Origin of the sequence: Sphingomonas sp. PP-CC-3A-396 (assembly GCF_004343105.1) — a bacterium.
Lineage (GTDB): Bacteria > Pseudomonadota > Alphaproteobacteria > Sphingomonadales > Sphingomonadaceae > Sphingomonas.
Window position 1 is genome coordinate 56,526 of the sequence record NZ_SLYF01000008.1, and the last position, 57,523, is coordinate 114,048.

Sequence of the window (57,523 nt, forward strand, 5' to 3'; positions counted from 1 at the left end):
CGCAGGTCAGCGAGAAGCATTGCAATTTCCTGCTAAACCTCGGGTCCGCGTCGAGCGCGGAGATCGAGGCGCTGGGTGAAGAGGTACGGGACAGAGTGAAGGCGCATTCGGGGGTGACGTTGGAGTGGGAAATCCAGCGGGTGGGTGAATACCTCCCCTCCCGCTTGCGGGAGGGGTCGGGGGAGGGCGGTCTGGATACCGGCATTGCCCATCAACCCCTCCCCCGACCCCTCCCGCAGGCGGGAGGGGAGCAGTGAGCGCGGCTCTTCACATCGCGGTGCTCATGGGCGGCTGGTCGGCGGAGCGTGAGGTTTCGCTGATGTCGGGTAATGGCTGTGCGGATGCGCTGGAGTCGCTCGGCCACCGGGTTACGCGGATCGACATGGGGCGGGATGTTGCCGCCAAGCTCGCCGAGGCCGAGCCTGACCTGGTGTTCAATGCGCTGCATGGGACGCCCGGCGAGGACGGTTCGGTGCAGGGTCTGCTCGACCTGATGGGCCTGCGCTACACGCACTCTGGCCTCGCGACGTCGGTGATCGCGATCGACAAGGTGCTGACCAAGCTGCTGCTCGTCCCCGCGGGCGTGCCGATGCCGGGTGGGCGGATCGTCAAGTCGGCCGATCTGTTCGAGGGCGATCCGATGGCTCGGCCTTATGTTTTGAAGCCGGTCAACGAGGGCTCGTCGGTCGGTGTGGCGATCGTCACCGACAGCGGCAATTACGGCAATCCGATCGCGCGCGACAGCGTCGGGCCGTGGGGCGAGTTCGAGGAACTGCTCGCCGAGCCCTACATTCGCGGTCGCGAGCTTACGACCGCGGTGCTTGGCGGCAAGGCACTCGGCGTGACCGAGTTGAAGCCCAAGAGCGGCTGGTACGATTACGACGCGAAATACACCGATGGGATGACCGTCCACGTCTGCCCGGCGGAGATTCCCGACGAGATCACCGACGCCTGCAAGAGCCTCGCGCTCGAAGCGCACCGGTTGCTCGGCTGCAAGGGCGCGTCGCGATCGGATTTCCGCTGGGATGACGAGCGCGGCGTCGACGGGCTGTTCCTGCTCGAGGTGAACACGCAGCCGGGGATGACTCCGCTCAGCCTCGTCCCCGAACAGGCGCGGCATATCGGCATGAGCTATGCCGAGCTGGTCCAGGCTATCGTCGACGAAGCGCTTCAGGACCATCCTTCTCCATGAGCCGCACGATCAAGCGCGGTCCGCCCCCCAAGCGGCCCGCCCCGCGGCGGAAGGTCGCGGTCAAGAAGGTGTCGGTGATGGACCGGCTGGTCGGGATGCTCCCGGTCAGCGAGGACACGCTGAAGAAAATCGCGACGTGGTCGATTCTCGGCGCGGGCGGTGCGGTGGCGATCGCGGCGGCGACGTGGGTCGGCATTCCCGGCATGATCGGCGCGGCGGTGGCCGAGGGTGCCGGGCGCGCGGGCTTCAAGGTCGAGCAGATCGAGGTGACCGGCCTCAAGCGGATGGACCGGATGTCGGTCTATGCGGTCGCGCTGGAGGACAAGCAGAACCAGACGTCGATGCTGTCGGTCGACCTGGAGGCGGTGCGGCAGAAACTGCTGCGCTATGGCTGGATCGCGGATGCGCATGTCTCGCGGCGGCTGCCCAACACGATGCTCGTCGATATCGTCGAGCGCACGCCCGCCGCGGTGTGGCAGGACAATGGCCAACTCACGCTGATCGATTCGTCGGGCGTGCTGCTGGAGCCGGTGCAGCCGGATGCGATCCCGAATTTGCCGCTGGTGATCGGGCCGGGCGCGGATCGGCAGGAGGCGTCGTACCAGACGCTGCTCGCCGCCGCGCCTGCGCTGAAGCCGCGCGTGAAGGCGGCGACCTGGGTCGGCAATCGGCGCTGGGATCTCACGTTCGAGAGCGGCGAGACGTTGGCGCTGCCCGAAGACGGTGCGCCGCGCGCGCTGGTGAAGTTCGCCGAACTGGACGGCGCGCGGCCGTTGCTGGGGCGGGGCTGGATCCGGTTCGACATGCGCGATCCGACCAAACTGGTCGCGCGCAAGCCGGGCGCGAGCCTGGCACATAGCGTCGACGTGCCGGCACCAGCGAGCGTGCCGACAACGGGCACTACAGAGACGAATACTCCGTCGCAAACGGCGGGCGCGAACGTAACGGGCGGGGAGGGATGACATGGCAAAGGTGGCACCGGAAGGGCTGATCACGGCGCTCGATATCGGGTCGTCGAAGGTATCGGCGATGATCGCGCAGAAGGGGGACGGGGGCGAGCTGATCGTGCTCGGCACCGGCCAGCGCGAGAGTCGCGGGGTCAAGCGCGGCTATATCGCCGACATGGCGACGACCGAGGCGGCGGTGCGCGAGGCGGTCGAGCAGGCCGAGCGGATCGCTGGCATCAACATCGAGAATGTCTGGGTCGGGTTCTCGGCCGGTGGGCTCGTGTCCGATGTCGCCGAGGTCGAGTTCGAGCTGGGCGGCCACCGCGTCGAGCAGCAGGATATCGATGCGTTGCTCGCCGCGGGGCGCAACTCGATCGATCCGCAGGGCCGCATGGTGCTCCACGCACAGCCGGCGCTCTATACGCTCGACGGGCTGACGGGGGTGAAGACGCCGCTTGGTCTGCATGCGGACCGGCTGGGGGTACATATCCATGTCGTGGCGGCGGACGGTTCGCCGGTCCGCAACCTCGATCTCTGCGTCCGGTCGGCGCATCTGGAGGTGAAGTCGATCATCGCCTCGCCGGTCGCGACCGGTCTTGCCTGCCTCAGCGAGGAGGAGCGTGAGCTCGGCGTCGCGCTGGTCGAGATGGGCGCGGGCATCACCAACGTGTCGCTGTTCGCGGGCGGTATGCTGGTGGGGCTCACGTCGATCCCGATGGGCGCGGCGGACATTACGGATGATATCGCCAGCGCATTCGGCACGCGGCGTCAGAACGCCGAGCGGATGAAGTGCTTCCACGGATCGGCCAACGCATCGCCCCGCGATAATCACGACATGATCCCGGTCATGCCGATCTCCGCGGAGGACGGCGCGGGCGAGGGGGCTCAGATCACCAAGGCGCAGCTGATCGGCGTGATCCGCCAGCGGCTGGAGCATCAGATGGGCGAGGTGCGCAATGCACTCACCAAGCTGAAGTTCGAGGGGCCGGTCGGGCGTCAGGTCGTGCTGACCGGCGGTGGTGCTGAGCTGAAGGGCATCGCGGATTACGCGCAACAGGCGCTTGGGCGGTCGGTGCGGATCGGTCGACCGCGCGGGCTGACCGCCTTGCCAGAGGCGCATGGCGGACCGGCGTTCGCGACGCTAGCGGGGTTGGCCTTCTATGCGGCGACCAACCCGATCGACCTTCGCGGGCTCGCGCCGCAGCGGACGACGGTGCATCGGCCAAAGGGTATGGGCATGGTCCGCAAGTTGATTCAGGCGGCGCGCGCGAATTATTAAGAGTTTCGAAGCGTCTGGCGTTATTTCGGCTGGAACAGGCCGTGACGTTGGTGCACACAGATTAATCAGGGGCCCGGCCGTAGCGTATCTACCGGGTTGTGCGGAGAACGGCGATGAGCATCGAATTCCTTAGTCCCGAAGTGGACGATCTGGCCCCCCGCATCGCGGTGATCGGCGTCGGCGGCGCTGGCGGCAACGCGATCGCCAACATGATGCGGGCCGACGTCCAGGGCGTCGACTTCCTCGTGGCGAACACCGACGCGCAGGCGTTGAAGCAGTCGACCGCGCCGCAGCGGATCCAGCTCGGCACCAAGATCACGCAAGGTCTCGGCGCCGGTTCGCGTCCCGAGATCGGCCGTGCGGCCGCCGAAGAGACGATCGACCAGCTCGCCAAGATGCTCGAAGGCGCGCACATGTGCTTCATCACCGCCGGCATGGGCGGCGGCACGGGCACGGGCGCAGCGCCGGTCATCGCCAAGGCGGCGCGCGACATGGGCATCCTGACGGTCGGCGTCGTGACCAAGCCGTTCGCGTTCGAGGGCAATCGTCGGGCCAAGTCGGCCGAGGGCGGCATCGACGAGCTGCAGAAGTATGTCGACACGCTGATCGTCATCCCGAACCAGAACCTGTTCCTCATCGCCAACGCGAACACGACCTTCAAGGAAGCGTTCACGATGGCGGACGAGGTGCTCCAGCAGGGCGTCCGTAGCATCACCGACCTGATGGTGATGCCGGGCCTCATCAACCTCGATTTCGCCGACGTCCGCTCGGTGATGCAGGAGATGGGCAAGGCGATGATGGGCACCGGCGAGGCTAGCGGCGACAATCGCGCGCTCGAGGCCGCGCAGAAGGCGATCTCGAACCCGCTGCTCGAAGGCGTCAGCATGCGCGGCGCGAAGGGCGTCATCATCTCGATCACCGGCGGCGACGACATGCGCCTGCTCGAAGTCGACGAAGCCGCGAATCACATCCGCGACCTGGTCGATCCCGATGCGAACATCATCTGGGGCTCGGCGTTCAATCAGGAGCTCGAAGGCAAGATCCGCGTCTCGGTCGTCGCGACCGGTATCGATGCCGATGCGCGTCCTCCGGAAGTTGCACCCGAGCCGACCCGTTCGTTCAGCTTCGGTGCGCGCAAGACCGACGAGAACACCTCGTTCCGCCCGAGCGAGCCTGCCGCCTCGTCGGCCGCGCCCGCTGCTTCGTCCGCCGACGAAGAGCCGCTCGACCTGAACGCGTCGTCGGAAGTCGAGCCGTCGAAGTCCGATGACGAACTCGTGCTCGGCGCCGAGACGATCGTTCCGCAGGCTGCTCCGGCACCGGCGCCCGCGCCTACGCCGCATACGCATACCTCGCCGACCTACGCGGCACAGGCACCGCGCACCTATGGCGACGAGCCCTATGGTCGTGGTCCGATCGCGCGTCCGGCCTCGGCATCGGCCGTGCCGCCGGCGCGTGCGCCGATCGCGCCGGCTATTCCGGTACCGACCCCGGCTGCCGATGAGGGTGGTGCACGTCGCCGCTGGCTCGCTCCCGGGGCCGAGGCAGCGCCCGAGGCGGTTCCGGCCGCACCGCGCGTGAAGCTGGGTGGTACGCTGTTCGAACGCATGTCGAATGCGGCACGCGGCGCGGCGAAGGAAGACGGCGAAGCGGCTCCCCAGGATCCGCTCGACATCCCGCGTTTTCTGCATCGGCAGAACAACCAGTAAGTCTGGGCGCCGTTCTCTCGGTTTGGCGGGAGAACGGCGGTACGAGATGGGTTGATCGGGGATATTGGTTTCCAACATCGTCACCTCCCCGGCGGAGGCCGGGGCCCAGTTGGCAAGGTTGATGTAACGGAGCGCTTTCCATCGTTAACTCCGTCTCCCAACTGGACCCCGGCCTCCGCCGGGGAGGCGGCGTTTCGGAACGAACGCTTTTCCAAGATCACAGATGTCGTCTCCGCAGATCGTAGCCCTCACCCGTTGCTCACTCCTCGGCGCTTCACTCGTCGCCGCCCCAGCCCAGTTCGCCGCGCGCATGCGCCGCAGACATTGCCGGTTCGGTCGGGCTGGCGTCTAGACAGATGATCCTCATGACCCGCTCGTCCCATCATCTCCTGACCGCCGCGCTGGCACTTGTGCTCGCGGCCGTGCCCTGCGCCGCGTCCGCGCAAGCCGTCGTCCAGGCGATCCCCGGCACGACCGACGCGGACAAGCTCGGCGACGTGATGCGCCAGCTTGCGAGCAACCCCCGCAACATCGACGCACTGATCAAGGCCGGCGACCTGTCGATGGGCCTCGGCGACCTCAGCGGTGCCGCAGCCCTGTTCGCGCGCGCTGAAAAGGTGAACCCGCGCGATGGTCGGGCAAAAGCGGGAATGGCCTCGATCCTCGTAAGGTCGGAGCGTCCGGGCGAAGCGCTACGCTATTATGCGCAGGCCGAGGCCCTCGGCCTCGACCCGCGCAATTTCGCCGCCGACCGCGGCCTCGCCTACGACCTGATCGGCCAGCAGGATCGAGCGCAGCGCGATTACCGCGTTGCTCTTCGCGATGCGCCCGATGACGAGACCATCAGGCGCTACGCACTGTCGCTCGGCATCTCGGGCAAGCCCGACCTCGCGATCCAGCAGCTCAACCCGCTCCTGCTCAAGAGCGACCGTGGCGCGTGGCGCTCGCGCGCGTTCATCATCGCGATGAACGGCGACGTCGCCGGCGCGGAGAAGATCGCGACCACGATGATGCCGCGCGGGACCGCGCAAGGCCTGCAACCCTTTTTCCAGCGCCTGCCGACCCTGCCAGCCAGCGACCGCGCATTCGCGGTGCATTTCGGCGAGGTCCATGCGACGCCGGCGCGTCTCGCGGACGCACGGATGGCGCCGCCGCTCGGCATGCTTGCCGCCGACCCGACCGCACCGGTGATGATGGCCGCGGTGACGCCGCAGCCGACCGTCGCCGCGACCACCGGCAAGAAGGACAAGCGCGACCGGCGTGCCAAGCCCGACCGAGTCCAGATGGCTGCGGCCACGCGCACGCCCGTGGCTACCACCGCGCCACGTACTGTCACTGCCGCTCCCGCCCCCTATGCTGCGCCGGTCCAGCTCGCAGCCGCGCCGATGCAGATGGTCCAGCCGCTTCCGGCTCGCACGGTCCAGCCTACACCGCAGCCGAGCTATTCCGCACCGACCGTCGCGGTCCAGAGCGCCCGCACCACGCCGGCTGCGGAGACGAATTCCGTGGTTGCGGCGACTATCCCGCCTAGCACAGCGTCGGTACCGGCAACCTCGGTCGCGCGCGTTCTACCCGCGCCCTCGACGGCGGGAACGCTCCCCCAGAGCGTAGCCACGCAGATGGCGGCGATCCCGGTGACCCAGGCACGGGCCGATCCCACACGCGCGGCCAATGCGCTCGCGGCGTCGGCGTCGCCCTCGGTTTCGACGCAGCCGACATCGATACAGCAGCCGCCGTTGCAGGTCCCGCCGCAGCAGTACGCGCCCATCCAGAGTGCCAGCGCCGCAACGCCGACGCCTGGATTTTCCAGTTCGTCCACACCCGCGCCAGCCTCGACCGCAGTGGCCGCCACGGGATCGCCGCGAACGCATGCGGTCGCGGCGAGCGAGGACTCGATCCTCGCGCGGATCGTCGCGGGTCTGTCGATCCCCGCGTCCGAACTCGACGTCGCGCCGATGCATCCTGCACCCGTCGTGACGCCCGCCGCCATTCCGGTCACCGACGACGCGGAGCGCGTGCTCGCCGAGGCGAAAGCCAAGACCGAGCGCGACGCAGCCGCCAAGGCGATCGCCGCGAAGACCCTGGCCGCGGATAAGCTCGCAGCCGACAAGAAGGCGGCGCTCGACAAGAAAGCCGCCGCGAAAAAGGCGATCGCCGACAAGAAGGCGCTCGCCGAGAAGAAGGCCGCCGCCGCCGAGAAGCTTGCTGCCGACAAGGCTGCGGCGGAGGAAAAGCGTATCGCGCGCGCCAATCCCGCGCGGACCTGGGTGCAGGTGTCGACCGGCGCGACCGAGGGCGATCTGCCCAAGGCGTGGAAGAAGGCGAAGGCCAAGGCACCGACGGTGTTCGGCACCCGCGCCGGTTGGACCGCGCCGTGGAAGGCGACCAACCGCGTGCTCGCCGGGCCGTTCAAGACCGATGCGGAAGCGCGCACCTTCGTCAATCAGCTCGCCAAGGAAGGCGTCTCGACGTTCACCTTCACCAGCGATCCCGGCGAGATCATCACGAAGTTGCCGGCGAAGTGAGTTACCGCGCGCCCTGGGCATCGGACCCGGCGCGCAGCAAAGGACGGCTTCAAGAGGAACAGAACGGGTCCGTGCGTGGGCCGCGCGATGCCTTTCAGCGCGACCGCGATCGGATCATCCACTCGATCAGCTTCCGTCGCCTGCGCCACAAGACTCAAGTGTTCATGGCGCCCGACGGGGATCATTTCCGCGTCCGCCTGACACACAGCCTGGAGGTCGCGCAAATCGGCCGGACGATCGCGCGGACGCTGGCGCTGAACGAGGACCTGACCGAGGCGTTGTGCCTCGCGCACGACATCGGCCACCCGCCGTTCGGCCATGCCGGCGAGGATGCGCTGAAGGCGGCGCTGACCGGGCAGGGCGGGTTCGATCACAACGGCCACACGCTGCGCACGTTGATGACGATCGAGCGCCCCTATCCGATGTGGAACGGCCTGAACCTGACATGGGAAACGCTCGAGGGCCTCGCCAAGCATAACGGGCCGGTGCGGCATCCGGGCTGGGCGCTCGCCGCGGCGGATGCCGAGTTCGGCCTCGCGCTGACCAGCTTTTCGTCGCTGGAGGCACAGGTCGCGGCGATCGCCGACGATATCGCGTATGACAATCACGATATCGACGATGGCCTGCGCGCGGGGCTGCTGACGCTCGACCAGTTGCTGGCGGTGCCGTTGGTCGCAGGCGGCTGGGACGATGTGCGCCGCCGCTTCCCCGACGTCCCGCCGAAGCGGTTGGTCGGCGAACTCGTCCGCACGCAGATCGGCACGATGGTCAACGACCTGATCGCCGAAACCCGCCAGCGGATCGCGGCGAGCGGCGTCACCAGCGTCGACGATGTCCGCGCCGCCGGGCAGTGCCTGGTCGGCTTCTCGCCCGAGATGCGCGAGGCGGAGCGCGACCTAAAGCGCTTCATGTACGCCAATCTCTATCATCATCCACGCCAGTTGGCGGCGGCGGATGCGGCGCATGGCATCGTGTCGGGGCTGTTCGCGGTGTACCGCGACGATCCGGCGACGATCCCCGAGGAATGGCGCGAGCGGCTACCGACCGACGATCCCGACCGCAGCCGGCATATCGCGGATTTCATCGCGGGGATGACGGATCGGTATGCGGTATCGCGCTACCGCGAACTGGTCGGCCCGATCGACTTGCCCGAGGGGTTCTGAGGGAGACGTAGCCGGCTCCCCCTCCGTCATCCTGACGAAAGTCAGGACCCAGGGTAACGAACGACATCCTCAGTGGCTCTGCATCCTGACTTTCGTCAGAATGACGGACGTGTTGTGGTAGGTCGAAGCCAAACGCAAAAACGGCGGCCGGACCGAAGTCCGACCGCCGCTGCAATCACTAAAACCCAGTCGGCTCAGCGCGCGACCGAGGCGATCCCGCCGGCAGCGCCATTGGCCTCTGCGGTCTTGAACGCGACCGGTACGCCGCCCGACACACCCGACACGCGATCGCCGCGGACGATCAGGTGGAACTTCTGGCCTGACGGATAGCGACGACCGTCGATGACCTGGCGGCCACCGTCCTGCGTCGTGGTATAAACATACGTGCTGCCCTCGTGGACGAAGCTCTGCTTCGCGTCGGCGGCCATGCCGATCGTCGAGGTGAGGGCGGCGGCGACTGCTGCGATGATCTTGATGGTCGTGCGCATGATCGTATCTCCCGAAGTGCGTCGAGCCGGATCAGGTCTTCACCCAACTCTCGAGTCAGCGAGATATTGCGGTGCAGCATGGGTTGCAATTGCAAACCTATCCGTCGCGATTGCACGGCGTGCAACGATGAACCGCGCCGCCGATGCGACGAGCGGCGGAGGCGACATACTTCCACGACATTTGGCGCCTAAATCCAACGCCGAAGGAGAGTGTCGTGTCTGCTTCCAGTATCGCGCTCAATCGGTTCGGTCTCGGCGCAAGGCCGGGGGATGGCCCAAGTGATGCCGTATCCGGCGATCCGGCGAAGTGGGTGTTGGCGCAGTGCGAACGGTTCGAGCCACGCCCAGCCATGATCGCCAGCGCCCCCTCGACGGCCGGCATCTCGGTCGGCCTCGTCGCCTATTATGCGCAGGAAAAGGCGATCCGCGCGCAGTTCGGGCCGCGCACGCCGAAGGCGATGGGTGGCATGGACCCGAAACCTGTCATCGCTGCCTCGACGATGTCCGGCGCGATGAGCCCCGCGCCGCAGTCCCCAGGCGTTGCGCCCCCGGCGATGATGCAGGCTCCCGCTATGCCGCCCGCTATGCCGGGTGCGATCGATCTAGGCACGGCCGCTCGGCAGGAGGCGCGCCAATTGATTGGCAAGCAGAGCCGCAACGATTACGGCGCGGCGGTCGCGGCACGGACGATGGCGGCGCTGACCGGCGACGCACCGTTCGTCGAGCGACTCGTGCATTTCTGGGCGAACCATTTCGCGGTCTCGACCGAGAAGTTCGAGGTGATGGCGCTCGCCGGGCCGATGGAGTTCGAGGCGATCCGCCCGCATGTGCTCGGCAGTTTCGCCGACATGCTGAACGCGGTCGAGCGGCATCCGGCGATGTTGCTGTATCTCGACCAGGCGGTGTCGATCGGCCCCGACAGCCCGTTCGCCGTTCGAAAGACCCGGCGCCGCACCGGGCTGAACGAGAATCTCGCACGCGAAATCATGGAATTGCACACGCTCGGCGTCCGCAGCGGCTACAGCCAGGCCGACGTCACCGAGTTCGCCCGGGCGATGACCGGCTGGACGGTCGCGGGCATCGGCCGCGGTCCCGGCGCGCGCATCCAGGATGACTCGCGCGCGGGCGCCTTCCTGTTCCTCGACGACGTCCACCAGCCCGGCGATCGCACCGTGATGGGCAAGCTCTATCCCGCGGCGGGGGAGGCGCAGGCGCAGGCGGTGCTGTCCGATCTCGCCGTCCACCCCGCGACCGCGACTCACGTCGCGATCAAGCTCGCGCGGCATTTCGCCGGCGATACGCCGCCCCCGGCGATGGTCGCGCGGCTGAAGACGGCGTTCCTGAAATCGGGCGGCGACCTGCCGACGGTCTATCGCGCGCTGGTCGCGTCGCCCGAGGCCTGGGTGGCCAAGCCGGTGAAGTTCAAGTCGCCATGGGAATGGTATGTCTCGACACAGCGCGCGCTCGGCACGACCGTCGTTAAGCCCGGCGTCACGGTGGGGATGATGAATTAGCTCGGCCAGCCGATCTGGCAGCCGGGGCAGCCGATCGGCTACGACGACGTCGCCGCAGCCTGGGCGGGGCCCGACGCGATCAAGCGACGGGTCGAGGCGGCGGAGCGGTTCGCGGCGCGCGCCGGGCCGGTCGATGCGCGGGCGTTGGCGCCGAAGCTGTTCCCCGCCGCGCTCAGTCCCACCACCGCGCAGGGCCTGTCGCGCGCGGAAAGCCCGGCACAGGCGCTCGCGCTGTTGCTCGTCGCCCCCGAATCGCTGCGGAGATAGTCATGCTCGACCGCCGTTCCTTCCTCTCGACCGGTACGCTCGGCGTGCTGGCGTCCGCCTTCGCGCCGCGCATCGCGTTTGCGCGCGCGGCGACCGACAAGCGGTTCGTGTTCATCATCCAGCGCGGCGCCGCCGATGGTCTCGGCACGATCGGTGCGGTCGGCGATCCAGCCTTTGCAGGCGTACGCGGCGATCTCGCGGCGGACTTCGCCACGGGTACCAAGCTCGACGGCATGTTCACGCTCCACCCTGCGATGACCGCGAGCGCCGGTCTCTACAAACAGGGCCAAGCTTTGTTCGCGCACGCGATCGCCTCGCCCTACCGCGATCGCTCGCATTTCGATGGGCAGAACGTGCTCGAGACGGGTGGGACCAGCGCGTACCAGGTCCGCGACGGCTGGCTCAACCGACTACTCGGCGTGCTGCCTGCGGACGAGGCGCGCGCGATCGCAGTGGCGGCGACCGTGCCGATGGCGCTGCGGGGGCGGCGCGAGGTGGCATCCTATGCGCCGTCGAGCCTGCCCGCCGCGTCCGACGACCTGCTGCAACGCGTCGCGATGCTCTACGACGGCGACCAGCAACTCCACGGCTTGTGGAGTGAGGCGATGGCCACGCGGCAACTCACCAGCGATCTCGCGCAGGACGGCGGCCGCAATGCCGCCGCGACCGGCGCGCTCGCCGCGCGACTGCTTAAGCCCGACACCGGCGCCCGGATCGCGATGATCGAGACCGGCGGCTGGGACACGCACACCGGTCAACGCGGCCGCCTCACCGCGCAGTTGAAAGGTCTCGACGCGATGATCGCGTCGCTACAGGCGGGGCTCGGGCTATTATGGGCAGACACCATGGTCCTGGTCGCAACCGAGTTCGGGCGCACGGTGGCCGTCAACGGCACCGGGGGGACGGATCATGGCACGGGCACGTCTGCGATGCTGTTCGGCGGCGGCGTGAAGGGGGGCCGCGTAGTATCCGACTGGCCTGGCCTCGCCCCCGCCGCGCTCTACGAGGCACGCGACCTGAAGCCGACGATGCAGCTGGATGCGTTCATTGGTGGCGCGGTATCGTCACATTTTGGCGTTGAGCCAGCGCGGGCGATGGCCGCGCTGTTCCCCGCGAGCGCGAGGACCGCGGCGATCGGGGGGCTGGCGCGCGCCTAGCGCATCCGCGCACGATGCTGGGCGAGATAGGGGCGGTGACGGGCATCGATCGCGCCAAGCCGCGCGATCGATGCCTCAATCCCGACCGCCGCCAGCATGTCCTGCCCGACCTGGGTCGACCGCAACAGGCGCCCATCGTCGTCAAATCCGATCAGATACGCGTCGAACAGCGCATCGAGATGGGCACCGAGCAATAGGCCATTATAGGGATCGAGCCGTTCGGTATCGATCGCATGCTGCCAAGCGAGAATATGCGATGCGCGGAGGAATTCGGGCAGCGCGACACCGCTGACCGCGCATCGTCCGCCCCATATCTCGAACAGGTCGCGCCGAAACCGCCCCTGGCCAATTCGCGCCAGCCGCAGCGTCTCGCGTTGGGTGCGCTCGGCGTTCGGCGGACCGCCGATGATTACAGGGCCATCGGGGGTCGGGATCGTGCCATTGGCGTCGAGGAAGGCGGTCAGCGCTGTCGATGCCGCGTCGTCATCGCAGGAGAGATCGATGCCGTAGCGACTAGGCGTTGCCCGCCCGGCGTCCCTCCAACGCGGAAACGCCGATAGGTTGCTGTTGATATAATAGCCGAACGGCGTGTCGAGCGTGACGCCGGGTACCGTGCGTAACTCGGCCAGCCGGGTCTCGTAATAGGGGTGGATGACGATCGGCAGCCGTGTTGTGGCGTTTTTCACATACAGCGTGACGGTCCCCCGATCGAACCGAGTCAGCTTTTTCGTCGCGTGGGTCTGTGTGAAGCCCAGTACGGAAAGGCGGTGCGCCGTGGCGTCGGTCGGTGCGCGGGTTCCGGGCACGATGCGCTTGTCGTTGTGCGCCGCGTGTTGCGCCCAGCTTCTGAGGCTGTCGCCCCATTCGATCCGCAGATGGCCGATCTGGTCGCGCAGCACGTCCTTCAGTTCAGTGTGCCAGAAGAAATAGGGCACATCCTTGCCCGCTCCGACTGCGGCCGCGTCCGCAGTGGCGCCCAGATCGTCCGGCCAGTCGATCACATGGTCGCGTCGCATATTCACAGCATAGAGTCCGACGAACACCGTCTCGTGATCGTCGGGCGACACGAAGCTCGCCCAATAGCGCGGGTTGCGGAATACCGGGCGGTCCTGCTGCGTGGCCTGATAGCGTTCGAACCGCACAAGGCTTTGACTGCGCAGGTCATGCGGCGTCATGCCGTTACGCCGCGTCTGGTGCCGTAACAGACTCACGTCGCGTGGATCGATGCCGGCATCGCGCAGCATGGCATTGAACGTCACGAGGATGGCTTCTCTCCGATGCCTTCTATTAGCACGCATCATCGACTATTGGCTGGGTTTTCCCAGATCGATCCGGACTTGCCATGACGCTCTACACCCGTTTTGCCGCGCATATCGATGCGGCGCTCGACACGCTGACCGCGGCGGGCACGCTGCCGGACGGCCTCGACCGCAAGAACGTCACGGTCGAGCCGCCGCGCGACACCAGCCACGGCGATCTCGCGACCAACGCCGCGATGGTGCTCGCCAAGCCCGCCAAGACCAATCCGCGCGTGCTGGCCGATGCGCTGGTGATCGAACTGGCGAGGCTCGAGGACGTCGCCTCGGCGAGCGTCGCTGGCCCCGGCTTCATCAACATGAAGCTGACCGACGACGCCTGGCGTGCCGAACTGGCGGCAATCCCGGCGGCGGGTGCCGATTACGGTCGCTCGACGCAGGGCGACGGGATCACGGTCAACATCGAGTATGTCTCAGCCAACCCGACCGGCCCGATGCACATGGGGCATTGCCGCGGCGCGGTGGTCGGCGATGCGCTTGCCAGCCTGCTCGAGTTCGCCGGCCACAAGGTGATCCGCGAATATTACGTCAACGATGCTGGCGGCCAGGTCGACGTGCTCGCCCGCTCGGTGCACCTGCGCTACCGCGAGGCGCTCGGCGAGACCGTCGAGATCCCGGAGGGCCTGTATCCCGGCGATTATCTCGTCCCCGTCGGTCAGTCGCTCGCGAAGGAATTCGGCGATCGCTACGTCGGTGCCCCCGAAAGCGAATGGCTGGTGATCTTCCGCACGCAGGCGGTCGCCGCGATGATGGTGATGATCCGCGCCGATCTCGCGCTGCTGGGGATCGAGCACGAGGTGTTCGCGTCCGAGGCCGAACTCCAGGCCGCCAAGAAGCCGGAAGCGGCCGAGGCGGAACTGCGCTCGCGCGACCTCGTCTATGACGGCGTGCTCGAAGCGCCGAAGGGTGAGACGCCCGACGATTGGGAGCCGGTCGAGCTGCCGCTGTTCCGCTCGTCGCAATTCGGCGACGATCAGGATCGCCCGATCAAGAAGTCGAACGGGTCGTGGACCTATTTCGGCGCCGATCTCGCCTATCATTTCCAAAAGAGCCAGAGCGCCGATCAGCTGATCGACATCTGGGGTGCGGATCATGGCGGCACGGTCAAGCGGATCGTGGCTGGCGTAGCGGCGCTGACCGGCGGCAAGACGCGGTTCGACGTGAAGCTGGTCCAGATGGTCCGGCTGTTGCGTAACGGCGAGCCGGTCAAGATGTCGAAGCGGTCGGGCAATTTCGTCACGCTCGCCGATGTCGTGCGCGAGGTCGGCAAGGACGTCGTGCGCTTCACGATGCTGACGCGGCGGTCGGATGCTCAGATGGATTTCGACTTCGCCAAGGTGGTCGAGGCGTCGAAGGACAATCCGGTTTTCTACGTCCAGTACGCGCATGCGCGGATCGCATCGCTGCATCGGCGCGCCGAAGAGGCGGGAATTACGCCTATTTCTGCGGATTTGTCCCGGCTTGATACGGACGAACTGGCACTCGTGCAGCTTGCGGCGCAGTTCCCGCGGCTTGTCGAGATCGCCTCAACCGCGCGCGAACCGCATAGAATCGCGTTCTATCTCTATGACTTGGCCGCCGCGTTTCATGCGCTGTGGAACGTCGGCAACGATCGTCCCGATCGTCGTTTCCTCGTGATCGAGGATCCGCAGGCGACGGCGGCACGGCTTTTCCTGGCGTCCGCTATAGGGCAGATTATTCATAACGGCCTCGCCATCATGGGTGTCGAAGCGGTTTCGGAGATGAAGTGATGGCCGAAGACATGGATCTGCGCGAGGAAGACCGGCTCCCCTGGCTCGAAACCGTCGAGCCGGACGAGCAGGATACGGTCGGAATCGGTCGCGTGATCGCGCTGGTCGTGCTCGGCCTGGCGGTACTCGCGGCGATCATTTTCGGCATCTACAAGCTGCAACAGCGCGCGCCGACGGGCGACGGCCAGATGATCGCGGCGCAGGAGGGCGACTACAAGGTCAAGCCCGACGATGCCGGCGGCCTGAAGGTCAAGGGCGAGGGCGATTCGGCGATCGCGACCAGCGCGGGCAAATCGGGCAACGGCGCGATCGACCTGCGCGGCGTGCCGGAAGCGCCTGTCGACGGCAAGCGGGCAGTCGCGACCAAGACGTCCGACGTGGCCGGTCGCAACGCCGTCGCGCAGGTGCCCGCATCGGGTGGCCGCCTGGTCGCCGCAACCCCCTTGGCGCCGTCGAAGCCTAACGGAGCCGGAACGGCCTCCGGCGGTTCGCTGGTCCAGCTGGGCGCGTATCCGAGCGAGGCGGTTGCCAACGCGGCCTGGACGACCTTCTCCAAGCGGTTCGCCTATATCGGCGCGTTGGGCAAGTCGGTCCAGCCGGTCGCAACGGGCGGTCGCACGCTGTACCGTCTGCGCGTCAATGCGGGCAGCGCGAACCAGGCGGCGGATATCTGCGGCCGGTTGCGTGTCGCTGGCGAAACCTGCTTCGTCGCAAGCTGATCGCGCGGCATGATCGGGCGGTTGCATCGCCCCGCAATCGCGTGTTCGGGGCGTCGGTTGGACTTATGGCTGGCGTTCGCGAGGATCAGTAAACCAGGCGAATGTGCCGATCTCGGGCCCAGGAACGGTTCCGGCTACGTCCAAAAGCCGATGGGGCGCTGTAGATTTTAAGCGTCATGCTTTGCTAACACACCCGCGTTTGCCAGCGGCAGGGGCCTCCAGCAAGACGCCCGGACTAACCCTGACGGCATGGCGTCGGGTCGTTCCTCTGGCGCGCGGTCGAGCGATGTCGATAATTTAGAGTCGAGCGTGCGGGACGAGCAACGCTCGAACATCCGACGCCACCGGTACTGTGCGTTGCTGCCGCCGGCATCAGGTTGCAGAGGCGTGAAAGCTGAGTGCCCAGTACCTGTGCCTCGATCGGTAGCCAAATCCAGCCCTTCCGACAGGGTGGTTGTGAGCGCCGTAGGTCAGGACCGCGGGGCTACGCTGGCGCACCCGTGCTCTCTAGGGTCGGCAAACGCGATAGTTTCGAACTTCGCGATCATGCAGGCGGACAACGCAATCCGCTACGCGCTACCAAGCCGTGTTGCTCCCGTCGTGCCTCGCACTCAGATCGAGCGACGGTGCTTTCCGCCATATTTGCGGCCGATATAGTCGCCGATTTGCGCCACTTCGGTGGCGGCGGCTTTGGCACCGCTGATCTGGCAGGGGAGTGGATCGCTGGCATGGTCGTTCGCGCGTCGCTTGACCGTGTCACAGAGCTCTTCGATGTCGGCGCGCGACAAAACGTTCTTCTCGCGAAGCAAGCAGATCAGGCTCTGCAGGATCACGAGATTCTTGTCTTCTGGATCAGTTTGGAGGTCCGGGTACGTTGCCATCAGGGTTTTCCTCTCTTGATCGGAAAGAGGATATGCCGAATGTCGCAACAAGCAAGGTGTAAGATTTACGCGGGGTAAGCGTCAGTCCACCATGCCTCGAACGCGGCGGTTTGTTCCGCGTTCAGGCCAAGCCCGATCTTGCTGCGACGCATAATTGCATCTTCGGGTATCCTTGCCCATTCCCGGTCGTGCATCCAGCGCGCTTCGATCGCCGTCAGGCCACCGCCAAGGTCTGCGCCGAGACCCGCTGCGTCGTTCACGCCTGCAAGCATCTCGTCGAGCAATGCGCCGTAAGCATGCGCCATCCGTTCGCTGCGCGCATCGCCGAGGAACGGCCAGCGCGCGCGGACCTGCGTGAGATAGGTCGCGAACGGAGGGATCGTGCCGCCGGGAAAGGCACGGGTACGGGTCATCGGGTGGACGGTCTCACCGAGCGCGGGGGCGATCTTGTCGAGCGCTTCCTCGGCGAGATGGCGTGCCGTCGTGATCTTGCCGCCGAACACCGACAGCAAGGGTGCTCCGCCCGCATCCCCAAGCGTGTCGAGTTCGAGGACATAGTCGCGCGTCACCGCCTTCGCCTCGCTGGCGCCGTCGTCGTAGAGCGGGCGGACGCCGGACCAGGTCGAGGTGACGTCGGCGGGTGTGATCTGGCGCGTGAAATGCTGGTTCGCGGCGTCGCACAGATACGCGATCTCGCCCGCATCGATCACCGCGTCTTCGGGGCGGTCGACGGGGATGTCGGTGGTGCCGATCTCGGTCTGGCCCTGATAGGGGATCGCGAAGACGATGCGGCGGTCGGCCAGTTGCAGGATATAGGCGTGGTCGCCCTCGTACAGCTTGGGCACGACGATGTGGCTGCCCTTGACCAGTCGGACGCCGGCGCTGGCGTTGATGCCGAGGCGACCGAGCAGCTCTGCGACCCACGGTCCGGCGGCATTGACGAGCGCGCGCGCGGTGACGTCGCGTCCGTCGGACAGCGTTGCGCGCCACAATGCGCCGTCGCGGCGGGCGGTGACGAGTTCGGTGCGGACTGCGATTTCGGCACCATTGTCCTGCGCATCGATCGCATTCAGCACGGTGAGGCGGGAATCGTCGACGAACGCATCGGAATAGACGAAGCCGCGCGCACCGTTCTTGAGCGGGGCGGTATAGGCGGTGTCGCTCTTGCGCAGGCCGCGGGACCGCTTCAGCGTCATCCGGCCGCCGAGCCAATCGTAGAGGTACAGGCCTAGCCGGACCATCCACCAGGGGCGTACCGCGTTCTCGTGCGGCAGGACGAAGCGCATCGGGCGGATGATGTGCGGCGCGGCCTTCACCAGGCGTTCGCGTTCGCGCAACGCTTCGGCGACCAGCTTGAAGTCGTAATATTCGAGATAGCGCAGGCCGCCGTGGATCAGCTTGGTCGATGCGGACGAGGTCGCACCTGCGAGGTCGCCCTTTTCGACGAGCAGGACGGCGAGCCCGTTGAGCGCCGCTTCGCGGGCGATCGCGGCACCGTTGATGCCACCGCCGACGATGAGAATGTCGTAACTTTGCGTCATGTGCAGAGCTTTAGCCGTTTGGTAATGCTGGGCCTACCGACTATCTCTGTACCATGTACAAACCAAAAGCCGGTCTTCCGACGCGCGAGCAGATCCTCGACTTCATCGCCACTTCCGACGTGCCCGCGGGCAAACGCGAGATCGCCAAGGGCTTCGGGCTCAGCGCGCAGGACAAGATCGGGCTGAAAGCGCTGCTCAAGGACATGGCCGACGAGGGGCTGATCGACAGCGCCCCCGGTCGCGCGTTCCACAAGATGGGCGGTATCCCCAAGGTGACGGTACTGCGGATCGCGGATGTCGACGACGGCGGTAACGTCTGGGCGGTGCCCGAGCGTTGGGAAGCGGAGGGTGTCCAACCGCCGCGGCTGCGGGTGCGCGAGCGGAAACGCGGTGCGCTGGGCGTCGGCGAACGCATCCTCGCGCGGACCGAGGAGGCTGGGAACGGCTGGATCGCGCATCCGATGAAGGTGCTCGCGCCGGCGTCCGAACAGGTGCTGGGCGTGTTGCGTGAGGAGGCGGGGCGGCTGTGGCTGACCGGTGTCGACAAGCGCGAGCGGCGTGAGTTTGCGGTGGCGGATGCGGGGGGGGCGGCGCCGGGCGATCTCGTGCTGGCGGAACTCGCCGGCAAGCCGCCGACGATCGCGGCGCGCGTTGTGTCGAAGCTGGGCGATCCGTTTGCGGCGCGGAGCTTCTCGCTGATTGCGATCCACAAGCTTGGCATTCCGGACGTGTTCTCGCAGGACGCGCTCGACGAGGCGGAGCGCGTGTCGAAACTGCCATTGGGGGAGGGCCGCGAGGATTTGCGCGACCTGCCGATCGTCGCGATCGACCCTGAGGATGCGCGTGATCACGACGATGCGGTGTGGGCGGAGGCGGACGACGATCCTTCGAATGTGGGCGGCTGGAAGGCGATCGTCGCGATCGCCGATGTCAGCTTCTATGTGCGGCCTAAGTCGGAGGTCGACCGCGAGGCGCGGCGGCGTGGGAACTCGGTGTATTTCCCCGACCGCGTCGTGCCGATGTTGCCCGAGATCCTGTCGGCGGAAGTGTGTTCGCTGAAGGAAGGCGCGGACCGCGCCGCGCTCGCGTGCCATTTGCGGATCGGCAAGGATGGTTCGCTCAAGTCGTGGCGCTTTACGCGCGCGGTGGTGCGGATCGCGGCGAACCTGGCGTATGAAGAGGCGCAGGCGATTATCGACGGGATGGCATCGAACGATGCCCCCCTGTCCGACGGTTCTATCTCGTCCGACAGCCCCAGCATCTTGTCAGATAGCCCCAGCCCGTCACCCCAGCGAAAGCTGGGGTCTCCCTCCACAGAGGACGCCCTCGCGGCACGAGATCCCAGCGTTCGCTGGGATGACGGCCGGGTAGATGACGAGCGCGTGGCTGCATCGCTCGTCCCACTCTGGGCCTGCTGGCATGCGCTGGCCAAGGCGCGTGACGCACGTGCGCCGCTCGATCTCGATCTTCCCGAACGCCGCGTGGTGCTCGACGAGCAGGGGCGGATCATGTCGGTGTCGCCGCGTGAACGGCTCGACGCACACCGGTTGATCGAGGACTACATGATCGCTGCCAACGTCGCCGCCGCCAAGGCGCTGGAGGCGAAGAAGGCGCCGGTGATGTACCGTATCCACGAGCCGCCGAGCCGCGAGAAGTTGGCGGCGCTGAAGGAATATCTCGAGACGTTCGACGTGCCGTTCGCGCTCGGGCAGGTCGTGCGGCCAGCAACGTTCAACCATATAATCGAGCGGATTAGCGATGCCGACTTCCGGCCTCAGGTCATGGAGCAGATCCTCCGTACGCAGACCCAGGCCTATTACGCGCCCGGCAATCACGGGCATTTCGGGCTCAGCCTCGGCAGTTACGCGCACTTCACCTCGCCGATCCGGCGGTATGCCGATCTGCTCGTCCACCGCTCGCTGGTGTCCGCTTATGGCCTCGGCGAGGGCGGGTTGCCTGCGGACGATGCGGCGAACATGGAGTTGGTCGGCGAGATCATCAGCCGGCTCGAACGCCGTGCGATGGAGGCCGAGCGCGACACCACCGATCGCTATGTCGCGGCGTTCCTGTCGGAGCGTGTCGGCCAGGTGATGGACGTACGGATCACCGGCGTCACCAATTTCGGCTTCTTTGCGACGGTCGAGGGGATTGGTGGCGATGGCCTGATGCCGGTGCGCGATCTGGGCGGCGAGTATTTCCGCTTCGACGAGGGCGCGCGGACGCTGACCGGCGAACATAGCGGCGACGTCTTCGCGCAGGGCCAGACGCTGGAACTGCGGTTGGCGGAGGCGAACCCGGTGTCGGGCGCGCTGCGCTTCGAGATGCCCGAGGGGAAGGGGGCTGCTCCCCCCATGCGCGGCGGGCGGAAGCCGGTGCGTGAGATCAAGCGGCGCGGGCGCCCGGCGAACATCCGCCATCAGGGCAAGCGGCGTTAGGATTTGCGCAAACCCCTCGCGGTATGCGACACCGCTGCGGGGGGAGACTGGCATGTTCGGATTGGGTCTAGGCCGATCGCGGCGACGGATCGTCAACGATTTCGTCGCGGCGGAGGCGACCGTGGCGGACCGTGCGATCGCCTATGAGGCTGAAGACGCCGGGACGTTTCGGCGATTGTGCGGCTATGGCGCGATCGTCGACGACGGCGCGGGCCGCTATCATCTCGATGCAGGCAGGCTCGGCGCGTTTCGCGGCGCAGTGCGCCGCCGGGCTGCGGCGATTGCTGCGACGTCGGGAGTCGTTGCCAGCGCAGCCGCCGCAGCGACGGTGTTCGCGCTGGCCGAGTAAGGCCGGCAATTTAAGCCGATAGTCCGATACGGGCAGCGCCCGACGATCACGCGCAATCAAAAGAGTGTTTCCCCGCGAAGGCGGGGACCCAGACTGGGCTCCCGTCTTCGCGCGAGAACAAGCAGGCGGGTATTTTCGCTGGACCAAGATCCCGGCCTCTCATCCGACCGTGAAGCTCAGACCCGCCTTAGCGACCAGCCGATCGCGCAGTTTTGCCCCCATCAACGCGCCCGGCGTCCAGATCCCGCCATCGCCCTGCACGTCCTGCACGAGGCACAGCGCGGCCTCCGCGATCATCTTGCTGGTCGAGCCATACCCCGGGTCGCGATCCCCCGTGACGACCGTATCGATCCGCTCCCCATCGGGCATGATACCGACGAACAGCAGGTCGTAATGCCCGGCGTCGCGCTCTTCCTTCGATGGCCCTTCGCCGGGCTTCGGCCCCTTGTCGCTCGAGAACGGATTGAACTTTGCGATCGCCTCCGCCGCGACCTTGCCGAGATCGCCCAGTCCCGCGACCATCATCTCGTCATAGACGAAGTCCGCGCCATAGGCCTCGCCGAGCAGGAAGTTGGTGCGGTGGACGTTCTTGGTGTTGATCGGCGCCATCACGAAGGGTGCTACCCACGCGGAAATGGTCGTGTCGTATTCGGGGATCAGCCCGGTTGGCTGGTGCGGGCCGCTGAAGCCGGGGGTGAGCGCGAACGGGCTCGTGAGCAACTTGACGATGCCGGGATCGCGCGCGGCGGCGGCGAGCGTCGCCTTTAGGCTCGCCGCGGTGCCGCCCGAGAACGTCCCCTGCATTTTCCGCACGCGACCTTTCACACGGGGTGCGGGGATGCCGTATTTCGCCTTCGCGGCGTCCTGCAACGTCAGCACGCCGAGATCGAACGGGATGGAGTCGAACCCGCACGAGAACACGATCCGCGCGCCGGTTCGCGCGGCTTCGCCCTCATGCGCGTCGATCATGTGGCGCATCCAGGCCGGCTCTCCGCAGAGGTCGACATAGCCGGTGCCGGTCGCGGCGCAGGCGGCGACGAGGTCCGAGCCGTACAGCTGGTACGGTCCGACCGTCGAGATGACGACAGTGCCGCGCTCCGCCATCGCGCGAAGGCTCGCGGAATCGTCCGAGTCGGCGGTGATGAGCGCTGTATCGGCGGGCGCACCGATCAGGTCGCGGACTTGCTGGAGCTTCGCCAGCGAGCGGCCTGCCATCGCCCAGCGGACGCCGGTCGGGTAGGTCTGGACGAGATATTCGGCCACCAGCCGCCCGGTGAACCCGGTCGCGCCGTACACGATGATGTCGAAGTCGCGCATGTCCATCTCCTGTTTCGCCGAGTTTGCGCGCGTGGGCGTGGCGTCGCAAGCTAAACACCGTCGTCGATGCGCCTCGCCATCGGCGCGCCGATCTGCCAGCATCGGCAGATGGCATCCGATCGCAAAACCGTCGCATTCATCGTCGACCAGCTCGCAGCGGCGGGGGAGGTCTCCGCAAAGCCGATGTTCGGCGAATATGGGCTATATTGCGATGGCAAAATGGTCGGCCTGATCTGCGACGACCAGCTGTTCGTGAAGCCGACCGCAGGCGGACGCGCGTTTGCGGGGGCGATCGACGAAGCGCCGCCCTATCCGGGCGCGAAGCCGTGCCTGCTGGTCGACGCGGATCGCTGGGACGACGCTGAATGGCTAGCGGACCTCGTTCGTATCTCGACCGCGGAATTGCCTGTGCCGAAGCCGAAGAAGGCGAAGGCAACGAAAGTTTAGGGGGATCAATGGTCAGCGGTTGCAGGATGACAGCCCGGTAGCTCAGTCACCGAACTGTTCAGGCGGCTATCCCCTTCGAGCAACTAAGATTTGTTTCCCCGCGAAGGCGGGGATCCAGACTGGGCTCCCGCCTTCGCGGGAGAACAAGGAAGAGCGGAATGTCGTTCGAACGATGTCGGTGACGGAACGGTTTTACCGTAGCGTCTGATCAAGTCGCTGAACCTGTATCGCCCCTACGCCGCGTCGTTGAACTGCAAACTCGCCAGCCGCGCATACAGCCCGCTGTTGGTCATCAGCGACCCGTGCGAGCCTTCCTCGACGATCTGCCCGTCGTTCATCACGATGATCCGCTCGGCCGCGCGCACCGTGGCGAGGCGGTGCGCGATGACGAGCGTGGTGCGGTTCGCCATCAGTCGCTCGAGCGCCTCCTGGACTAGTCGCTCGCTCTCGGCATCCAGCGCACTGGTCGCCTCGTCGAGCAGCAGGATCGGCGCATCGCGGAGCAGCGCGCGGGCGATCGTCACGCGCTGGCGCTGGCCGCCCGACAGCCGCGCGCCGCCTTCGCCGAGGAACGTGTCGAGGCCCTCGGGCAGTTTGCGCAGAAACTCGGCGGCGTTTGCGGCTTCGGCGGCGGCCCAGAGCTGGTCGTCGGTTGCGGACCAGTCGCCGTAACGCAGGTTGTCGCGGGCTGACGCGCCGAAGATAATCGTCTCCTGCGGGACCATCGCGATCCGCGCGCGGACCTCCGCCGGGTCGGCGTCGCGCAGGTCGATCCCGTCGAGCGTCACGCGCCCGGCGTCGGGGTCGTAGAAGCGCTGGACCAGCTGGAACAGCGTCGTCTTGCCCGCGCCGGACGGGCCGACGACAGCGACCGTCTCGCCGGGCTTCACGTCGAGCGAAAAGCCGTTGAGCGCCGCGACGTCGCGCCGCGTCGGGTAGTGGAACTGCACCCCCTCGAACGCGAGCGCGCCGCGTGGCGGCTGGGGCAGGGCGACCGGGTTGGTGGGCGCGGCGATCTCGGGCTTTTCGCGAAGCAACTCGGACAGGCGTCCGGCCGCACCGGCGCCGCGCAACAGGTCGCCATAGACTTCGGTGAGCGCGCCGAATGCGCCGGCGACGATCCCGCCGGTCAGGACGAACGCAGCGATCGCGCCACCGCTGATGCGGCCCGCAGCAACGTCGATCGCGCCTTCCCACAGCACCAAAGTGATCGACCCGAACACGAGCCCGATGACGATCGCGGTCATTACCGCGCGCAGCATGATCCGCGCGCGGGCGGCTGCGAAGGTCGCACTTACGGCATCCGAGAAGCGTATCGCCTCGCGGTCTTCCTGCCCGAATGCCTGCACGACCTTCATCGCGCCGAGTGTCTCGGTTGCGATCGAACCGACATCGGCGACGCGGTCTTGCGACGTGCGCGAGTAGTTGCGCACGCGCTTGCCGAGCAGCGCGATCGGCAGGATGATCAGCGGGATGCCGATCATCAGCATGCCCGCAAGCTTGGGCGAGATAGCGAAAAGGTAGATCAGCCCGCCGATCCCGGTGAAGGTGTTGCGCAGCGCGATCGACACGGTGCTGCCGACCACCTGTTCGATCAGCGCGGTATCCGAGGTCAGCCGCGAGGCGATCTCGGATGGGCGGTTCTCCTCGAAGAAGCGCGGCGTCAGGCGGAGGAGGTGGCGTTGCACATTGGTGCGGATGTCCGCGACGACGCGCTCGCCGAGCCACGAGACGTAATAGAAGCGCACCGCGGTCGCGAGTGCGAGCACGACGACGATCATCAGCAGATAGTGGAACGAGTTGGCGACCGATCCGCCTTCACCGGGACCAAAGCCGCGATCGATCACGCGCTTGAACCCGTACGGGATGCCGATCGTCGCCGCGGACGTCGTCAGCAATGCGAGCCCGGCGAAGGCGATCTGGCGTGGATAATTCGCGGCGTGACGCCACACCATCGCGAGATCGCCGATCCGGCGGGACGTCTTTTCTTCGGGTATCGGCTTGGCCATGCGCGGGACCTAGCAGTGGCGGGGGTGGCGCTCAACGACAACCGGGCGATCGGGCGTGAGATCCGCCGGGGTCGTCCTTGGAATGCCGCATTGCGCCGCAGCGGATTTGCGTTACCACTTCGGCAGCCCATATTAGGGCAAAGGATACCGCATGCTCTACGATGCTTACGAATTCCAGCGATCGATGTTGTCGGGCGCCAGCAAAATGGCGAGTTTCGGTGCGGAAATGCTCAGTCATCCGGCAAACCCGTTCTCCTATTTGGGCGGTGGTGCAGTCATCGGATCGGCGTTGGAGGTGTTCGCACACGCGAATGCGACTCGCGGAAAGCCTGCCTTCGGGCTCGACTCGACGACGATCGACGGCCGCGAGGTCGCGGTCCGCGAGGAGATCGTGCTGCGGAAGGATTTCGGGCAGCTGAAGCGTTTCGTGCGGGAGGGTGTCGAGGGCGGTCCGAAGCTGCTGATCGTGGCACCGATGTCGGGGCATTACGCGACGTTGCTGCGCGGCACGGTCGAGCGGATGCTGCCGTTCGCGGACGTCTACATCACCGACTGGCGTGATGCGCGCAGCGTGCCGGTGTCGGCGGGCCGGTTCGATCTCGACGACTATATCGATTATCTGATCGCGTTCCTCGAGCAGATTGGCTCGAACGAAGGGCAGGGCGGTACGCACATGCTCGCGGTCTGCCAGCCTTCAGTGCCGTGTTATGCCGCCGCGGCCCTCATGAGCGCGGACAAGAATCCGTGCCGCCCCAAGACGCTGACGATGATGGGCGGTCCGGTGGATACGCGCGAGGCGCCGACTGCGGTCAACACGCTGGCGACTGAGCGGCCGCATGTGTGGTTCGAGCAGAACGTGATTGCGACGGTGCCGGGCAATTATCCGGGTGCGGGTCGGAAGGTGTATCCGGGGTTCCTGCAACTCGCCGGGTTCATGTCGATGAACCTTGGCAACCACATGGTCTCGCATTGGGAGATGTATAAGCATCTCGTCCAGGGCGATGGTGCGAGCGCGTCGCAGAGCCAGGATTTCTACGAGGAATACCGCTCGGTCTGCGACATGACTGCGGAATTCTACCTCCAGACGATCGATGTCGTGTTCCAGAACCACGCGCTGCCGCGGGGAATCATGACTCATCGCGGGCGGCTGGTCGATCCGGCGACGATCACGGACATCGGGCTCCTCGCGGTCGAGGGGGAGCGTGATGATATCTCGGGGTTGGGGCAGACGAAGGCTGCGCTGACGCTGGCGACCGCGCTACCTGACGAGAAGAAGCGCTATCTGATGGCGGAGGGTGCTGGTCATTACGGGATCTTCAACGGCTCGCGTTGGCGGGATAAGATCGCGCCGGTGGTTGAAGAGTTCATTACCGCGAATGGGTAGGGTTCTGTAGCCAAATCTAGCCCGTCACCCCAGCGAAAGCTGGGGTCTCCCTCTTGGTTGACGTCAACGCTCGAACCGGGAAATCCCAGCTTTCGCTGGGATGACGGAGGGGGAGGGGGCGGTAGTTTCTCGCCCCCTCCCCGGTGGTCTTATGCGATCGAGTTGACCACTGCGTGACTGCTCGACTCGTCCGACTGGATCGTACCGCCGAACAGCATCTTGAGACGCCCGCCGATCGAGATGTCGGTTTCCCACAGCTCGGCGCTGTCGATGTCAAAGCGCAACAGCGTCAGGTTCGGGTCTTCCTTGCCACCCGGAAACCATGCCTCGACCTGGTTGTTCCAGAGCTTGTCGATCTGCGTGCGGTCGTTCGACGTCGAGACGTCGCCCGACATGCACGCGAAGAAATCATGACCCTTGCCGACGAACTGCGCCATCGCCGCGCCGCCCTTGGCGATGCGGTTATCGCGGCCGGCGAAGAAGAACAGCGTGTTGGGCTGATCGTCGTCGATCTGTGCGGTCATCGGCTCGGAATGCTGGCTCCCCGAATGCTGGCCGTCGTGCAGGCCGATCATCACGAACGGGCTCGCCTTCAGCTTGTCGATGAACTTCGCTGCGACTTCCTGCGGGGTATCCTTGTCGGCCATCGTCATTCTCCTAGTGGCTTGGATTGCCTGTGAGAACGGGTGGGGCGGGGGATGGTTGCGCGGACCGGTCGAGTCGACACACGTGATGCCGCTTGGAGAAAGCGCGTGCGAAGCGCCAAGGTGACGACGGCAGCAGTTCTGCTGCCGAACACGAAAGGATCGAGAATGTCTCTTGTCGATCTGTGTCTGATACTAGGCGTGCTCTTTGCCTTCGCGACCTTGGTCGTGAAGATCATCGAAGTGGCACGTAGAGGATAAGCACACGGGTGGGGCTCGATCTAGCAGTCGGGTCCCAAACGTATTGAGCCCCAGCCGCTAGCACGACCGGGGCTCACACAGAAAGGCGAGAATGTCCTTCGCCAAAGACTAAATATCCCTTCAGCGGATATCTTTCAAGTTCACAGCACCTCAAACAAGCCCGCCGCGCCCATGCCGCCGCCGACGCACATCGTGACCACGACATACTTTGCGCCGCGACGCTTGCCCTCGATCAGCGCGTGGCCGGTCGCGCGGGCGCCGGTCATGCCGTAGGGGTGACCGATCGAGATCGCGCCACCGCTGACGTTGAGCAGCTCGTCGGGGATGCCGAGATGGTCGCGGCAGTACAGCACCTGCACCGCGAACGCCTCGTTCAGTTCCCACAGGCCGATATCGTCCATCTTCAGGCCGAAGCGCTTGAGCAGCGTGGGGATCGCCACCACAGGCCCGATACCCATCTCGTCGGGCTCGGTGCCACCGACTGCCATGCCGACATAGCGGCCGAGTGGCTGGAGACCGCGCTGCGAAGCGATCTTTTCCTCCATCAGTACCGACGACGACGAGCCATCCGACAGCTGTGATGCGTTGCCGGCGGTGATCGTGAAGTCGGGGCCCATCACGGGCTTGAGCGATTGGAGCCCTTCCAGCGTGGTGTCGGCGCGGTTGCCCTCGTCCTTGGTGATCGTCACGTCCTTGTACGTGACTTCCTTGGTCGCCTTGTCGACGATCGCCGTGTTGGCGTCGACGGGGATGATCTCCGCGTCGAAATAGCCCGCGGCCTGCGCGGCGGCGGTGCGTTGCTGCGACTGGAGCGCGTAGGCATCCATTGCGTCGCGGCTGATCCCGTAGCGCTTGGCGACGACTTCGGCGGTCTGGAGCATCGGCATGTAGACGTCCTTGTGCATCGCGATCAGCTGGGGATCGGGGGCGACGCGCATCTGCGGGGTCTGGACGAGGCTGATGCTCTCGACACCGCCGCCGATCGTGATGTCCATATTGTCGGTGATGATCTGCTTGGCGGCGGTGGCGATCGCCATCAGGCCCGACGCGCACTGGCGGTCGACCGACATGCCCGAGACGGTCACCGGCAGCCCGGCGCGGAGCAGCGAGGTGCGGGCGATGTTGCCGGCCTGATGACCCTGCTGGAGCGCGCAGCCGAAGACGACGTCGTCGACTTCGGCGCCGTCGATGCCGGCGCGCTCGACCGCGGCCTTGATCGAATGCGCCGCCAAAGTGGGGGCGGGGGTGTTGTTGAAGCCGCCGCGATAGGCGCGGCCGATGGGCGTGCGGGCGGTGGAGACGATGACGGCTGAACGCATGAAGTGGCTCCTAAGGATTTTGCCCGTCACCCCAGCGAAAGTTGGGGTCTTCCAGTTGGTGAGCGACGTGGCTCCAACCGGGAGATACCAGCGTGCGCTGGTATGACGACTTTGGTTGATGGGGTCTGGTTGCTGGTGTTTAGACGAAGACCTGGCTGATCCATTCGGCGATCAGGGCGGGCTTTTCCTGGCCTTCGATCTCGACGGAGAAGGCGTTGGTCTGTTGCCACTGGCCAGGACGCTTTTCGTCGAACGAGAGCAGCTTGAAACGGCCGCGGACTTTCGAGCCGGAGCGGACGGGGGTCAGGAAGCGAACCGAGTTGCCGCCGTAATTGACGCCCATCTTGGCACCCTCGATGGTCGGCGCATCGGGCACCTTCGACGAAAGCAGCGGCATGAGCGACAGCGTCAGGAAGCCGTGCGCGATCGTGCCGCCGAACGGGGTTTCCGCCGCGCGGACCGGATCGATGTGGATGAACTGGTGGTCGCCGGTCGCGTCGGCGAACTTGTCGATCATGGCCTGCGTCACCTCGACCCAGTCGGAGACGGTTTCCGTGCCGATACGGGCCTGCATCTGGGCGGTGGTGATCGTTGCCACGGGGTTCCTCTCTGGTTGGCGCTGAACGCTAGCGCGTCTCTAAACGTGTCAGCAAGCCTCCCGCAAGCCTCGACCAACCTAAAAGTGGAAAAACCCGTATCTGCTAAGGCGCGGGTGCGAACCCGATATTCTAAAGTTCAGCGCGCGTTGGCCTACCTTCGGGATACGGCATGACCACCGAGCCATCCGGTGCGGCCATCATGTTGACCTGGGTGGGGAAGGCGATCTCAATCTTTTCGTCGTTGAAGCGCTTCAGGATCGCGATGCCGACCGCCGTCCGGCCGTCATAGAAGCTCGCATAATCGGGCCCCTTGCTGTCGAACTGGACCTCGAAGTCGAGGCTCGATGCGCCGAAGCCCGTGAAGCCGGCGCGGGTGAAGATCTTGTCGTTGGCTTCGACGATTTCCTTCAGCATCGCGGGGATGCGCGAGCAGACTTCGGGGGGCGTCGAATAGGTGACGCCGATGAGGAATTTCGCGCGACGGTGGTTGCGTTGTGTGTTGTTGAGGATCTCCTTGTTGAGGAGGTTCTTGTTGGAGATCACGCGCTCCTCGCCGTCGATGCCGCGGATGCGGGTCGATTTGAGGCCGATCGCCTCGACGCTGCCCGAGGCGGTGTCGTAGCTGATCGAGTCGCCGCGGCGGAACGGCCGGTCGAAGATGATCGCGAGGGCTGCGAACAGGTCGGCGAAGATGCCCTGTGCCGCCAAGCCGATCGCGATGCCGCCGACGCCCAAACCCGCGACGAGGCCGGTGACGTTCACGCCGAGGTTATCGAGCACCACCACCAGCGCGACCGCGAACACCACGAACGTGACAAGCAGGCGGATCAGTCCCATCGCCGAAAGCAGCGCTTCGCCCGAATAATGTTCGGACTGCGTGCGGTGCTCGATCGCGCCGAGGATGATCTCGCGCACCCAGACGGCGGCCTGGAACACTGCGGCAACGGTGAAGAGGAAGTCGATCGTCTTCGATACCTCGCCGGGCGCGGCGGAATAGCCCGACACCAGTTTCGCCGCGAGCATGACGATGAAAAAGTTGCCGGTGCGCGCGATCGCCTTGCCGACGACGATGCCCCAACCGTTGAGCGCGCGCGGCCGTTCGCAGAGCTTGCTGCCGAACCGGCGCGCGGTGTGGAGGACGATGACGATGACCGCACCGATCCCGAACGCGATCAGGATCTGGAGCCAATAGGCCTGGATCCAGGCGAAGCTGGCGGTGACGAAGCCCTGGGCGTGATCGCCAACATCGCTCGCGTCGAAGATCGGCTGTTTGGCGGCGGCAGTGGAATTGGACATGGAAATACTCGTCAGGCCGCTTTGTCGCGTGGGGATGCGATAGTGGCGGTCGCGGGCGTGCCAGCCTCGAGGAACGCGATCAGGCCGCATTCCTCCCGGCTGAGATGGCGCTTGGCGCGAGGGAGGCGGAGTGCCTTGCGGAAGGTCGACTGACCGGTCTTCACGAGCGCGATCAACGACGGGTGGACATAACTCTTTCGCGCGATCGCGTGCGTGTTGCCGAGCCGGGCGACGACGGGTTCGAGCATCGCCTTCAGGCTGAGGTCACGCTCGGCTGATGCGAGCGCCTCGAACGCGGCGACGCTGGCGGCCCAGGTGCGGAAGTTCTTGGCGGTGAAGTCGGTGCCGGTGACGTCGCGGATGTAGCAGTTGACGTCGGTCGAGGTGACCGGATGCGCGACGCCCGCGTCGTCGAGCCATGCGAACAGATGCTGTTCGTCGAGGTCCTGGCATTTCTTGACGAAGCTGCTGAGCGATCGGTCGGTGATCTTGAGCGTCCGCAGCTTCCCCGATTTGCCCTTGTACTGGAGCTTGAGCGTCGAGCCCTTCACCTCACCGTGGCGCTTGCGCAACGTGGTCGCGCCGAAGCTCTCGTTCGCTTCGGCATACGCCTCGTTGCCGATGCGGATGTGGCCGCCGTCGAGCAGGCGGATGACCGCCGCGACGGCGCGTTCGCGGGTCAGCGAGCGTTTGCGCAGGTCCGCCTCGACCGCCTTGCGGATCTTGGGGAGGGCGTGGCCGAAATCGGCGCAACGCTCATACTTGGCGGCCTCCTGCGCTTCGCGGAAGCCGAGGTGATAGCGGTATTGTTTTCGCCCCTTCTCGTCCCAGCCAACCGCTTGGATATGACCGTTCGGCTTTGGGCAGAACCAAGCGTCGCGATAGGCGGGGGGCAGGGCGATCGCGTTCAGTCGGTCGATCTCGTCGCGGTCGGTGATGCGCTCGCCCTTGGCATCCCAATAGCCCCAGCCGTTCCGCATCTTCTTGCGGGTGATGCCGGGCTTGGAGTCATCGGAATACACGATCTTGATGGGCAATGCGGGGGTCCTTCTCGTCTGGAAATGTTCGGGAGGACGCATCGTTCCGGAACGACCCGCTTGGCGCGGGGTTGAGGGGGCACGGGATTTCACTGGAGACATGACATGACCGATCTTTCCCAAGCTCGCGTATTGATGCTCGCTGCCGATGGTTTCGAGACCGTCGAACTGTTCGAACCGCGCAAAGCGCTGGAGGCCGCGGGCGCGAAGGTTACGCTCGCGTCGATCAAGACCGACCCGATCCAGGGCATGAAGGGCGACATCAACAAGGCCGAGACCGCAACGCCCGACCTGACGCTCGATGAGGTCGATACCGACGATTACGACGCGCTGGTGCTGCCGGGCGGCGTCGCCAATCCGGACACGATGCGCCAGGAAGAGCGCGCGATCGAGATCATCACCGAGTTCATGGAGGACGGCAAGATCATCGCCGCGATCTGCCATGCGCCGTGGTTGCTGGCCGAGGCCGACGTGATAGACGGTCGTCGCGTGACGAGCTTCCCGTCGATCCGGACGGACCTGGAGAATGCGGGCGCGGATGTGGTGGACGAGGAGGTCGTGGTCGACGGCAATTTGATCACCAGCCGCAAGCCGGATGACATCCCCGCGTTCAACAAGGCGATCATCGCCGCGCTCGAGGAAGAACTGGCCGACGAGCCGGTCGACTGATCTGTTCCCCTCCCGCTTGCGGGAGGGGCTAGGGGAGGGGAACGGGCGCTGACCTTTACGGCCGGCCCTCCCCCGAACCCTCCCGCAAGCGGGAGGGGAGCCCGTTGAGCCACCGTTGGGCGGGGCGTTCTATCAGGTGATAGAGCGCTATCGAGGCCAGCAGGACCATCGCGAGGTACAGCGCTATCTTCGCGGGCGACACGGCGGTCGCGTCGCTGACGAAGGCGAGCTTGAACGCTTTCCACAGGATGAAGTGGCTGAGATAGGTCGCGTAGCTGATCTCGCCGAGATAATGGACCAAGACCGTCTCGAACGGATTGTGATCCCGCCCCGCCGTCAGTGCGAGCAGCAGGAGCGCGACGGCGAAGAGCGCAGGGACGACCAGCGTTTCCGGTGCGCCGATCCGCCACAGCGCGACCAGCACCAAGATTGCTACCGCGCCGTATAACGGCGCCCGCGTACCCCTCCACCGCAGCCATAATGCGCAGACGATACTGCCGGTGGTGAACTCGATGAGACAGCGCAGCAGGCCATAGCGCGGAATGTCGGTGCCCAGCGTGGGGGCGCCCATCGCTAGATGCAGGCCGATCAGCAGCGCGATCGCGATCGACAGCAGCGCGAGGCTTGGCAGACGTCGCCAGTCGACCGCTATCACCAGCACCGGGAACAGCAGATACGCCCCCAGCTCCGCGCTGATCGACCAGGCGGGGTCGTTCCAGGCGAGATGCCGGGTGAAGCCCCAGTTCTGCAGCAGCAGGATGTGCAGCGGCAGTTCGGGGAACACGAATTGCGGATCGCTGCGGCCGGTTGCGCGCAACACGAGTGCCAAAGCGATTGCGCCCCCGAGCGTCACAAGATGCAGCGGCCAGATTCGGGCGATGCGTTTTTGCAGGAAGCGGGGGATGCTCGTCATGCCGCCGGTACGGATACGGCCGGACCATGTCAGCCAGATCACGAACCCGGACAGCAGGAAGAAGAAATCAACCGCGAGATAGCCCTTGGCGAAGACGTCGCGCACGCCCGTCGGCAAACCCGCGATCGACAGGCGGATGTGGTAGAACACGACGAACCACGCTGCGATCCCCCGCACGCCGGTCAGCGCGCGGAGTTCGTAGACCGGAGCGCGATCCGTCACGCCGGAGATGGCGCGGTACTGCGGCGCATCGGCCGGAACGACTGTTCGCTCCGCTTGCGCGACAGATACGTGTCGAGCCCGATCTGGGCGCCGATCAGCATGTAGATGAACGGCTGGAACGCGATCGCGATGAACGCCGCACCGAGCAGGTAGACGATGTGACCGCTCTGGAGTGCTGCGGCGAGCGGTCCGGCCCAGGCAAACTCACCGTCCGGATCGCGGTAGCGGCGGCGCACGATCTCCATGCGGACGATGCCGATCAGGTTGATCGCGAGCCACAGGGCCAGACCGGGATAGCCCTGTTCGCCGAGCATCTCGAAATACGCGCTATGATAGGCGCGGGCCTTGTCGACCTCGACCTTGGGGGTCGCTGGGGCGGCGGAGGCGGGCCCGGTCGTGCCGGGTGCGGTCTTCAGATCGTAGCGGATGCGGTTGCCTAGATACGCGTTGAAGCCGCCGCCGAACGGATGCGCCTTCGCGTATTCGATCGTCCATTGCCACACTGCGAGCCGCGTCGAGGCGGATTCGTCGGCGTCATAGGTCTTGATGGTGTTCATCCGGCTGGTAAAGGTCGACGGCAGGAACGGGATCGCCGCCACCCCCAGCACGCCGAGCATCGCCAGATACGCGACCTTGCGCTTCACGTTGCGGATCGACAGCAGCGCGAGCAAGCCGATGCAGAGCAAACCGGTGCGCGTCGAAGTGCCGACCGGGATCAGCAGGCACGCGAAGACCAGCGCGAGGCAGTAGCTTTTCACACGCCAGTCGGGTTTGAAGATCGTCCCGTGGCTCATGAACCAGATGATGATCGGAATGATCGCGATCGCCACCGCGCTGATCGTGCTGCCTTCGTAGAGCCCGCTATTATTGTCGACCATTAGGTTGAGCTGACCGTACCCGCCGCCGCCGCTCGCGATCGTCTTGATGCCGCCGACGACGATGATCGACGATGCGGCGAGGATCATGAACAGCAGCAGCGCCTCGATCCGGACGCGCGTCCGCAAGGTCAGGGGGAGGAAGGCGGCAAAGGCGAGCGCCTTCCACACCCAGTCCCATTTCTCCTTGGCCTCGGCGGGGAAGTCGGCGGCGATCGTCGTGCCCCAGCAATAGAGCAGCAGCAGCACGATCAGCACCTGCCGGCCGCCGACCCGCGTGTCGCGCTTGTCGTCCGCGAGGATCCAGCCGCCGACCGCCAGCGCGACCGCGATCAGCGAAATCGGCACCGAGTTGAGCAGGAGATAGGTCAGCCGCTGCGGCGAGACGATGTCGATATAGACATAGACAAGCACGAGCAGGAACGGCCGCTTGAAGCCCATCGCGAAGAACGCGAGCAGAAAGGCGATGAACGCGAGATCACGCATCGCGGCGGGGTTTCTCGACGGGGGCGCGTTTCTTCTCGGGCGCATCGTGCGGGCTCGGCTCGCGATCGAGGTCGGGTCGCTTGAGTAGGAGGAACGCGGCGAGCATCATCAGCCCGTGGCTGAGGCCGAGCGCGAGATTGTCGATCATGGGTTCGGCCTCCTTTCCTCTGAGCGCTTCATCAGATTCGTGCGTAGCCATAGTCGGTTGACGCGCCGTTAAGCGATCTGTGGCAGACGACGTCGACGATGCGTATCCTTCATATCCTCGATCATGGCCTGCCGCTGCAAAGTGGCTACACGTTCCGCACCCGGGCGATCCTCAAGGCGCAGGAGGGGCTGGGGTGGACCGTCGCAGCCGTCACCGGCCCGCGGCACGGCGTGGCACCAGCGTCGGTGGAATCGGTCGACGGACTGACCTTTCACCGCACCGCGGCAGAGGTGAGGCCGGGCCCGGTCGGCGAGGTCGTCGGGATCGCGGCGTTCGCAAAGCGGATCGAGGCGGCGGTCGATGCCTTCAAGCCCGACATCCTCCACGCGCATTCGCCGGTGATCGATGCGCTCGCCGCGCTGATCGTCGCGCGCAAGCGGAAGCTGCCCTTGGTTTACGAGATCCGCGCGTTCTGGGAGGATGCTGCGGTCGGCAACGGGACGGGGACGGCGACGTCGCTGCGCTACCGTGCGACGCGGGCGCTGGAGACCTGGGCCGTCAGGCGCGCGGACGCGGTAGCGGTGATCTGCGACGGCCTGCGCAACGATCTGGTCGCGCGGGGAATCGCGGCGGACAAGATCACGGTGTCGCCCAATGGCGTCGACCTCGACCTGTTCGGGACGGCGCCGCCGCGCGACGATGCATTAGGGGCGGAACTGGGGCTCGATGGCGCGGATGTCGTCGGGTTCATCGGCAGCTTCTACGATTACGAGGGGCTCGACGACCTGATCGCGGCGATGCCGGCGCTGATCGCGGCGCGGCCGAAGGCGCGGCTGGTAATGGTCGGAGGCGGACCGATGGAGGCGGCGTTGCGCGCGCAGGCGGCGGCGTCGCCGGTGGCCGATGCGATCCGGTTCATTGGGCGCGTGCCGCATCAGGAGGTCGAGCGCTATTATGGGCTGGTCGATATCCTCGCTTATCCCCGCAAACGGATGCGGTTGACCGACCTGGTCACGCCGCTGAAGCCGCTCGAGGCGATGGCGCAGGGCCGGCTGGTCGCGGCGTCGGATGTCGGCGGGCACCGCGAACTGATCCGTGACGGGGAGACGGGAACGCTGTTTCCGCCCGACGATCCGCAGGCGATCGCGACCGCGCTGGCGGGCATGTTCGCGGATCGGTCGGGTTGGGACGAGCGGCGGGCGCGGGGTCGCGCGTTCGTTAAGGATGAACGTAACTGGTCGTCAAACATTCGGCGCTATGATCCTCTTTATGGACGGCTGATCGCGGCCGCCGCACGGGAAAAACGATGATCGCGCTTGGCCGCCAACCCCTGATCCGCGCGCTGCCGCTTTATGGCGCGGTGGCCGGTGGGCTGCTCGCCGCCATCGGCGTGCTGGTGATCTCGAGCGACACGCTGGAGACTCTGGTGTGGACCACCGGCGTGGCCGCGCTGGTGCCCGCCGCCGCGCCGCCGCTGGGGATGATTGCGCGCGTCCTTCTGGCGCTCGGCAGCGGGCTGCTGGTGGGCGCGTTGCTGTGGTCGTCGCTGTTCCTGCTGTTCGGGCCGGGCGGGTTTCTCGTCCGCCGTGCGCCGCGCGAAGATGGCGTGCCGGTGGTGCGCCGCGCCGATGCGCATCCCGACGCGCCACCGCGCAAGCCGATGTCGGCGGCGGATCTCGGCACGCCGATGATGGAGCTGGGTATCGGTGCCAACGGCGCGCGTGACGAGCGGACGATACCAGCCGATCTCGACCTGCCGCTTGCTGCGTTCGATCCGAAGGCGATCCTGCCGGTGCCGATGGAGCCGGTGCGCCCGGTCGCCCCGCTCGCACAGCCGATGGTCGCGCCGGTGGTGGAGATGCCGCGTTCGGCCGAACCGGCGACGTTCGTGACCGCGCCTGCGCCCAAGCCGGTCGAGCGGCCGGTCGAAATTGCGTTAGAGGAGGATGCTCCCGAGCCGGTGCCCGAAACCATGTCCGACCCCACGCCCGAGATGATCGCGCCGACCCCGATTGCGCGACCCAGTCGCCCGCCCGCCGAGCCAACCACACCGCCGACGATCGAGGCACTGCTCCTGCGGCTCGAACAGGGCGCGCTGAAGCGGGGGCGTATCGGCTCGCACTAGGGTGTGACCGTCCAATCCTCCCCCGCCAGGGGGAGGTGTCGCCGAAGGTGACGGAGGGGGAGGGTACGGAGCAGATGTTTCGCTTGCCTCCCCCTCCGTCTGGCAAGAGCCAGCCACCTCCCCCTGGCGGGGGAGGATTGTTTGGGGCGCTGCCGTACCCGACCCAATCGAAACCGCTGTTTCTCGCTAAATCCCTCTGATACCCATAGCTCGAAAAACATCGAGGAGGGATCATGGCGGGTGCGCACACCATCGGGGACGAGCCGGAAAAAGGCGCGTCGCGCTACGCCTGGTACGTGCTGTCGATCCTGTTTCTCGTCTATGTCCTGAACTTCGTCGACCGGCAGATCATCTCGATCCTGGCGGAGGACATCAAGCGCGACCTGGGGTTGAAGGACCAGGATCTCGGCTTCCTCTACGGCACTGCGTTCGGCGTGTTCTATTCGCTGTTCGGCATCCCGCTCGGGCGGCTGGCGGACAATTGGCACCGCGTGCGGCTGATGACGATCGGGCTGTCGCTGTGGTCGGTGATGACCGCGCTGTCGGGATTTTCGAAGACCGGCGGGCACCTCGCGGCGGCGCGGATCGGGGTCGGGATCGGCGAAGCGACCGCCAGCCCGTCCGCCTATTCGATCATCTCCGACTATTTCCCGAAGCGGCTGCGCGCGACCGCGCTGTCGATCTATTCCGCTGGGCTGTACGGGGGCGGCGGCTGTTCGTTGTTCATCGGCGGGCTGATCGTGCAGGGCTGGAACAAGGCCTATCCTGGTGGCGGGCCGCTCGGCCTGGTCGGCTGGCAGGCGGCGTTCATGGCGGTCGGCGTGCCGGGGCTGTTGCTCGCGGTCTGGATCGCGACATTGAAGGAGCCGATCCGCGGGCTGGTCGAGGGCCTGCCCGAGCCGGAGAAGCATCCCGCGCCGTTCCGCGCGTTCGGTGCCGAGCTGGTGACGATCGTGCCGCCGCTGACGCTGATCGGAGCGGCAATGGGAGGCGCGCGGGCGCTCGGGTATAACCTGGTGGCGCTGGCGGTGGTGGTCGCCGCGGTGTCGGGGCTGGTCGCGGCGGGCGAGCCCTGGCCGCAATGGGTGGCGATCGGGATCGGGGTATATGCGGTGTTCTCGTGGGCGTCGGCGTTGAAGCGGCGCGATCCGCCGACCTTCGCGTTGATCGTCGGCACGCCGGCATTCCTGTGCACGGTCGTCGCCTATGGGCTGAACGCGTTCCTGAGCTATGCGGCGAGTTTCTGGGCGGCGCCCTATGCGTTGCGCGAGCTTGGCGCGACGCCGTCGTCGGCGGGATTCATGATCGGCAGCCTCGGCGCGACCGCAGGGTTTCTCGGACTGACGATCGGCGGGGTGGTGTCGGATCGGCTGCGGCGGGGCAATCCGGCGGGGCGGCTTTGGGTGGTGATCTTCGGCGCGGTAGTGCCGGTGCCGTTCCTGGTGCTCGCCTTCACCGCGTCGTCGCCGACCGCGTTTTATACCGGGATCTTCCTGGCGCAGTTGACCGCGTCGTGTGCGCTGGGGGCGGCGGCGGCGACCACGCAGGACATGGTTTTGCCGCGGATGCGCGGGACGGCGACGGCGACGTTCTTTATCGGGACGACGCTGATCGGGCTGGCGCTCGGGCCGTATATGGCGGGGCGGGTGTCGACGCTAACCGGGAGCCTGTCGATCGGGATGCTGTCGTTGCTGGTGGTGACGCCGATTACGCTGGCGTGTGCGATTGCGGCGTATCGGTTGGCGCCCCGCGCGGAGGCTACGCGGGAGGATCGCGCGAGGGCGGCGGGGGAGGTGGTCTGAGCTTTGCGATCCTCCCCCGCCAGGGGGAGGTGGCTGGCCTTTGCCAGACAGAGGGGGAGGAAAGAGAAACCTCTGTTGCGTGTCCTCCCCCTCCGTCACCTACGGCGCCACCTCCCCCTGGCGGGTAGGATCGAGCGGTTTGGAGGTGCGTGGCTTTCCGTTCGTGCTGAGCGAAGTCGAAGCACCTGCGCGCGGGGCTGGCCCTTCGACTTCGCTCAGGGCGAACGGGGAGGGGACAGGTTGGTGCGCGGGACCTGTGCTTCGATACGCGCCCTCGATACGCTTCTGCGAAGCTACTCGGTCGCTACTCGGCACGAACGGGAAGGGTGTTACCCCGCCTGGAACACCCCGCAGGCGATCCGTCCGCCGCTGTTGCCGGCCGGATCGGTCATCAGATCGTCCGGCCCCGCATGGACCACGAACGCCGAGCCGTCCGTGTCCATCAACCCCGCCATCGTCGAGCCGGGGATGGTGATGCCGATCGTGCCGCGACCATCGGTGCCGATGATCAAATTGGGCAGATCGCCTTCGTGCGGCCCCTGTGGGTTCATGCTGCCGTGCTTCATCCCGGTCGGGTTCCAGTGGCCGCCCGCGGTCGTGAAGTCGGGGGCGTCGCAGCGGCCGACCATGTGGATGTGCGCGCCGTGCGTGCCGGGGGGCATCGCCTTGGCGTCGAGCGTAAATCGGAGGCCGCCCGCGACTTCGGTGGCGGTGGCGCGGCCGACGTCGGTGCCGGTCGCGGTCTGGAGCATGGCGGTGGCGCGCTGGCCGCCCGCAACCGGCGTGCCGGTGTCCATGCCGCTCTTATCGCAGGCGCTCAGGCCCATCGTCGCCGCGCCGAGCAGTGCCAGTGTCGCAATCCGCATGTCGTCTCTCCCTGTTGATCTCTTGGCGAACCCTTCGCCGTCGCTCAGGTTCCACCCCCGGTATCGAGCGCCGCGCGCGCGACGGGTTGGTACGTCGCGCCGGCGTGACCGGGATGGTCTTCGTACAGCATGAGAACGCATGACGGGAAGGGCGCGCTCGAGAGTGCGGCACGGGCAGCACCATCGCAAAGCCGACCCCCGCCGATCGTGATGGGGAGCAGACAGCCGTGCGGTTCGGGCGAAAGGGCCCGTAGCTGAGCGTCGTTAACCGCCTCCTCCGCCAGGCGAATGCCAGCAACCCCCCTTGCAGGATATGCCCGCGCCGATCCGTCCCAAATCAGGCCCCGCCGTCGCTTGATTTACATCTGTCATAAGATTGTCATCGTAAGGGCCGACTGCACCCCCATGGCTACCTCCACATTCGCGCCCGACACGCTGACGGCTGATTCGAGCGCTGCATCGGCGCCGCGCTCTGGTCCCAAGCTCGATCATTCGCTGCACCCGGCGGGGCGGTGGATCTTCATGGCCGTCTTGATCGGCGGGCTTGCCTATGCCGGGTTCAGCATCGCGTTCGATACAGCCCAGGTCGGCGAGAGCCTGGCGGGCGGGGCGTTCGCGTTCCTCGCGCTCGCGCTGCTGATCGCGCTCGGGTTCGAGTTCGTGAACGGCTTCCACGACACCGCGAACGCGGTCGCCACCGTCATCTACACGCATTCGATGCCCGCGCCGCTTGCGGTCGTGTGGTCGGGGTTCTTCAACTTCCTCGGCGTGATGCTGTCGTCGGGCGCGGTGGCGTATTCGATCGTCACATTGTTGCCGGTCGACCTGATCCTCAACGTCGGCAGCGTCGGCGGGTTCGCGATGATCTTCGCGCTGCTGCTCGCGGCGATCGTGTGGAACCTCGCGACCTGGGCGGTTGGGCTGCCCAATTCGTCGAGCCATGCGCTGATCGGCTCGATCCTCGGCGTGGGCCTCGCCAATCAGCTCATGAACGGCGGCGCGGACGGGACGTCGGGCGTCGACATGGCGCAGGTCTGGAAAGTGCTCTCCGCGCTCGCGTTCAGCCCGATCGTCGGGTTCGTCGGCGCGCTGTTGCTGCTGCTCGTGATGAAGCGCTTCCTCCGCAACAAGGCGTTGTACGAGGCGCCCGAGGGCCAGACGCCGCCGCCGCGCGGGATCCGGGCGCTGCTGATCGGGACGTGCACCGCGGTCAGTTTCGCGCATGGCAGCAATGACGGGCAGAAGGGGATGGGGCTGATCATGCTCATCCTGATCGGCTGCGCGCCGACCGCCTATGCGCTCAACCGGACGATGCCCGAGAGCGCGACGCCTGCGTTCGTCCAGACCGCGCAGGCGGCGTCGGCGGCCTACCGCGCGCACGCCGATGGCGCACCGACCGACGTGGGCACGGCGCGCGCGCAGGTCACGCAGGCGCTGAAGAGCAAGCATGTCGCCGACCCGGTGGTCTATGGCGCGCTGGCGACGCTGTCGGACGACGTGTCGAGCCGGATCGCGGGCTATGGGTCGCTGGGCAAGGTGCCCGCCGCGGCGACGCCGAACCTGCGCAACGATATGTATCTGGTGCTCGATACCACCAAGCTGATTGCCGCCGACAAGGCCGCGCAGGGTCGGTTTACCGCGCAGGAGATCACCACGCTCAAGAGCTATGACAGTGGGCTCGAGCAGGGCACGCGTTATATCCCGACCTGGGTGAAAGTCACCGTCGCGCTGGCGCTCGGCCTGGGCACGATGGTCGGGTGGAAGCGGATCGTGGTCACGGTGGGTGAGCGGATCGGCAAGACGCATCTGACCTATGGCATGGGCGCATCGGCCGAGCTGGTCGCGGCGTCGACGATCCTGCTGGCGGTGAACTTCGGCATGCCGGTGTCGACCACGCATATCCTGTCGTCGGGCGTCGCGGGTGCGAGCGTTGCCAACGGCGCCGGGCTGCAGCGCAGGACCGTAATGAACATGGCACTGGCGTGGGTGATGACGCTGCCGGTGGCGATGCTGTTGTCGGGCGGACTGTACTGGCTGCTGCTGACGCTGGCGCATACGCTCGGGTATTGAGCGTTCTAAAATCCTCCCCTGTGAGGGGAGGTGGCTGGCTCTTGCCAGACGGAGGGGTGCCGCCCCTCAACTTGGGGCGGATACCCCTCCGTCAGCCCCTTCGGGACTGCCACCTCCCCCGAAGGGGGAGGATCGAGTTCGGCGGAACCGCTCGCCCGCCCTACGGGTTGCCGGGACCATGCGATTACGATGCTCGATCTGTGGGAACTGGGACTGGCTCCCGCGTGAGGACTGGTCCGAGTGTAGCCACTGCCGCCTGATGGTGCGCGACGTGAGCGAGGTCGGCGAAGTGGCCCGCGACATCGTCGCACGGCTCGAAAGCGGTGTCGTCGATCTGGAGCGCGAGCCTGCCAAGCGCTGGACGCTCGACCCCGCGGGATTGCGGAACGCGGCATGGCGGTTCGGGTTCGAGGTAGAACCGACCGCCGTCGCGCCAAACGCAGTCCGCTTCCCGCACGACTACCGGCCTGCCCAGGCGGAGGCGGTCCCTGCGCAGACCGTGCCGCACGCCGTTGGCCTCGGCATCATCGCGCGTGCCGCCGACACCGCCGATCTCGTCGACATCGCAACACACTATCGCAGCGCGTTTGGCCGGATCGTCGTCCTCCTCGACGCCACAGCAGACGCTGCGCGCGAGCTTGCTGCAGGGCTTCCGTGGATCGAGGTCGCCCACCACCCACTAGCCGGCGATTTCGCCGCCCAGCGCAATCGGCTCCAGGACATGATGCAGACCTGCTGGGTATTGCAGATCGACACCGACGAACGCCCCGACGCCGCCTTGCTCGATGCACTCGGCTGGCTGGTCGCGGCGGCGGATCGCGATGGGCTGCGTTCGCTGGGACTACCACGCCGCAACCTCGTCGACGGCGTGCAGTCTGCGTCCTACCCGGACATCCAGTACCGCCTCAATCGCAGCGACATCCGCTTTGCCGGACGCGTCCATGAGCGCCCGGTCGTACAGTTCGTCGAAAGTTCGCTGGCGCTGGCCGGTGCGCTCGACCACCGGCTCGATGGCGAGCGGGTGCGCGAGCGGACGCGGATCTACGAAGCGATGTCGACTGGCGCGGGCAGGCCCGAGGACGAGGCGTTGCTGCTCGCCCCCTTCGATCCCGTGGCGGTGCGGTAGACCGCGGCCGTCTGCGCGGCGAGCGTGTCCCGCGTGAACATCCCTGCGGCCCTGCGGCTCGCAGCGGCATAATGCGCGCGCAACACCGGGTCTTCGACCAGCCGCTGGATCTGCGTCGCGAGATCGTCCCCGGTGGAGGTCTTCGCCAGCAATCCGGCACCGCTTTCCCCAATGAACAGCCGCGCGCTTGGATCCTCCGCACAGGCGACGACGGGGCGGCCGAACATCATCGCCTCCTGATACACCAGCCCAAAGCTCTCGTACCGCGACGGCGCGACGATCACGTGCGCCGCCTCCATCAGATCGTGCAACATGGCCTCGTCGACGCGGTGGTGGCAGGTCAGCCGCGCGCGGGCCGACGCCGGGATTGCGCCAACGTCCTCCGCGCGTACGCCGACGATCGTCAGCCGGAAGTCGCGCATCCCGGCATCCGCGCGGCGCGACAGGATACGCAGCGCCATGATCAGCGCGTCGAACCCCTTGCGGTGCTCGTCGCGGCCGACGAACAGCAGGTCGATCGGTTCGCCGAGCGGGTAGGTCGCCGCAGAGCCGCGCGCGACGATCTCGGGCGGCAGGCTGAGGCCGATCACCGCGTGCCGCGCGCCTTCGCCGGGGGCCGCGACGCCGTACAGAGCCGCGATCTTGTCGCCGTGAAGCTGCGTGTTCGAGATCAGCGCCTTGCTGAACCGCGCGGCGATGCGTTCCGCCAGCATCGCGGCGCGGCGATCGAACCGGTCGCGCAAGCTCGTGACGGTTTCCGCCGAAGTTGCCGCCGGGGTGGAGTTGCGCGTCACCAGAGGTGCGGGGCCGGTAAGCGCGATCGCCAGACCGGGCGCGTACCAGTTGGTCGCCTCGACGATGTCGAACGGTGCGCGGCGGTGCTCGCGCGCAACCGCCCGGCGGAATATGAAAGGCGCCACGAGATGCCCGATCCCGGCGATCTTGCGCAGGCGCGCGGGCAGGGACCCTTCGCGCAAACCGCAGCCGAACACCGAAACCCGGCCGTCGCGGCTGTCTTCGCGCCTATCCATCGCAAATACTGTGACGTCATGACCCGCTTCTGCGAGCGACTGCGCAATCTCCCGCGCGGCGCGCGTAAGTCCGCTCTTTTCAGGGGGATACGCCCAGGTAAGTAGAGCAATCCTCACGATGCGTTGTCGCACGGCGACCGGCGTACCAAACAGAATGTATTAATCTGCGTCAATTCAAGGGTTTCGCGTTTCATCTGCCCGGAACTCGGTAACCCCGCGGGGGGTTCCTTGTATGAATTCCAGATGAACGGGGGAAGGGTGTTCGTACTACATATCGCGTTACAGGGGTGTCTACGCGCAACCGACGTCGAATACGGACTCACCGCGGATACCGGGGGGCATATCCGTTATTTGCTCGATCTCGTCTCAGCCAGCGGTCGCAATCCGACGATCGACCGGATGGAGATCGTCACCCGCGCCTTCCGGCACATGGCCTATGCCGAATGCTATGCCGAGCCGATCGAGACGATCGACGGCACCACGCGGATCGTCCGCTTGCCGACGGCCTCCGATGCGTATCTGGTCAAGGAAGACCTGTGGACCGAGCATGACAGCCTGGTCGAGGCCCTGGTCGCGCATATTGCCACGCTCGACCGCACACCCGACGTCATGCACGCCCACTACGCCGATGCAGGGCTGATCGCAGCGCGCGTCTCGGCGCGCACCGGTATTCCTTACGTCTTTACCGCGCACTCGCTGGGTCGCGTGAAGTTGGCCGCGTTCGACCGCGACTGTGCGGAGACCGTCGGGCTGGATCGGCGCATCGCGATCGAGGAAGAGGCGATCGCGGGTGCCGCCGCGATCATTGCCTCCTCGCGCGACGAGGCCGAGGTCCAGTACGCCGATTATGCTGCCTATGATCCCGGTCGGATTCGCGTATTCGCGCCCGGCAGCGACCTGAAACAGTTTGCCAACTGCCGCACCGACGCACGCGTCGACGCGTTGATCGACCGGTTCCTCGACGACCCTTCCAAACCGGTGATCCTCGCGATCGCGCGGCCTGTCACCAAGAAGAACCTCGCCGCGCTCGTTCACGCTTACGGCCGGTCGCCTGCGTTACAGGCCGCGGCGAACCTCGTGATCCTGGCCGGGACGCGCGACGACAGCGCGACGCTCGAGCCCGAGATCCGCGACAACATCGCCGAACTGCTCCAGTTGATCGATCGCTACGACCTGTACGGCAAGGTCGCGTATCCCAAGCAGCATCGTCCCGACGATATCGCTGCGGTGTATGCGCATGCCCGGACCCGACGCGGTATCTTCGTCAATCCGGCGCTCAACGAACCGTTCGGGCTCACGTTGCTCGAAGCGGCGGCCAGCGGGCTGCCGGTGGTTGCGACCGACAGCGGTGGTCCGAACGACATCGTCGAGACGTGCGGCAACGGCATCCTCGTGGATCCGCGCTCGTCGACCGCGATTACCGATGCGATCCTCAAAATCCTCGACGATCCTGCACTCTGGTCGCGCTATTCAGCGGCGGGGTCGGTCGCGATCCGGGCGTATGACTGGGACCGCCACGTACAGCTTTACGTGGGCCTGCTCGAGGAGGTCGTCGGCGCCTCCGCGGTTCCGCTCGCTGAGCGCGACCCGGCGTTGTTGCTGGTTTCGGACATCGACGGGACGCTGATCGGTTGCGCGCAAGGCGTCGGCGATTTCGCAGCGTGGCATGCGGCGCAGACTGACGTTGCGTTCGCGATCGCCACCGGGCGCAGCTTTCACAGCGCGATGGCGGTGCTCGGCCAGCACGACGCGCCGCGGCCGGCGATCCTGATCACGTCGGTCGGTTCGGAGATCTATTACCGGGCGGTGCGCGGGGCGGTGTACGACCGCGATACCGAATGGGACGGGATCATCGCCGCAGGCTGGGACCGCGAGGCGGTCGCCGCGCTGATCGGGCAACATGCCGGTCTGACCCCGCAAAGCCCGCTCGAACAACGCCGGTTCAAACTGAGCTATTTCGCCGATGGTGACATGGCGGCGGCCGAACGCGTCCGCGCGCTACTGGCGGAACACGGCCATAGCTGTTCGATCATCCAGAGCCATGGCCGCTATCTCGACGTCCTACCGCACGCTGCATCGAAGGGGACGGCGGTCGAGCATGTCCGCCGCCGCCTCGGCCTCGAACCGCGTCAGGTGATCGTCGCGGGCGACAGCGGCAACGATATCGAGATGCTGCGCTCGTCGCGCCACGCGATCATCGTCGGCAATTATTCGGATGGCCTCGGCACGCGCGCCGACCTCGCGCATGGCTATGTCGCGGTCGGCCATCATGCGCGCGGGGTGATCGAAGGCGTGGCGTATTTCCGCGCCGCGGCCGAACAGTCGGAGTCGCTCGCCGCGGTACGGAAGCAGTCCTCGTGAGCGTCAGCGTCCTCACGCTCGTCCGCGGGCGTCGCGCGCATCTGGCGAACCTGATTGCCGGGTTGAAAGCGTCGCGGCGCAAGCCCGACGAGTTGGTGATCGCCTATATGCAGCCGGCGGCGCATATCGATCTACCCTCGACCGATTTTCCAATCCGTGAGGTGTTTGTCGCGGGCGACGCGATGCCGCTCGCGGCCGCGCGCAATCGTGCGGCGGCGTCGGCGTCGGGCAAGCAACTCATCTTCCTCGACGTCGATTGCGTGCCGTCACCGACCCTGGTCGAACGCTATGTCGAGACGGGATCCGAGCCAGGCGGCATTCGGTTGGGAGAGGTTCTGTATCTCCCCGCCGGCGCGATCGCCGACGGTATCGATTTCGCTGCGCTCGACCGGATCGGCAAGCGCCACCCCGACAAGCCGTCGATCGCTCTTGACGAGATCCGTCCGACACCGACGCATGGCGAACTCTGGGGCTTGTCGTTTGGGATTTCCACCGCGGATTGGGCGCGGGCCGGGGGGATGGACGAACGCTATGTCGGCTATGGCGGGGAGGAGACGGACTTCGCCGCACGACTGGAACGCGCGGGCGTCGCGATGTGGTGGGTTGGAGGCGCGCGCGCGTATCATCAGCACCACATCGTCCACACACCGGCCTATCAGCATTTCGACGCGATCATCCGCAATGCGCGCCTGTTTCGGGCGACATGGGGGCGGTGGTGCATGCAATATTGGCTCGGGCAGTTCGCGGAGAATGGTCTGATCGCGTGGGATGCGGACGCGATCACGGTCTTGCGCCAGCCGACCGAGGCGGAAATGATTGCGTCGAAGATGCCACCGGAGACGCTGTTCAGCTGAGGCCGGGTGCCTGCCCGACTTTACGCGTGTAGGTCGTGAATGCTCTCTTTCCCGACATTAGCCTATGCTGCCTCTGCCTGTCCTGTTCCCGCTACGCCTCTTCCGCTTTCCGGCATGTCCCCAATTTCATTACCCCAGCGAGAGATGGAGTCGCCCGTGAGACGGCCGGCGGGAGCCCCATGATGAGATCCCAGCTTTAGCTGGGATGACGCGTGAAGCGAGGGGCTAGAAGGCGTCCCACTTTCGATCCTCCCCCGCCGGGGGCGGGGCTGGAACGTGCTTACCCCGCGGCCCACAAAGAAACCGCCAGCCCTTCCAGATACTCAGCCGCCACTTTCGCCGCGTCGTCGTCGTAAAGTTCGGCAAGTGCCGCCGGATCGAGTGCCTTGGCCGCGTCGAGGATCCCGCGCCATGGTGCCAGCGCGCCTGGCCACGCTGGAAGCGCAACCGCCGCACCCAGTTCCGCAAGTCGCTCTGCCTTGCGCGTCTGCTCACCGAAATACCGCCATTCGGGCGCGCAAACATAAGGCCGCCCCACGCGCGCGATCTCATGCACCGTGTTGTCGCCCGCCGATGCGATCACGACGTCCGCCGCGGCGATGTGGTCGGTCACGCCCGGTACCCAGCCGAGCTCGACGAGATTGCCGAAATCGGTTTCGTGTCCCTCGCGGTGGACCGGCCCCAGCACCAGCCACAGCGCGTCCGGCACCGCCCGCGCCGCCATCGTCAGCGGCGCATAGGGCGTGCCCGCGCCGCCGCCGCCGGTGAGTACGACGATAATCTCCTGGTTCGGATCAAGCCCGAGTTTCGCACGCGCTTCGGCCTTGGTCGGGACCGGATCGACGGTCGTGCATAGGCCGCCCGCGTAACATGTCTTTGCGCGCACCCAGCCTGGTGTGTCGCCTTGCTCGAGCGCTTCGCCGAACGGCGCGAGCAGCCCGACGCTCGCCTGATAGGCGCCGAGATGCCCGGGATCGAGCCGGTCGCCGTGCATCCGGATGCTGATCGCCGGGACGCTGGCGATCCGCGCGAGCAACGCGATCTCCGCGGAGACGTCGACCACGAACAGCGCCGGATCGACGTCGTCGAGATGGTCGATGATCGTCCGCATCGTCGCCCGCGTCTTCGCCACCCCGAGCGGGACGCAGTGCATCACCTCGGGCGTGGCCTGCGCGAACAGTCCTGGGGTCGGCACAGGCGCGCCGATCATGTCGGGCAGCGCCGCGATCGTGATCGGCCGCTCGAACCCGTCGAACAGCGACGGCTTGGCGGTCAGGATCGTCACTGCGCGCTCGGGCGGCAGTTCGCGGATGATCGCCATCGCGCGGTTGGCATGGCCGCGGCCCTGGTGATGGATGAAGAACGTGATCGGCTGGCTCATGCCGATTGCTGTACCGGAGCCACGCGCGAAGGCGATTGATGTCGATCAGCATAGTCGGCGCTCAACCCGAACGCGGCCTCGATCTCGGGATCGAGCCAGGCGGCGATATGTTCCGCATCCGCTGCTGCTAGATCGGGGTACGCCGTCGGCACATAGGGCGCGTAGCCTTGTCCCTTGTAGCTGGTGATCGGCACGAACTGTGGATGATGCACCAGCCCTGCCGCCGCCGCCAACGCGCTCACGAACGCCGCCGGATCGCGCGCGAACGCGTCATAGCCGAGCAGCGCGACGTTGTGCGCGCGGTTGGTCAGCGACGACCAATGGCGCAGCTTGGCGGTCCGCTTGGCAATGCAATTGGCAAAGCGTTCGCCGGTCTCGGGATCGCGTTCGTGCAGCATCTCGTCGCCATGCATCGGATGGCCGGGCTCGATATGCCCGAAATGATCGTCCCAATAGCTGTGCCAGTCGCTACGGATGAACGCGTCAAAGGGCTTGGCCTTCAGCTCGGGGTGCGCATGCCAAGGCTGGCGGTGGAGACTGCGCGCCCAGTCATACGCATCGCGCGCCACGACCAGCACCAGCGTATCCTTCACGAACAGCGTCTGCGGCGGTACGAACCAATGCTTGAACCCGAACGTCTCGGTGATCTCGACGCCGGGCATGTTCGCCTCGATCGCGCGCGTGACGAGGTTGGTCCCGCTGCACCGCTGGCCATAGATCTGGACGCGCGTGATCGGTACGTCGCCACGCCGCAGGATTCGCAGGCCCGGCAAGGGCTGCAACCAGTTCAAGGACTTGGCGGGCGATGGGGGCAATATCGACATGGCAGCATGCCGCTAGCCCCGCGTCGGGTAACGTACAATGACATCGTTTAGTCGCCGCGCGCGAATGCATCGCGCGGGGGCGCCGTGGCTAAAGCCCGATCGCAAGTCTTAGCGTGACCGCCCGCGGTCGGATCGGAACGGTCTGCGTGGTCGTCGCCAGCGTGAAGGGATTGCCGAACCCGAAGCTGTTGCCGCGTCCATCGAGGAGATTGTCGATCGCGATCGACCAGTGTCGTGGTCCGTCGTCGAGCGTCGCGCCCGCGCCGATCATGGCATAATCGCCTGCCGGCCGATCGAGCAGAGGATCGAAGCTCAACCGCGTCTGGCCGATATACCGCGCCGTGACATACCCGCTCGCCGGCATCCCGATCAGCGAAAACCGTCGCGTGATCCCCAGCCGCGCGGAATAATCGGGTACGACCGGCAGGCGACGATCGTCCTGCCCCGCGCGATCATAGGCGCGATCATCGGCGGGTGACGTCAGTCGCGCGCGCTGGATCGTGGTGCCGAAGTCGATCGTGTAGGGCCGCGCGTCGAACCGTCCGCCGAGCTCGACGCCGTAGTTTGTGGCGTTCCCCGCATCGACCGTGCCGAACAACCCGTCAGATCCGACCACGTCGCTGCGAAGATGCTCCCAGAACGATCCGAAGATCGCCCCGCTGAGGCTGAGCCGATCGTCGAGGCCGTGGATGCGCCACCCCATCTCGATGCTCTGCAACTCATCGCCGGGGATGCGTTGCTCGGTGCTGATCGATGCCCCGGTGACACCGGCGGGACGGATCGCGCTGGCGTAACGTAGCCAGATCAGTCCGACGTCGTCGCGGTGCCAGCTGAGTGTGCCGCTCGGCGTGACGCCCAGCTTGGTGGTGCTCTGGTCGTCGGGACCTTGCTGTTCGATGTCGTTCACCGTCACGAAGCCGCGCAGACCGATCTTCAGGTCGAGCGTCGACGACAGCCGTTGCGTGCCCTCGGCGAATACTGCCGCTTCGAACACCGCCTCCTTATCGTCGCGCGCGATCACGGAGCTGGCGTCAGATTCGAAGCGGCCTTTCAGGCGGGTGGTCGCATGCAGGATCGAGGCGCCGACGATCCAGGGGTGGCGTGCGGTCGGATCGCTCAGCCGGACCTCCTGCGTCACCAGCCGGATCGCGCGGTCCTCGACATAGGCAACCGGTGCGGTTGTGCCGAGCGCAGCGGTCATGACGCTCGCATCATAGGTGCTGCCGAATTCATGCGACACGATCGAGGTGGTCGACTGCGCGTCGAGGCTGCCGATCGGGCCGTGAATATCGAGCGACCCGGACAGGAAATCATTGTCCTGCGGCTCGGCGATCGCCGTCGCGCGCGATAGCCCGCTGGTCGCATATTGGCTGTCGCGCGCATCAATCCGCTGGCCGATGCCGCTCATCGTGGCGGTCCAACCATCGCCGATCGCCCACCGCAGCGCTGCGCGGCCCCCCCTGCGCGCGGTGCGGTTGACGTTGCGCGTGTTGCGGCCGGTGTCGTCGATCCAACCGGGCATGGTCTCGGTCCAGCCCGACGCACGCAACGCCAACGTCCCGGTCACGATCGGCAGGTTGAGCGTGGCGTCGAGCGCACCACCGAATGCGCCATTGTTGATACCCGTCGCCTCGCCCGCGACATTGCCCGAGACCTCGTCGAGATCGGGTGCGGTCGTGACGATCCGGATCACGCCGCCTAGCGCACCGGTGCCGTAGAGCGTGCCCTGCGGTCCGCGTAGAATCTCGACACGGTCGATATCGACCATCCGGAGATCGGGATCGGGCGAGGAATAGCCGATCCGCGCATCGTCGAGATACAGGCTGACCAGCGACTGGCTGGTGCCGTTGAACGCACTGTCGGCGACCCCGCGCAGGAACACGCGGTCGCGGCCGGGGCCGAGATTGGTCGAGAAGGCACCATCGGTGGTCGCGAGCAGATCGACCAAACCGCGCTTGCCGGCGAGCCGGTCGAGCGCGGGGCCGCCAAGGATCGTGATCGACGCGGGCAGGTCGGACAGGCGTTCGTCGCGCTTGCTGGCGGTGACGATGATGTCGCCGCCCTCGACGATCGGCGGTGGCACGGCATGCGCGGTTTTGGGAGAGCGGGGCAGGGGCTCGATCCGCCAAGTCGTCGCATCGACGCGGACTGCGCGTAGATGCGTTCCCGCGAGCAGTCTTTTCAGCGCCTGCGCGACGTCGTTGGCGCGCGTGATCTTGCGGGCCGGCGCATCGGGCAGCGCGCCGGCCATGCCGATCGAGATGCCAGTCTGGCGGGCCAGCGAATCGAGCGCGGTCTTCAGCGATCCGGCGGGGATGACGATCGTGCGCGCGGGGTCAGCGTGGGCCGGCGCGCTCGATATGGACGACACCATCAGCGCGGTGCAGGCGTAGCGGCAGCACCGCGCGAAGCTGATCGAGAAGCCGCGAGCCGTCGCCAATCGTCAAAACCCCGGAAAAAACTAGCCCGGCGGCGGACGGATCGACCACCAGCGGGGTCCGTGCATACCGCGATATATCGGCGACAACCAGCGGCAACGGCGCGCCGTCATAGTCGAGGCGACCATCGGTCCAGTCCGCGACCGACGTCGGTGCGACCGTCCGGCGTGCGGCGATCCCGGTGGCAGGATCGATGTCGAGCCGTTGCCCTGCCGTCAGCGTAGTCGACGTGCTGCCATCGTCGACATGCGGCGCGACGCTGACGCTGCCCTCAGCGACCGCGACCGAGATCCGACCCTGCGCATTGACGACCGCAAAGCGCGTGCCGACGTCACGGATGTCATAACCGCCCGCGCGGACGATCAAAATGCGCGATGGATCGTGGCGCACGGAAAAGCTTGCCGCGCCGTCCGCGATCTCGATCAGCGGGGTCGTGCCCCCCGACACCGACACGCGCGACCCACGATCGAGCCGCATCGCGCTGCCATCGGCGAGCGTGACTGCGCGGGTGTTACCGGCGTCGGTCGCATAGGTCTGCACGCTGGCATCGGAGCCGGTGAGCGTCGGCCCGATCAGCAGCAACGCCAGACCTGCGGCGAGCGCGCCGCCGGTACCGGTCGCCATCCACCGCCAGCGGGTCGAGCGCGCTGGCGGGGCATGATCGGAAACGCCGTCGTCGTTCGCCGGCAGCAACTCGGCGATCGCGGGGGCCGCTGCGGCAATCTCGGCATCGAGCAGCGCGATCGAATCATAGGCGGCGTGGTGCAACGGATCGGCGTCGAGCCAGTCGCCGAAGCCCGCCCAGTCCATGTCGGGCGCATCGATCCGCGCGTGCCAGGTGGCCGCTGCGTCGATCGGATCCTGGGTCGTTGCATCCATCACGGCACCCTCGTTCCGAGCGGATGCCCCCCGCTCGCCTCATAGACGCCACCACGCGCCAGCCACCGCAGTCCGGCGCGAAAATCAATCATTTAGCGCCTTTCTGAGATGGCGGAGCGCGACTGCGATATGCTTTTCGACTGCGCTGCGGCTGATCCCGAATTCAGCGGCGACTTCGGCATGCGACAGACCGTCGATCTTGTGGCGGCGAAACACGCGCATCGCGCCCTCGGGCGGACCGGCGAGCGCGGCGGCGAGTTGCGCGACTCGCTGGCGTCCGGCGACCGCGTCGAACGCCGAGGGCGCGTCGTCGATCGCCTCGGCACCAGCGACCAGCCCCCCGGTAACCGTCGTCGTCGCCTCGACATAGCCGCTGTCGCGTCGCGCTCGCCGGCCGTTCGCCCGCACGCGGTCGAGGACGATGTTCATGCCGATCCGGTGGAGATAAGCGAGCGGATTGGCGATCGGCCCCGCCATTGGCTGGGCGATGTGCAGCCAGATTTCCTGCACGACGTCCTCGGCTTCGGCGATGCTACCCGTCCGCCCGGTGAAGAACCGGACGAGCTGCGGGCGATGCGCCGCAAGTACCGCCGACAGACCGGCAGGCTGAAGAGGATCCGAGTCGGCTACGACGTCGCTCCGAATGTCATGCCCCGTTCGAACATGGTTGCTCTCTAGCGCCTTGCCGGATCGGAAGTCGCGTTTGAAATGGTGGGTGACGCAGGGGTCGGCACCGAACTGTCCTCCCCGCGAAGGGGCGGGTTGTCAGACTGCGGCACCGTAAAGTCATGCGATACCAGGCGAAAATCACTATACGCCGGCTCAAAGAGGAGCAGGACATGACGCACAAGGACGCGCTGGCGAAGGTGCCCGCGGTGACGCTGGGGTTCTGGATCGTCAAGATCCTCGCCACTACGTTCGGCGAGACCGCGGGCGATACCGTCAGCATGTCGATGAACCTCGGCTATCTGATCGGCACCGCGATCTTCCTGGCGATCCTGATCGTGCTGGTCTGGCGACAGATCGCCGCGAGCCGCTATCACCCGCTACTATACTGGGCGACGATCATCGCCTCGACCACCGCGGGCACGACGATGGCGGACTTCGCGACGCGCTCGCTCGGGATCGGTTATGCGGGTGGGTCCGTGCTGCTGTTCGCGTGCGTGGTCGCGTCGCTGGCGGTGTGGCGGTCGGTGCTGGGATCGGTCGCGGTCGAGACCGTGCACGAACCGCGCGCGGAACTGCTCTACTGGATCACGATCACCTTTTCGCAGACGCTCGGCACCGCGCTGGGCGACTGGACCGCGGATACCGGCGGGCTGGGCTATGGTGGCGCGGCGGTGATCTTCGGCGCGATGCTGGTGGTGATCGCGGCGCTGTACGCGTGGACCGCGGTCGACCGTGTTCTGCTGTTCTGGAGCGCCTTCATCCTGACACGCCCACTGGGCGCGGCGGTCGGCGATTTCCTCGACAAGCCGGTCGATCATGGCGGGCTCGCGTTCAGCCGGCCGCTGGCGTCGGCGGTCCTGGCGGTGGCGATCGTCGTACTGGTGCTGGCCCTGCCGTCGCAGCGTGCGCGTATCAGCCTCGGCGCAACCCGCTGATCATCCGCCACGCCAGGATGATCGCGACCGCGACCAACAGCAAGGCCGCCGCCACGAACGACAGATAAAAGAGCGGCGCGCGCCACGGGGACATCGCAACGGTCTGCGGCGTGTCGAGCACGCGGTCCTGCTCGATCCGCGTCGTTCGCGCGGTCGGTGCGACGAAACGGGACGTTTCGTTGATGATGAAGGCAGGTGGCGCAATCGCGGTCATCGTCCTGTTCCTTGCTGATACCGTCGTGTGTGATCGATCGCGGTGTCGTTGCCGGCCCCGTAGAGCGCGAGTAGTGCGTCGAAATGATCGTCCATCGTCCGGACCGGGCGGCGGCGCTGTGGCGAGGTCTCGATCGTGCCGGCGACCGCTAGGATCGCCTCGGCGGCATCCTGCGCATCGCCCGACCGGTACAGGGCGCCGTCGTTCGCGCAGGCGAGATCGGCCGCCCCGCCGCGGTCGGGGGCGATCAGCGTCAGCCCCGACGCGATCGCCTCCGCCGCGACGAAGCAGAACGTCTCCGCCTCGCAGCCGTGGATCAGCGCGTCGGCGCTCGCCATCAGGCGGGCGAGCGCGCCGCGATCGCGGACCGGTTCGAGCAGGCGGACGTGCGGATTGTCGCCGATCGCGTCGATCACCCGGCGTTGCCGCGCACCGCCGCCGATGATCAGCAGCCCGACCGGCGCCTGCGTCCCGGCGATCGCCGCGGCCTGCGCGACCATGTCCCAGCGCTTTTCGGGGGCATGGCGACCGACGCCGATCAGCAGCAGCGCATCCTCGCCGAGTCCGCACAGCGCGAGCATCTCGCGGCGTAGCTCGGGATCGCGCAGCCGTGGCGAGAACTGGCCCGGCTCGACCCCCATCGGATCGGTCGTGACTTTGCGCAGACCGCCGTCGCGCAGGCGTTGCGTCAGGCTTTCGCTCGCGCTGACGATATGATCGAACTGCGCATCGAGCCGCCGCAGATGCCGCCAATACCAGTCGAACGCGCGATCGATCGCCTGCGTTGAGGCGACGTTGCCGAACCAGCGATAGGCATAGGCGGATAGCGGGTCGGCATGCGCGATCAGCGACAGCCGCGCGTGCGATCCCGACCGCGTCCGCCAGTCCGCGACCATCGAGGCGCTGCGCCACGGCGACGACACTTCGACGACATCTGCATCCTCTTCGTCGAGCATCGCGTGCAGCGCCTCGCGATCGGCGAAATAGCGATAGGAGCGGTCGAGCGGAAAGCGGGGCGAGCGCAGCCAGCGGACCCGCGCATTGGGGCCACGCTGCTCCTCGCGATCCTCTTCGCCGGGCGCGATCACGACGATCTCGTGACCGCGGTCGGCGAGCGCTACCAGTTTCCGGTCGATATAGGTTCGCACCCCGCCGCCGGTCGGGGTGTAGAACGCGCAGACGTCGACGATCTTCATGCCGCCACCGCCAACGGGACCTGCTCGGCGACCAGATCGGCATAGCGCGACACGGTACGGCGTTCGGCCAGCGTGCGGAGCGTGCGGTCGATGCTGGTCAGCAGCGATTCCTTGGTGACGTCGCCAGGATGGACCGCGACGCGCATCGTCGGCATCCAGTCGGGCATCGTGCGCGCGACCGCAGCGACCGCGAGCGAGCTGGCGGTACGCGCCGGCGAGCGGCTGGCCCAGGTCACGACAGGGCCACGCGCGACGATCGCGCCGGTCCGCGGCTGCCAGACGCGAAAATGATCCTCGGCGAGTGCGAAGTCGCAGGCTTTCAACGCGGCGTGCGCGCCCGGACCGTAGAGCCAGGCGGGAGCGATGAACCCGGCGACCGAGCGGCCGATCGCCTGTTCGACCATGTCGCGGCCGGCGCGCATGCGGAGTTCCGCCTCGACCGCGTCGAGCCCGAGAAACTCGCCTTCGCCCGCCGTCATGTAGCGCGCCTTCAGTGCGCTGGCGCCGACCCGATGTGCGCTGGAATCGCGGTGGAACCAGCCGTGGAGGAACATCTCGACGCCCGCATCCGCCCAGTCGCGCAGCCGCCGGACGAACGCCGGCGACTGGTCGATCCGCGCGCTGCCCCAGTGATCGGGCACCACCAGCATCGCAAACCGCGGCCCGCCCAGGATCGCCTCGATCCGCTCGGCGAGCATCGCGATCGGCAGCGCGAAAGTTGGCGAGACATCGTGGATCGACACGACCAGGCGCTTGTCGGCAGGAGGCGCCCGCAACGGGGCCGGATCGGCGAATTCGGTCTGCACCATCGTATAGCTCTCGTTCGTCATGGCATCGCTGTTGACGGGACGGCACCGCGGATCTGCGTCCGCAGTCCTCACGCCGTGTGTGGCAAAAATTTATTTCACCGCAGCGACAGCCACGGCTGCGGGGGGCCGCGAACGGCGGCGTCGTTGGGCCATGATCATGGTTTGCATGCCCGTCTCCCGTCCCGCCGATGCGCGATCCGCGAGACTTCCCAGACCCCGTATCGTTCGAAGGAGCGCCGCATGAACGACATGCCGCTGACGATGACACCGTTGACGCGCGTGCAACTGCCGCAGTTGACGCCGACGACCGTCCGCAAGAATTTCCTCGGCCGCTGGCTCGCGCCGTTATTGTCCGCCGCGATCCTGATCGCCGCCTTGTGGCAGCTGCGCGGGATCGACGTTCGCGAGATGCTGCGGATGGTGCCGCACTCGCCGCTGTTCTGGACGATCTTCGCGCTCGGCTATCTGGTGACGCCGTTCAGCGAATGGGTGATCTATCGTCGCCTGTGGCAGCTTCCGCCGAGCGGCATCCTCGCGCTGTTGCGCAAGCGGATCAGCAACGAGATCGTGCTCGGCTATTCGGGCGAACTGTATTTCTACGGCTGGGCGCGGAAACACGCGACGATGGTCGGCACGCCGTTCGGCGCGATCAAGGACGTCTCGATCCTGTCCGCGGTGGTCGCCAACGTCTGCACCTTGGCGTTGGCCGTGGTCAGTTGGCAGGCGCTCGGCGCGCTGCATCTTGGCACCGATGCCAAGGTGATGACGATATCGGCGGCCAGCATGGCGATTCCGTCGCTGGTCACGCTCGTCCTGCGCAAGAAGCTGCTGACTCTGCCGCCCCCCGAACTGAGCCGGATCGCGGTCATCCATTTCCTCCGGATCGTCGCGACCACGCTGTTCGCCGCATTGCTGTGGGCGGCGGTAATGCCCGCCGCGCCGCTCGCCTGGTGGCTGGCGCTCGCGACGCTGCGGCTGCTCGTCTCGCGGCTGCCGCTGCTGCCCAACAAGGACATCGTGTTCGCAGGGCTGGTCGCGTTTACCGTAGGGCGGACGTCGGACGTGACCGCGGTGCTGACGATGA

Annotated in this window: 48 protein-coding genes and 1 pseudogene (2 of these 49 only partly in view); 25 read left to right on the top strand and 24 right to left on the bottom strand. The window is 66.6% G+C overall.

Annotation, left to right across the window (positions count from 1 at the left end; genetic code table 11):
* From murB to C8J40_RS15845, 7 genes are all read left to right on the top strand, one after another.
* Positions 1-257, top strand: the 3' end of a protein-coding gene (gene murB / locus C8J40_RS15815) for a UDP-N-acetylmuramate dehydrogenase (protein WP_243693433.1). The gene continues 811 nt to the left of window position 1, outside the view; 257 of the gene's 1,068 nt are visible here — the last part of the coding sequence; its start codon lies off the left edge, out of view; its stop codon occupies positions 255-257.
* The gene (locus C8J40_RS15820; RefSeq protein ID WP_132897830.1) at positions 254-1,192 is read left to right on the top strand and encodes a D-alanine--D-alanine ligase; all 939 of its coding nucleotides are present in this window, start codon (positions 254-256) and stop codon (positions 1,190-1,192) included. Before murB ends, C8J40_RS15820 begins: the two co-directional genes overlap by 4 nt.
* Positions 1,189-2,154, top strand: a complete 966-nt coding sequence (locus C8J40_RS15825; protein ID WP_132897831.1) for a cell division protein FtsQ/DivIB — start codon at positions 1,189-1,191, stop codon at positions 2,152-2,154. Before C8J40_RS15820 ends, C8J40_RS15825 begins: the two co-directional genes overlap by 4 nt.
* 1 nt (position 2,155) lies before the next feature.
* Positions 2,156-3,418, top strand: coding sequence for a cell division protein FtsA (gene ftsA, locus C8J40_RS15830; protein WP_132897832.1), 1,263 nt, complete (start codon positions 2,156-2,158; stop codon positions 3,416-3,418).
* A gap of 113 nt (positions 3,419-3,531) precedes the next feature.
* On the top strand, positions 3,532-5,127 hold the full coding sequence (gene ftsZ, locus C8J40_RS15835; protein WP_132897833.1) for a cell division protein FtsZ: 1,596 nt from the start codon (positions 3,532-3,534) through the stop codon (positions 5,125-5,127).
* Between the two features lie 365 nt (positions 5,128-5,492).
* Positions 5,493-7,652, top strand: coding sequence for a tetratricopeptide repeat protein (locus C8J40_RS15840; RefSeq protein WP_132897834.1), 2,160 nt, complete (start codon positions 5,493-5,495; stop codon positions 7,650-7,652).
* Positions 7,649-8,815: a deoxyguanosinetriphosphate triphosphohydrolase gene (locus C8J40_RS15845; RefSeq protein WP_132897835.1), complete on the top strand. Its 1,167-nt coding sequence runs from the start codon at positions 7,649-7,651 to the stop codon at positions 8,813-8,815. The genes C8J40_RS15840 and C8J40_RS15845 overlap by 4 nt, the downstream gene beginning before the upstream one ends.
* Positions 8,816-9,009: 194 nt before the next feature.
* Here the strand turns inward: C8J40_RS15845 and C8J40_RS15850 are convergent, their stop codons facing one another.
* Positions 9,010-9,303 (bottom strand): hypothetical protein, encoded by a 294-nt coding sequence (locus tag C8J40_RS15850; RefSeq protein ID WP_132897836.1) that lies wholly within the window; start codon positions 9,301-9,303, stop codon positions 9,010-9,012.
* Between the two features lie 215 nt (positions 9,304-9,518).
* Here C8J40_RS15850 and C8J40_RS15855 point away from each other — a divergent pair.
* Together C8J40_RS15855 and C8J40_RS15860 are read left to right on the top strand one after the other, a co-directional pair.
* Positions 9,519-11,084: pseudogene (locus tag C8J40_RS15855) on the top strand (DUF1800 domain-containing protein).
* 2 nt (positions 11,085-11,086) lie between these two features.
* Positions 11,087-12,241, top strand: coding sequence for a DUF1501 domain-containing protein (locus C8J40_RS15860; RefSeq protein WP_132897837.1), 1,155 nt, complete (start codon positions 11,087-11,089; stop codon positions 12,239-12,241).
* Here C8J40_RS15860 and C8J40_RS15865 read toward each other — a convergent pair.
* Positions 12,238-13,500 carry an HNH endonuclease signature motif containing protein gene (locus C8J40_RS15865; protein ID WP_165911481.1) on the bottom strand — a complete coding sequence of 421 codons (1,263 nt, stop codon included), beginning with the start codon at positions 13,498-13,500 and terminating at the stop codon, positions 12,238-12,240. The two genes, C8J40_RS15860 and C8J40_RS15865, sit on opposite strands and share 4 nt — an antisense overlap.
* An 83-nt stretch (positions 13,501-13,583) precedes the next feature.
* Here C8J40_RS15865 and argS point away from each other — a divergent pair, with 83 nt between their 5' ends.
* Both argS and C8J40_RS15875 read left to right on the top strand, forming a co-directional pair.
* On the top strand, positions 13,584-15,308 hold the full coding sequence (gene argS, locus C8J40_RS15870) for an arginine--tRNA ligase (RefSeq protein WP_132897839.1): 1,725 nt from the start codon (positions 13,584-13,586) through the stop codon (positions 15,306-15,308).
* Positions 15,308-16,027 carry an SPOR domain-containing protein gene (locus C8J40_RS15875; protein WP_132738737.1) on the top strand — a complete coding sequence of 240 codons (720 nt, stop codon included), beginning with the start codon at positions 15,308-15,310 and terminating at the stop codon, positions 16,025-16,027. The genes argS and C8J40_RS15875 overlap by 1 nt, the downstream gene beginning before the upstream one ends.
* 611 nt (positions 16,028-16,638) lie before the next feature.
* Here C8J40_RS15875 and C8J40_RS15880 read toward each other — a convergent pair.
* Both C8J40_RS15880 and glpD read right to left on the bottom strand, forming a co-directional pair.
* A complete protein-coding gene (locus tag C8J40_RS15880) occupies positions 16,639-16,908 on the bottom strand; it encodes a hypothetical protein (protein ID WP_132738734.1) in 270 nt (89 codons plus the stop codon).
* A 65-nt stretch (positions 16,909-16,973) separates the two neighbouring features.
* Positions 16,974-18,449: a glycerol-3-phosphate dehydrogenase gene (glpD, locus tag C8J40_RS15885; RefSeq protein ID WP_132897840.1), complete on the bottom strand. Its 1,476-nt coding sequence runs from the start codon at positions 18,447-18,449 to the stop codon at positions 16,974-16,976.
* 53 nt (positions 18,450-18,502) lie between these two features.
* On the opposite strand from glpD, the gene C8J40_RS15890 reads away from it, so the two are divergent.
* Together C8J40_RS15890 and C8J40_RS15895 are read left to right on the top strand one after the other, a co-directional pair.
* Positions 18,503-20,884, top strand: coding sequence for an RNB domain-containing ribonuclease (locus C8J40_RS15890; RefSeq protein WP_132897841.1), 2,382 nt, complete (start codon positions 18,503-18,505; stop codon positions 20,882-20,884).
* Positions 20,885-20,936: 52 nt separating this feature from the next.
* Entirely contained in the window at positions 20,937-21,233 is a 297-nt protein-coding gene (locus C8J40_RS15895; protein ID WP_132897842.1) for a hypothetical protein, read from the top strand.
* A 159-nt stretch (positions 21,234-21,392) separates the two neighbouring features.
* Here C8J40_RS15895 and C8J40_RS15900 read toward each other — a convergent pair whose 3' ends face one another.
* Entirely contained in the window at positions 21,393-22,550 is a 1,158-nt protein-coding gene (locus C8J40_RS15900; protein WP_132897843.1) for a saccharopine dehydrogenase NADP-binding domain-containing protein, read from the bottom strand.
* Positions 22,551-22,616: 66 nt separating this feature from the next.
* Here C8J40_RS15900 and C8J40_RS15905 point away from each other — a divergent pair, with 66 nt between their 5' ends.
* Positions 22,617-22,997: a TfoX/Sxy family protein gene (locus C8J40_RS15905; RefSeq protein ID WP_243693434.1), complete on the top strand. Its 381-nt coding sequence runs from the start codon at positions 22,617-22,619 to the stop codon at positions 22,995-22,997.
* Positions 22,998-23,230: 233 nt separating this feature from the next.
* Here the strand turns inward: C8J40_RS15905 and C8J40_RS15910 are convergent, their stop codons facing one another.
* Complete coding sequence (locus tag C8J40_RS15910; protein WP_132897844.1) at positions 23,231-25,006, bottom strand: ABC transporter transmembrane domain-containing protein; 1,776 nt, start codon at positions 25,004-25,006, stop codon at positions 23,231-23,233.
* Between the two features lie 151 nt (positions 25,007-25,157).
* Between C8J40_RS15910 and phaZ the strand changes: the two genes are divergently transcribed.
* Positions 25,158-26,390, top strand: coding sequence for a polyhydroxyalkanoate depolymerase (gene phaZ, locus C8J40_RS15915; RefSeq protein WP_132897845.1), 1,233 nt, complete (start codon positions 25,158-25,160; stop codon positions 26,388-26,390).
* Positions 26,391-26,539: 149 nt separating this feature from the next.
* Here phaZ and C8J40_RS15920 read toward each other — a convergent pair whose 3' ends face one another.
* The 5 genes from C8J40_RS15920 to C8J40_RS15940 form a co-directional block, all read right to left on the bottom strand.
* A complete protein-coding gene (locus C8J40_RS15920; protein WP_132738710.1) occupies positions 26,540-27,037 on the bottom strand; it encodes a pyridoxamine 5'-phosphate oxidase family protein in 498 nt (165 codons plus the stop codon).
* 398 nt (positions 27,038-27,435) lie between these two features.
* Entirely contained in the window at positions 27,436-28,614 is a 1,179-nt protein-coding gene (locus C8J40_RS15925; RefSeq protein WP_132897846.1) for an acetyl-CoA C-acyltransferase, read from the bottom strand.
* 139 nt (positions 28,615-28,753) lie between these two features.
* Positions 28,754-29,212, bottom strand: a complete 459-nt coding sequence (locus C8J40_RS15930; protein WP_132738704.1) for a MaoC family dehydratase — start codon at positions 29,210-29,212, stop codon at positions 28,754-28,756.
* 130 nt (positions 29,213-29,342) lie between these two features.
* Entirely contained in the window at positions 29,343-30,509 is a 1,167-nt protein-coding gene (locus C8J40_RS15935; protein ID WP_132897847.1) for a mechanosensitive ion channel domain-containing protein, read from the bottom strand.
* A gap of 11 nt (positions 30,510-30,520) precedes the next feature.
* On the bottom strand, positions 30,521-31,489 hold the full coding sequence (locus tag C8J40_RS15940) for a DNA topoisomerase IB (RefSeq protein ID WP_132897984.1): 969 nt from the start codon (positions 31,487-31,489) through the stop codon (positions 30,521-30,523).
* Positions 31,490-31,651: 162 nt separating this feature from the next.
* Here C8J40_RS15940 and C8J40_RS15945 point away from each other — a divergent pair, with 162 nt between their 5' ends.
* Positions 31,652-32,215 carry a type 1 glutamine amidotransferase domain-containing protein gene (locus tag C8J40_RS15945; protein ID WP_132738698.1) on the top strand — a complete coding sequence of 188 codons (564 nt, stop codon included), beginning with the start codon at positions 31,652-31,654 and terminating at the stop codon, positions 32,213-32,215.
* Positions 32,216-32,270: 55 nt separating this feature from the next.
* Here the strand turns inward: C8J40_RS15945 and C8J40_RS15950 are convergent, their stop codons facing one another.
* From C8J40_RS15950 to C8J40_RS20405, 3 genes are read right to left on the bottom strand one after another with little or no spacing between them, the layout of a single operon-like run.
* Positions 32,271-33,350 (bottom strand): acyltransferase, encoded by a 1,080-nt coding sequence (locus C8J40_RS15950; RefSeq protein ID WP_132897848.1) that lies wholly within the window; start codon positions 33,348-33,350, stop codon positions 32,271-32,273.
* Positions 33,347-34,711, bottom strand: a complete 1,365-nt coding sequence (locus C8J40_RS15955; protein ID WP_132897849.1) for a putative O-glycosylation ligase, exosortase A system-associated — start codon at positions 34,709-34,711, stop codon at positions 33,347-33,349. The genes C8J40_RS15950 and C8J40_RS15955 overlap by 4 nt, the downstream gene beginning before the upstream one ends.
* Entirely contained in the window at positions 34,704-34,859 is a 156-nt protein-coding gene (locus tag C8J40_RS20405) for a hypothetical protein (RefSeq protein ID WP_165911482.1), read from the bottom strand. Before C8J40_RS20405 ends, C8J40_RS15955 begins: the two co-directional genes overlap by 8 nt.
* Before the next feature lie 98 nt (positions 34,860-34,957).
* Between C8J40_RS20405 and C8J40_RS15960 the strand changes: the two genes are divergently transcribed.
* The 3 genes from C8J40_RS15960 to C8J40_RS15970 all read left to right on the top strand — a co-directional run bounded on the left by C8J40_RS15960 (position 34,958) and on the right by C8J40_RS15970 (position 38,786).
* Positions 34,958-36,169, top strand: coding sequence for a TIGR04063 family PEP-CTERM/XrtA system glycosyltransferase (locus C8J40_RS15960; protein WP_132897850.1), 1,212 nt, complete (start codon positions 34,958-34,960; stop codon positions 36,167-36,169).
* Positions 36,166-36,984, top strand: a complete 819-nt coding sequence (locus C8J40_RS15965) for a hypothetical protein (RefSeq protein WP_132897851.1) — start codon at positions 36,166-36,168, stop codon at positions 36,982-36,984. Before C8J40_RS15960 ends, C8J40_RS15965 begins: the two co-directional genes overlap by 4 nt.
* Before the next feature lie 233 nt (positions 36,985-37,217).
* Positions 37,218-38,786, top strand: a complete 1,569-nt coding sequence (locus tag C8J40_RS15970) for an MFS transporter (RefSeq protein ID WP_132897852.1) — start codon at positions 37,218-37,220, stop codon at positions 38,784-38,786.
* A gap of 329 nt (positions 38,787-39,115) precedes the next feature.
* On the opposite strand, the gene C8J40_RS15975 is transcribed toward C8J40_RS15970, so the two are convergent.
* The gene (locus tag C8J40_RS15975) at positions 39,116-39,652 is read right to left on the bottom strand and encodes a superoxide dismutase family protein (protein WP_132897853.1); all 537 of its coding nucleotides are present in this window, start codon (positions 39,650-39,652) and stop codon (positions 39,116-39,118) included.
* A 405-nt stretch (positions 39,653-40,057) separates the two neighbouring features.
* On the opposite strand from C8J40_RS15975, the gene C8J40_RS15980 reads away from it, so the two are divergent.
* Both C8J40_RS15980 and C8J40_RS15985 read left to right on the top strand, forming a co-directional pair.
* Positions 40,058-41,722 carry an inorganic phosphate transporter gene (locus C8J40_RS15980; RefSeq protein WP_132897854.1) on the top strand — a complete coding sequence of 555 codons (1,665 nt, stop codon included), beginning with the start codon at positions 40,058-40,060 and terminating at the stop codon, positions 41,720-41,722.
* A 259-nt stretch (positions 41,723-41,981) separates the two neighbouring features.
* Positions 41,982-42,848 carry a hypothetical protein gene (locus tag C8J40_RS15985; RefSeq protein WP_243693435.1) on the top strand — a complete coding sequence of 289 codons (867 nt, stop codon included), beginning with the start codon at positions 41,982-41,984 and terminating at the stop codon, positions 42,846-42,848.
* Here the strand turns inward: C8J40_RS15985 and C8J40_RS15990 are convergent.
* Positions 42,764-44,011: a glycosyltransferase family 4 protein gene (locus tag C8J40_RS15990; protein WP_347812480.1), complete on the bottom strand. Its 1,248-nt coding sequence runs from the start codon at positions 44,009-44,011 to the stop codon at positions 42,764-42,766. The two genes, C8J40_RS15985 and C8J40_RS15990, sit on opposite strands and share 85 nt — an antisense overlap.
* Positions 44,012-44,137: 126 nt before the next feature.
* Here C8J40_RS15990 and C8J40_RS15995 point away from each other — a divergent pair, with 126 nt between their 5' ends.
* Positions 44,138-46,240 carry an HAD-IIB family hydrolase gene (locus C8J40_RS15995; protein WP_132897857.1) on the top strand — a complete coding sequence of 701 codons (2,103 nt, stop codon included), beginning with the start codon at positions 44,138-44,140 and terminating at the stop codon, positions 46,238-46,240.
* Complete coding sequence (locus C8J40_RS16000) at positions 46,237-47,094, top strand: galactosyltransferase-related protein (RefSeq protein WP_132897858.1); 858 nt, start codon at positions 46,237-46,239, stop codon at positions 47,092-47,094. The genes C8J40_RS15995 and C8J40_RS16000 overlap by 4 nt, the downstream gene beginning before the upstream one ends.
* 280 nt (positions 47,095-47,374) lie before the next feature.
* Here C8J40_RS16000 and C8J40_RS16005 read toward each other — a convergent pair whose 3' ends face one another.
* From C8J40_RS16005 to C8J40_RS16025, 5 genes are all read right to left on the bottom strand, one after another.
* Positions 47,375-48,475: a glycosyltransferase gene (locus C8J40_RS16005; RefSeq protein WP_132897859.1), complete on the bottom strand. Its 1,101-nt coding sequence runs from the start codon at positions 48,473-48,475 to the stop codon at positions 47,375-47,377.
* A complete protein-coding gene (locus C8J40_RS16010) occupies positions 48,472-49,299 on the bottom strand; it encodes a hypothetical protein (protein ID WP_132897860.1) in 828 nt (275 codons plus the stop codon). The genes C8J40_RS16005 and C8J40_RS16010 overlap by 4 nt, the downstream gene beginning before the upstream one ends.
* Positions 49,300-49,387: 88 nt before the next feature.
* A complete protein-coding gene (locus C8J40_RS16015) occupies positions 49,388-51,739 on the bottom strand; it encodes a TonB-dependent receptor (RefSeq protein ID WP_132897861.1) in 2,352 nt (783 codons plus the stop codon).
* Positions 51,636-52,616 (bottom strand): FecR domain-containing protein, encoded by a 981-nt coding sequence (locus tag C8J40_RS16020; protein WP_132897862.1) that lies wholly within the window; start codon positions 52,614-52,616, stop codon positions 51,636-51,638. The genes C8J40_RS16015 and C8J40_RS16020 overlap by 104 nt, the downstream gene beginning before the upstream one ends.
* A gap of 84 nt (positions 52,617-52,700) precedes the next feature.
* Positions 52,701-53,261: a sigma-70 family RNA polymerase sigma factor gene (locus tag C8J40_RS16025; RefSeq protein ID WP_132897863.1), complete on the bottom strand. Its 561-nt coding sequence runs from the start codon at positions 53,259-53,261 to the stop codon at positions 52,701-52,703.
* Positions 53,262-53,455: 194 nt separating this feature from the next.
* On the opposite strand from C8J40_RS16025, the gene C8J40_RS16030 reads away from it, so the two are divergent.
* Positions 53,456-54,220, top strand: coding sequence for a hypothetical protein (locus tag C8J40_RS16030; RefSeq protein WP_132897864.1), 765 nt, complete (start codon positions 53,456-53,458; stop codon positions 54,218-54,220).
* Here the strand turns inward: C8J40_RS16030 and C8J40_RS16035 are convergent.
* The 3 genes from C8J40_RS16035 to C8J40_RS16045 are packed head-to-tail and all read right to left on the bottom strand — an operon-like array spanning position 54,198 to position 56,439.
* Entirely contained in the window at positions 54,198-54,434 is a 237-nt protein-coding gene (locus C8J40_RS16035) for a hypothetical protein (RefSeq protein WP_132897865.1), read from the bottom strand. The two genes, C8J40_RS16030 and C8J40_RS16035, sit on opposite strands and share 23 nt — an antisense overlap.
* Positions 54,431-55,630: a glycosyltransferase gene (locus C8J40_RS16040; RefSeq protein ID WP_132897866.1), complete on the bottom strand. Its 1,200-nt coding sequence runs from the start codon at positions 55,628-55,630 to the stop codon at positions 54,431-54,433. The genes C8J40_RS16035 and C8J40_RS16040 overlap by 4 nt, the downstream gene beginning before the upstream one ends.
* Positions 55,627-56,439: a polysaccharide deacetylase family protein gene (locus tag C8J40_RS16045; protein WP_132897985.1), complete on the bottom strand. Its 813-nt coding sequence runs from the start codon at positions 56,437-56,439 to the stop codon at positions 55,627-55,629. Before C8J40_RS16045 ends, C8J40_RS16040 begins: the two co-directional genes overlap by 4 nt.
* Positions 56,440-56,679: 240 nt before the next feature.
* Here C8J40_RS16045 and C8J40_RS20800 point away from each other — a divergent pair, with 240 nt between their 5' ends.
* Positions 56,680-57,523, top strand: partial view of a hypothetical protein gene (locus C8J40_RS20800; RefSeq protein ID WP_243693436.1) — the 5' portion only. It continues 86 nt past the right edge of the window; the window shows 844 of its 930 coding nt (coding positions 1-844); it begins with the start codon at positions 56,680-56,682; its stop codon lies beyond the right edge, outside the window.

Bases quoted from the DNA above. Each gene is read 5' to 3' on its own strand.
- C8J40_RS15825 (WP_132897831.1), top strand. From the start codon at position 1,189: ATGAGCCGCACGATCAAGCGCGGTCCGCCCCCCAAGCGGCCCGCCCCG.
- ftsA (WP_132897832.1), top strand. From the start codon at position 2,156: ATGGCAAAGGTGGCACCGGAAGGGCTGATCACGGCGCTCGATATCGGG.
- ftsZ (WP_132897833.1), top strand. From the start codon at position 3,532: ATGAGCATCGAATTCCTTAGTCCCGAAGTGGACGATCTGGCCCCCCGC.
- C8J40_RS15840 (WP_132897834.1), top strand. From the start codon at position 5,493: ATGACCCGCTCGTCCCATCATCTCCTGACCGCCGCGCTGGCACTTGTG.
- C8J40_RS15850 (WP_132897836.1), bottom strand. From the start codon at position 9,303: ATGCGCACGACCATCAAGATCATCGCAGCAGTCGCCGCCGCCCTCACC.
- C8J40_RS15860 (WP_132897837.1), top strand. From the start codon at position 11,087: ATGCTCGACCGCCGTTCCTTCCTCTCGACCGGTACGCTCGGCGTGCTG.
- argS (WP_132897839.1), top strand. From the start codon at position 13,584: ATGACGCTCTACACCCGTTTTGCCGCGCATATCGATGCGGCGCTCGAC.
- C8J40_RS15875 (WP_132738737.1), top strand. From the start codon at position 15,308: ATGGCCGAAGACATGGATCTGCGCGAGGAAGACCGGCTCCCCTGGCTC.
- C8J40_RS15880 (WP_132738734.1), bottom strand. From the start codon at position 16,908: ATGGCAACGTACCCGGACCTCCAAACTGATCCAGAAGACAAGAATCTC.
- glpD (WP_132897840.1), bottom strand. From the start codon at position 18,449: ATGACGCAAAGTTACGACATTCTCATCGTCGGCGGTGGCATCAACGGT.
- C8J40_RS15890 (WP_132897841.1), top strand. From the start codon at position 18,503: ATGTACAAACCAAAAGCCGGTCTTCCGACGCGCGAGCAGATCCTCGAC.
- C8J40_RS15895 (WP_132897842.1), top strand. From the start codon at position 20,937: ATGTTCGGATTGGGTCTAGGCCGATCGCGGCGACGGATCGTCAACGAT.
- C8J40_RS15900 (WP_132897843.1), bottom strand. From the start codon at position 22,550: ATGCGCGACTTCGACATCATCGTGTACGGCGCGACCGGGTTCACCGGG.
- C8J40_RS15905 (WP_243693434.1), top strand. From the start codon at position 22,617: ATGCGCCTCGCCATCGGCGCGCCGATCTGCCAGCATCGGCAGATGGCA.
- C8J40_RS15910 (WP_132897844.1), bottom strand. From the start codon at position 25,006: ATGGCCAAGCCGATACCCGAAGAAAAGACGTCCCGCCGGATCGGCGAT.
- phaZ (WP_132897845.1), top strand. From the start codon at position 25,158: ATGCTCTACGATGCTTACGAATTCCAGCGATCGATGTTGTCGGGCGCC.
- C8J40_RS15920 (WP_132738710.1), bottom strand. From the start codon at position 27,037: ATGGCCGACAAGGATACCCCGCAGGAAGTCGCAGCGAAGTTCATCGAC.
- C8J40_RS15925 (WP_132897846.1), bottom strand. From the start codon at position 28,614: ATGCGTTCAGCCGTCATCGTCTCCACCGCCCGCACGCCCATCGGCCGC.
- C8J40_RS15935 (WP_132897847.1), bottom strand. From the start codon at position 30,509: ATGTCCAATTCCACTGCCGCCGCCAAACAGCCGATCTTCGACGCGAGC.
- C8J40_RS15940 (WP_132897984.1), bottom strand. From the start codon at position 31,489: ATGCGGAACGGCTGGGGCTATTGGGATGCCAAGGGCGAGCGCATCACC.
- C8J40_RS15945 (WP_132738698.1), top strand. From the start codon at position 31,652: ATGACCGATCTTTCCCAAGCTCGCGTATTGATGCTCGCTGCCGATGGT.
- C8J40_RS15955 (WP_132897849.1), bottom strand. From the start codon at position 34,711: ATGCGTGATCTCGCGTTCATCGCCTTTCTGCTCGCGTTCTTCGCGATG.
- C8J40_RS20405 (WP_165911482.1), bottom strand. From the start codon at position 34,859: ATGATCGACAATCTCGCGCTCGGCCTCAGCCACGGGCTGATGATGCTC.
- C8J40_RS15960 (WP_132897850.1), top strand. From the start codon at position 34,958: ATGCGTATCCTTCATATCCTCGATCATGGCCTGCCGCTGCAAAGTGGC.
- C8J40_RS15965 (WP_132897851.1), top strand. From the start codon at position 36,166: ATGATCGCGCTTGGCCGCCAACCCCTGATCCGCGCGCTGCCGCTTTAT.
- C8J40_RS15970 (WP_132897852.1), top strand. From the start codon at position 37,218: ATGGCGGGTGCGCACACCATCGGGGACGAGCCGGAAAAAGGCGCGTCG.
- C8J40_RS15975 (WP_132897853.1), bottom strand. From the start codon at position 39,652: ATGCGGATTGCGACACTGGCACTGCTCGGCGCGGCGACGATGGGCCTG.
- C8J40_RS15980 (WP_132897854.1), top strand. From the start codon at position 40,058: ATGGCTACCTCCACATTCGCGCCCGACACGCTGACGGCTGATTCGAGC.
- C8J40_RS15985 (WP_243693435.1), top strand. From the start codon at position 41,982: ATGGTGCGCGACGTGAGCGAGGTCGGCGAAGTGGCCCGCGACATCGTC.
- C8J40_RS16005 (WP_132897859.1), bottom strand. From the start codon at position 48,475: ATGAGCCAGCCGATCACGTTCTTCATCCATCACCAGGGCCGCGGCCAT.
- C8J40_RS16010 (WP_132897860.1), bottom strand. From the start codon at position 49,299: ATGTCGATATTGCCCCCATCGCCCGCCAAGTCCTTGAACTGGTTGCAG.
- C8J40_RS16020 (WP_132897862.1), bottom strand. From the start codon at position 52,616: ATGGATGCAACGACCCAGGATCCGATCGACGCAGCGGCCACCTGGCAC.
- C8J40_RS16030 (WP_132897864.1), top strand. From the start codon at position 53,456: ATGACGCACAAGGACGCGCTGGCGAAGGTGCCCGCGGTGACGCTGGGG.
- C8J40_RS16035 (WP_132897865.1), bottom strand. From the start codon at position 54,434: ATGACCGCGATTGCGCCACCTGCCTTCATCATCAACGAAACGTCCCGT.
- C8J40_RS16040 (WP_132897866.1), bottom strand. From the start codon at position 55,630: ATGAAGATCGTCGACGTCTGCGCGTTCTACACCCCGACCGGCGGCGGG.
- C8J40_RS16045 (WP_132897985.1), bottom strand. From the start codon at position 56,439: ATGGTGCAGACCGAATTCGCCGATCCGGCCCCGTTGCGGGCGCCTCCT.